Source organism: Paenibacillus sp. J22P90, assembly GCF_059692195.1.
Genome location: NZ_JCAUAY010000003.1, coordinates 634385 through 692055, shown reverse-complemented (window position 1 = coordinate 692055; position 57671 = coordinate 634385). Strand labels below are relative to the sequence as shown.

Sequence of the window (57671 nt, the reverse complement as noted above, 5' to 3'; positions counted from 1 at the left end):
GCGACTCTTGTACCCGGGTTATCATCTATGTAAGGAAGGGTATAGATACCGCCGTCTGGCATGGTTAAGCCTTTTTTGACATCCGGCATCTTCTCGAACGTTTTCTTAATGTTGGGTCCATACTTGTCGATCAGGTCGTTCAACTTGATGAACGTGCCCTGCGAGCCATAGTTAATAATGTCGGACACGGGCAGATTGGATTTGAAGAAGACATCTGGCAAATCTCCACTAGCTAGTAATAGATTCCGCTTCTCATCGAGATTAGCAGTCGGAGCTTCTATCCAGTTTACCTTGATGCCAGTCATTTTCTCATATTCCTGCCACATCAGCATTTTATTGAATTCAACCAGTGCTGGAGGTCTGGCGGTGAAAATTTTGAGCGATACTGGCTCCGATACAATCGGCATCCCTGATGTTTTAAAATTGGATGGTAGCGGGCTTGTCTTGCTTGCTTCTCCGGTGTTCTGATTTGAACTGCACCCTGCTGTTACGCTCGTCAACAATGTTGCCGCTGCTAATGGAATACATACGGATTTTAATATTTTTCCCATGCGATAACCCCTCCTAATTGTACTATGATCATACCGTGTCAAATCTGATCTTGTCTTGCGAATGCGATTACCCCTTAATAGCACCAATCATGACCCCTTTCACAAAATATCTTTGAAGCAGCGGGTAGAGCAGCAGCACAGGGATACTGGAAACGACGATGACCGAGTATTTGATGCTTTCCACCATCATGAGCTGTTTTTCGGATATCTCCACGCCGGAATTGAGCATGTCCTGCATCTGGTTCTGGATGAGGATTTCACGGAGGATAAGCTGAAGCGGGAATAAGCTGCGGTCGTTCAAATAGATCAGTGCATTAAAAAATGCATTCCAGTGCCCGACGCCATAGAACAGTACCATGACGGCAACGATCGGCAATGAAAGAGGCAGGATAACTTTGGTTAACACTTTTGTATTGGAGCACCCATCGATAAAAGCGGCTTCCTGCAGCTCGTACGGGATGGAAGTCTGGAAGTACGTCTTCATGATAATTAGGTTCCACACGGTAACGGCTCCGGGGATGATCATCACGAGCGGGCTGTTGAACAAGCCAAGCTGCTTAATGACGAGATACGTTGGAATTAATCCTCCGCTGAAAAACATCGTTAAGGTGAAGAACAATAATATTTTGTTGCGCCCAAAAAGATCTTTCCTCGACAGTGGGTAGGCACCGAGAGTCGTCATCAGCAGGTTGAAGGCCGTTCCCAGAACCGTATAAATAATAGTGTTCCGGAAGCCGACAATGATATCTTTGTTTTGAAAAACCCTCGTATACGCTTCAAAGTTAAATCCCTTTGGCCAAAGCCAAACTTTTCCTTGAAGCACGTCAAGCGGATTGCTGATTGAAGCACTTAAAATGAAGATGAGTGGATACAGCGTAATGAGCAGTACAAAGGATAAAGCGATATATATGGCAAAATCCAGAAGCGTATCCGTTTTGGTTTGTTTATAGATCAAGGTGGTTTTCCTCCTTCCGTCACCAGAGACTGGTTTCCGACACTTTGCGCGACAGCTTGTTTACGAACAACAGCAGTGTTAGGTTAATCACCGAGTTAAACAATCCTATAGCGGTGGAGAAGCTGTACTCCGAGCCAAGGATACCACTTCGGTATACATAGGTCGGGATGACGTCGGATGCCGGCAGGTTCAGGTTGTTTTGCAGCAGGAATATTTTCTCGAAGCCGATGTTCATAATCGTTCCGCAGTCCAATATAAGAATGATGATGGCAGTAGGCATTAGAGACGGAATCGTGATGTACATGATCCGCTTGAGCTTGCTTGCTCCGTCAATCATTGCCGCCTCGTATAAGCTGTTATCTATACCCGCTAGAGCCGCCAAATAAATGATCGTCCCCCAGCCGGCGTTCTGCCATATTCCCGACCATACGTAGATAGATTTGAACCATGCAGGTTCTAGCATGAAGTAGATCGGATCTCCTCCAAACCATTTGATAACGGAGTTAATAATCCCATTTTGAGGAGACAAAAAAGAGATAACAGTACCGGTCAGCACGACGATCGACAAGAAATGTGGAGCATACGTGACGGTCTGCACCGTTTTCTTAAAAGCGGCGTTCTTAACCTCGTTAATGGCCAGGGCCAGCAGGATCGGAATCGGAAACCCAATGATAAGCTGGTAGAAGCTGATGCCGAGCGTATTTTTAATGAGCCGCCAGAAATAGAACGAGTTAAAGAACCGCATGAAATGGTCGAATCCAAGCCACGAGCTGCCCCAAATTCCTTTTGTTGGCAGATAGAGTTTAAACGCTATTTGCACCCCGTACATTGGCCAGTAGTGGAAAAGAAGGAAGAAAAGCGCCACAGGCAGGAGCATTAGGTACAAATCCCAATTTTTCTTAAAAGCTCTCGAAGCTTCCGACTTGGTTACAGGCCGGGCTGCCGGCTTTACGCCGCTGCTCGGATTTTCGGCTTGCTGTCTGCTGCTTATCATGGCAACCACCCGCCGACTTTATCTTTTCTCGTCTTATAATTAGGAGACACCATAAAAGGCTTACCGGCTTGACTGACCAACTGATCCCCGTCAGTTAACCCTAGCTCCCGGGGCTCCAGCGTCTTGATGAGGCGCCGTCTCCAAGATCGGACCGTATCCGCGTATGCGTCATCGCGGGACAAGTCGTTAAGCTCCATCGGATCCTTGGATAGATCGAAGAACTGCTCGGTACCAAGACGCGGGAACCATATGAATTTGTAGACACCGTCTGTGACATACTGCATCTCTTGCTCCTCGGAATAGCACGTACTGTGCTCGCCGTGAACGTACTCACGCCACTGTGCCCTTTCGCCGCTCATCAGGCCAAGCATGCTGCAACCGTCAACCGTTTCTGGGATGTCCACACCTGCAGCTTCAAGAATAGTCGGCATAATATCTTGGAGTGTGACCGGATTGTGCACCTTCTTTTGAACCGGCGCTTTCATCGATTTAGGGAGCACGACCAGCAGCGGGATATGGGCGGAACCTTCGTAGGCGTATGTTTTCCGCCAGAGGTTATGGTCGCCGAGCATATCACCGTGATCCGAGGTGAAAATGATAAGCGTATTGTCGAACTGCTTCTTACTGCGCAAATGGTACAGGAATCGTCCGATTTGATGATCAATATGGGTAATCGATCCGTAATAGCCTACCCGTGCCCGATTGATTTCCTCGTCGCTTCGCACGCCTCTCCATGCATCCGGGCTGGCCGCATCCCTCGGTACATCGTGCATGACCGCCCAATTGCCTACGATTGCCTTCGGCAGCTTTTTTCTCAAGTACATATCAAAATAGTACGGTGGAGCGTCATAGGGGGAGTGAGGCCTAGCAAACGAAAGCTTCAGGAAGAAAGGCTTGTTCGGGTCACGCTGGTCGATGAACCGAATGCCTTCGTTAACAGTCCAATTAGTCGGATGCAGAAATTCCGGTGCATGATACGGCCGGGCCATCCATGAATTCCAGCCGATGCCGTGATCGGTAAAGGCGTAGTCGCCGGTTTTATTTTTACCGAACCACTCCCTGTAATCTGAAAGGAAATCTATATCGTGAACCCTTCCCGATTCATCCAGCACCGTGTTATGAAAGCCGTTCAAGGAGCGCTGCGGGTAAAAATGCATCTTCCCGACGCCCTGCGTATGATAGCCAGCCTTGGCCAGCTCTCCAGGCAAAGTATGCTCGAATCCGATACCCATCTCGCCCTGTCCACGTCCCATTCCCAGAATGCCGGTATTCCAGGGATCCATCCCCGTCAGTAAGCAAGCTCTTGCCGGAATGCAGGAGGGGGAGGGGGTATACGCATTGTAAAATACCGTTCCTTCTGAAGCGAGGAAGTCTAGATTCGGTGTTTCAATGCTGGTGTTGCCGCTGAATCCCGTACAGTCGTATCGCTGCTGATCCGTCATGATGAGCAAAATATTAGGTTTAATAGGTGATGACCTCCTTTAAGTTCCGGGGTTCCCGCAAAGTACCTGAGTAGATCTCAAGGTCATGGCAACACTTATCGGGGTTATTTTAGCTGCCTCGCACCTTCATACTAGCCGGGAGTGGTAAATTCAACAATCGGCAGCTTTTTCGCACTAGTATATAATTTACAACCGGCGCGGGGGAGGTGGGTTACTAATAATTTCTGACCCTGCTTTTTTTTACATTGGACAAGATAAATGTTCCCACAAGCCGCCATTCTGCTATACTGAATACTGGCAGTTAACAGGATTACACTTCGGAGGGGGAGCTCATTTTGAAGGTATGGAAGAATATGATGGTTGGCGCCAAGCTCCCCGTAAGGTTTACTAAGTACTTCATTTCTTACGTCACATTAACAGTCATGCTGCTATTCATCGTATCTGCGATTGTTTATGTCAGCATTTTTGCGTCGTTACAGAAGCAGATTGAAGCCTCGAACATATCTTCCATGCTGCAAATCCGTGATGTCATGGATGCCAGATTCCAGGAAATGGAGCGTATTTCCGTCCAAATTACATCCAACTCCCACTTGGCACCCTCCTTGCTGCAGACAACGGGATATGAAGCCCTGCAGGTAGTCAACGAACTGCAACGCTACTCGTCATCCGTGCTAATTCGTGATCTGGCCCTGTACTATAAGGACAAGCACAGCGACCGGATGTTTGCGGCGAGCGGCATTTACGATATAGATGACTTCTTCTCAAAAGAGTACCGTTTCGAGTCGTTATCAAAAGCCGATTTCTTGTCCACGATTACTTCCTTAAAAGTACCCCAGATGAAGCCGGTGCAGAACGTAACCCTGCGCTCTTCCCAAAAATCCAAATCGCTGCTGCATCTTTATCCGATACCGTCCAATTCCCAGACCCCGTATGGGTTTGTTATGTTTATCATTGATGAGAAAACCGTCAATAACATTCTCGAGAATGCAATGAAAGGCCGCCAAGGCCTGGTATCGGTGCTGGACGGGAATCATGTGCCGATTATTGCGGCTTCAAGCGGAGTGACGGACCCGGAGCAGGCCGGCATCATAGAGCAGATGCGAGATAATCCGAGCAAGCAGCAGATTAGCACCCTTAAAACAAGCCAAGGGAAGTACTCCATTATCACCGTTCCGTCGCAGGTTAATCGCTTGTCCTATGTGTCTGCTGTGCCCACAACGCTGTTTATGCAGCCGGCCAACAAAAGCTTGTATGTGTTCGCAGTTATGGTGCTGTTTGTTCTATTGTTCGGCGTGGCCGTGGGCTATTTGCTCGCATCCATTAACTACAAACCTATTAAGCGGCTTGTCAATAACCTTCAGCTGCAAATGCCGAGTAAGGGTCTTCCTGAATTTGGCGACGAGCTGGCTTACGTGTCCAAAGCGTTTGATCAGGTAGCAGCGGAGAATACGCACTTGCTTAATAACTTGAAGGATAAAAACTACATGCTGAAGGAGCATCTGCTTCTCAATCTTCTTAAGGGAAAATACAATACTCTGGAGCAGTTAAACCAATACTTAGCTTTCACCGATATTAAGCTGGAGCATTACCGGTTCACGGTGCTTCAATTTCTAATTGACGATTTCAACGAATTTATGTCGGGTACGGCCAAATCGCTGCAGGAGCTGCTGAAATTCGGTGTTGTGGACATCCTTGAAGAAATGTCTACAGAATACGGCGTTGGCTTCGGCATTAATCTGCTGGAGAACAATGGCGTTGCCTTGATCCTCGGCATTGATTATAACCGTGATTTGGAATCAACCGTGAACCAGCTGGCTGCTAAGACGAAGGAGCATTTCAAGGACACGTTCGAAGTGACACTGACGGTTGGAGTTGGGGGCGTGTACAACGAGTTGCTTATGGTGTATAAATCTTTCCTGGAAGCGAGCAGAGCGGCCGAATACCGGTTTGTCAAAGGGACCAACCAAGTCATTTTCTACCACAAAATTAATGCGCTAGTGGAAGACAACAAGTACAATTATCCACTTCATCTGGAGTCTAATCTGATGTTCGCCATTAAGCAGGGCAGAGGCGAAGACATAGAACCGATTATCAGCGAAATTATGTATGCGATTATCGAGCAGCCAATCTCTCCCGAGGCGGTTCAATGTATTTGCTTCGGCATCATCAGCACCATTGTCAAAACGCTGGACGCCATGAACATCTCCACTGGATCAACCGTCGACACGCAGATGGTGGAGCTGTACCGGTACAAGTTCGAGACCATCGAAGGTCTGAAGGAGCGTATGACGCTGTTTTGTAAAAATGTGTGCATCCATATCGAGAACCAGAAGGAAAGCAAAAATTTTGGACTTAGGGAAAAGATCATCAGCTTCGTGCAAGCGAACTGCTATAACAATACTCTAAGCTTGGAGATGATTGCAGGAACCTTCGGGGTGTCCGCTTCCTATTTAACCAGGTATTTTAAAGACCAGACCAGCTATCCGCTCATGAAGTATATTGATAATATTCGTATGGAGAAGGCCAAGCAGCTGCTAAAGTCCACAGATCTGACCTATAAAGGGATTATTGAGCAGTGCGGCTATACGGACGAGACGAATTTTATCCGCAAATTCAAAAGTATCGAAGGGATGACGCCGCAACAGTACCGTCAGTTATCCAAACCAAAGTAAGATACGGAAATCAAACGATATTGTACCCCACCTGCTTTTACAGTCAGGAATGAGAATATACTCAACAATGGAGTCGTGGGTGAGGGGAATTGGCGTCTTATTAAAGCTGATTGCACCAGTAGATGAAGGTAATAACGTACTCTCTATCGCGGTTAGGGTTACTAAGGATAGGGTTATTTCATCTAGCTTGGTGCGGATCATGGACTGGTCTCAAACAACAGATGATCAATGTCTCCACCCCGGCCAGTGAAACCGGTGTATTATTTATCAATGACGATACCGTTTCAACGAATCAATAAAGTGGGTATTCAAAAAACAAGTGCGTACTACGGCATCATTGCTGTTGTACGCACTTGTTGGTCATAATCTTAATTTATTTGGAATGCAAGTTGGTGAGAGCAGTGTGATTGAAAAAAGTATCATTATGTCCGGGTGATTATCGATAAAAATGCTGTGATTAAGAAAGCCATTATTGATTACGCTTAACTTATAGAAGCGAGGGACGATAATAAATTGACTCAAGCAAGCTGAACTTCTTAAGCACGTTTGCTGCCATCAGTTTATACCCTTCCGCGTCAGGATGAAGCTGGTCTGGCAGATACTCGGCAAGAGACTCGTCGAATAGATCAAGTCCGTCAATATAAATCAATTTCGAATCTCCATATGAGCGTAGTTGCTCTATAGCCAAGCGGATTTCCTCCCTCATCTTGGTCAAGCTCAAACCGACGATATTGTCCGTCGTTTCGCGGGATGGGGAAAAGATTGGTGAAATGACGGCAATCGGAATACCGGGATGCTTCTCCCTTACGATGGAGATGAAGCCGATCACCGCAGACCGAAACGTACGTAATCCCAAGCTGCTTTGACCATATACGTTAATACCGAGGCACAATGATATGAAATCGGCCTCCTGGTCCCGGATCATCCTCGCAACCATAGGCTCGAGGTGGCATTGACCGCCATACCCGAGACACGTCAAGTCCCACCCCCTTGTCCGAGCCACGATCGCAGGCCACGTCAGAGCCGGACTTTCCGCAGCCGAGCATTGCGTGATTGAGCTGCCGTAGGTGATCCACTTAAACCGCCGTCGAGACAAGACGCCGCAGGAGGCTTCATCGTCGATAAGAACCGACTTCACCGTTACCGGGTGGCTTTGCGTGAGATAAATCTCCAATTCCTTGTTTCCCGCCGGCATTCCTTCAATTACAACCTCCGACTCTCCGGCCGCGAGGGTAACGGATTTCCACAACTCTCCGTTCAGGACACAATCAAATTTACGGTTGTCATCCTTAGATGTAACCACTCTGACGGTGAGATTTTCCGTATCGGTTTCGAAAGCGAGTCTTACACCCGCAGGATTCTCGGCTTTGCCTCCGATTCCATTTGGAGGAAATAGTTCATAATGATCGAAAGGAAGGCGCCAAGGCTTAATCCCCTCTAGAGTTTCTTCCAAAGAGATCGCTCCAAGGAAATACCCCCTGGAAATTGCAATCGTTTTCATTATAGGCAAGACTCCCTTCTGATTGATCAAAGTTTCCTACATTATACAAAAAAATCTCTTAAAGGACATCCCTGGCTTCCTTTTCATCACCGAAGTAACTTCGTCGGACGGAGTGGCGGAATACTCCAAGCGGTGAAATTCATGGTTGAAGGGCTGCGCGAGTTGTTCTTCTTTGGCGACGGATTGAGTATGAATGACCTACGACCGTCTTTTGTGTCGTCGTCGTCGAACTAGCTAGTTTTTATTTGTCATAGTACAACGACATGAAAGTACCTACAATGAAACCTTGCTAAATCAAGGTTTTTTGTGTTTGTAGGGATTTTCTTGTCGTTTTTTTTGCGACGAGAAAATCCCTATAATACGTGCATACGACAAGAAAATGCCTCGAATATGTGCAATGACTAAATATTTCTGTCTCATGGATCCATTAGGTAAATGAATTAGAGCCACGATGATATTGAAAGTCAGTTACAAAGGTAGTAATTTTTCATTTATAAGAGACTTGGTGTAATGGAAGCTGGGGTAGATAACGAATTTACCGTTTGGCTAAAAACCGGCTTTATTGATTTCATAGAAATCTGCCATCTTAGGATCCTCGTTGCAGCCAGTGAGAATGAAAGGAATGTGGGCCCTATGCGACTGCATGAGGGGTTTTGCAATATAGGAGATAGGCGAGTCTATAGGGTGCGATAGTGATAGCCTATATTCTATCTAAAAGTAAATTTTCTAACCCAGCGCTAACAAAGGGTGCGTGCTTATTGTTTTAGTGCTAACCAGCCAAATTCATTTTTTTCGATAGCCGGGGATAGTTTGCTGTTTAAGTAAAGCGCATGCGTGGATATGTTATTTAAAAATTAGGAGTCCATATATTAAGGCTATAAAGTCTTATAATTAAATTGGAAAAGAAAGGATTTTAATATTTTAGGTCGAAATTTATCTTAAGGTATAGGTAGTTTGATCTATAACTGCCAAGTATTAAATATTCTGAACTTGGCTTAGTTGCAATTAGTTGAATTAGGAGGGAAAAATAGTGAAATTACCATCATATGCGATTAATAAACAAACAGGTAATATTGCTGCGGACATATTGAAGAGTATATTGCAGAGATTTGCAATCGTTAATCCACACGATGAGTCCATTGATTTAGGTATAGATATGCGGGCACAAATAGTTGAAAATACTATACCACAGGAGCATTTTTTTAATATTCAATGTAAGGGGACAGCTGAATTAGATATTGGTTCTTCGGAGGAATACTTTAGTATTCCAATAAAAGTAACCACGATTAATTATTGGAATCAACAAAATGAAACTACTTTTCTGTTTTTAGTTGATAACAGTACGTCTAATTGCTATTGGTGTAATCCTTTATTGCAGCTTGATGAACGTATAGATCTAATTCAACAACAAGATACTGTAACTATTAAAGTACCATTTAAAAATTGTATGAATCAAGAAACTAATAAATTGTCGAATGAATTTATTAACTGTATAACTCTTTATCTAGTAAAAAGAGCAAGCAAATTATCTGATATAACTGAGCAAATAAAGCAAGGTATTACTGGTCAATACACATTAGATATTTCCTCATCCTTTGAGATTCTATCTATTTTACTTCAAGAGACTAATAAAATAAAAGAAAATTATTACGTTATTGCAGACACAATATTAGCTAATATTAAATCTGCATTGGACGAGACATACGAGGTTACCTCTCAGTTGGATCATTTACACTGCGCACGTATATATTGTCCAAAAGGTGTGTTGGAAGATAAAGGATTTTCAAGAAATGATAAGAGCATTCAAGAAATTTATGATGAGGTTTCCGAATTAATTAACTCATTTGAGAATGATAAAGATAACATAGAAATATTAAAACTATTACAATCTTCTGAACAGCAATTAAACGATATGTACAAAGCTCTACTTGCGTTTTTGTACGAAATGGTATGCGAAGATAATCCATACGGAGACCATTCAGAACTTAAAGATCTTGTGAACAGAAAAGTTTATAATCGTATTAATGTAAGCGATCCTGACAATTCTAACTTCTTATGAATGAATTAGTTAGCCGGCTGGCTTCCCCAAGGTTTTGTAGGAGTACTCAAGCATGCCATTGAATGTTTAAATGAGAGTCTTACTACACTCCAAAATCATCGATTCGTCAGGAGCATATAGAAAGTGTTACCTTAACGTGTAGAATCCATAACCGGATCCAGCGCTTTTTTTCGGTTACTCAGTGATAAATTTTATAAGGCATGAGATTATCAGCAGGTCCTGTGTCGCCGCCACCATCGCCGCGCCCGTGTGATAGTGCCGGCCCGGCTGCTGTGAGGAGAGACTGCACTAATTTGCGTGGAGGAGGGCGCGTGGACCCTAATGAAATCATCGCATATTACACCGTTGATGAATATAAGCGATATTTGGATAGCTAAACAGCAGCGCTAGAAGAACTAAGATGGAGCCGCGCTAAGTATTATGAATAATGGTCGAATCGAAAGAAATGCAGCTTAAGCTGGTTTCCACAGCGTTCAAGAATATTTGAGTTGGAGAGCAGTTGTGGAATAAACCGCGTTTTGAATAGGGGGAAGAGTATGTCTGGAAATTTGAGGAGTGGCTTTATAAGTAATCATAATGGAGTTATTGGTGAAGCAAGGACATACGAGTATTTAGTAGAAGATTTCTTGATTCTTGAACGGAATGTTGATGAAGATGGAGCAGACTTTATTATTGAGAGAATCACTTCGAATCCTAGGTTAAATGATCATAGTAAGCCTAAATTAGGAAGAGTCCAGTCTAAGTATCGAAGTGGTGAGAGCAAGAGCATTGATGTTCATTGTTCATATGTATATGAAAGAAATAAAACTGGTTTATCAAAACCAGCAGAGGACTTTTTTCTCGTCGTACATTATGATGAAATAGATAATAGTTCAGATGCAAGACGGATAACTCAGCGTAAGTTGTATTGCATCACAGCAAACGAGATAAATGAACTTCTAACAACTCAAATAGTAAAAAAAAGTGAAGATGGATTAAAAATAAAGCTCACAATTGACAATCTAGTGGACTATGAAATTAAAGATGAAGATGATAAAAGATCGAGTTTGGTCAATAAGATAACTAATCAGCTTGATGAATTGGATGAGAATTCAAAACTTGATTATGAAGATTTTTTGATAAAACTATCCCTAAATTTAGTTGCTGAAAACCCGATTTCTGAGGATTATGAGGCGGATTTTAAAGAGCAATTTGACGAACTAAAGTCTGCCGCCTTTGAATGCGCAAAGAGATCATTATTGCTATCATTCAATCTTCGGTATCTGCTGACAGAAAAAGATCCAACTAATTTTTATCCTTTTTTTGATGACGAAGGTTTACCAGATGCAAACACAAATCAAAAGTTAATGAAAGACGCTAATGCTAATTTCAAAACAATGATCCAGGCATATAACAGATTACAGACTCAATTGAAGGCAAAGGGCCAATCCTCACATCCTGTTAAAGAGGAATGATAAAACCACTAGTAAAGAAAAGCTGCTGGAATTTCTCCGGCATCTTTCAAGGCGACACTAATAACAAAGCACCTCTAACATGGAATTAATGTCCTTGTTAGTGGTGCTTTTTCTTACCAATTCACGAAATATGGGAACGCAGGGGATGTCATAGCAGTGACGAAATTCTGCGCATCCTAAAACACAGTGTTCGATCAAAACGAGAGGGTATTAAAAGGCAGCTAATATGAATATGGGCTATCAAGCATAATTTGACCTGGTGTACTACGACATGAAAGTACCTACAATGAACTCTCTAAATAATGTGAGGGAAACAAGAAAATCTCTCAAATACACTCAATTAGTAACTGAAATAGGAAAAAATGATTATTTTTATTAGTAAATACAGGAAATTTTTGTCGAATTATGGAGGGTATTAAACCCTGTATGTGGAATGCATAAACAAGCAGAAATTTAGGGGGAGCTGATTATTCTGAAACTAACTGAAGAAGAACGAGATAGTATAATGGCCACTTTATCTGAGGAGCAAATCCTATTCTTAAAAGAAGGATTGAAACGGGGGAGAAGAACCGTATTTGCAAATATTATTGCTTCTCAAAAGGGATTGAACGTACCAGAACATGCTTCATATGAAGATATTGAGCATCTGGTGGATTCCTGGATCCTTGTTGGATATGTTGATGGTGGAAATGTCTCGGGTAATTTAAAATGCGAATGCGGGAGATCACTGCGATATCAGTACCACGTTATTAATAAACAAAGTGGAGAAGAGCGTAAATTTGGGATTGATCACTTAGAACTGCATACTGGCATCGATGCGAAGACAGTTGCTGAAATTCGTAGTGGTTTTTCTCGTATCGATTTAGAGATGGATGAAATATTACTTAAGATCGATGAGGGGTTGGACCTTGATCCTAGCATATTAGCTATGTTGCCTAAGCTAATTGAGGTACCAGGGGATATTCAACAACACTTGGATTTACAGCTGCCGTTGTTAAACAGGCAGATTGCTCGATTAAGGAGAATAATTGCTGAGTCCCAAAGCAGCCAACTGAGGGCATCTGAGCCTTTTAAATCCCGTTTGACTGTCCCGCCGGCTAAACAAACAAGGCAAATGAAAGAACAGGATATTGACTTGTTCAATTATGAGAAACAGCAAACATCAAAGAGTTCTTTAGGTGAGCTTTCAGAGCCCATTAAATCAGCAATTTTGTCGTACCTTGGAAGCGGTGTACATAGCGCGAGAATCATTTGTGAGCTCCTCATAAAGCATGGATTAACCCCAAATAAAAGGTTTATTACAGATAAGCCAGATATTTATGTGTCTGTATGTTGGTACATTGAATCGTTCATAATTAGTAACAGATGTAAGGTTATTTCAATTGATCAAACAGATCGTGTATACGAATGGATTTCTTAGTATTTTTTAATGAGTAAAATGTACAGTTACAGCCTTCCATATTTAACTATATGGATCGCTACCCACTGTATTAATAATTCAGACAGTTTTCTATTCTTTATTGGTTTTAATTGACTTTTTAAAACTTCTTTAATGGCGAGTCACCAATAAATAACGTATTAAAGTAGGTATTAATAACTACATTTATACGTGGCTTACTAGTCTTGAAGGAGTGTTTCTATTTAGCGATTGGGAGGTTTATTTTATGATAAGAATTGAGAAAATTAAAGTACAGAACTTTAGAAAGTTCCGCAATGCGGACTTTAATATGAATAAATTACTGACAACAATCGCAGGGGCGAATAATGCAGGAAAAACATCGATCGTTGAGTTAATGTCAAATATTTTTAATTCGGGACGATCATTGACAGTAGAGGATATAAACTATAACGCACGCAAAGAGGATTTAGATGCTCTACAATTAATTGTTAGTGATGCAAACACATCAGTAGATGAAAAGCTTGATAGATTAATTAAAGCCTATAACGATTCTAACAAGATTATTGTATTTATTAGTATCCAATATGATGAGGATGATCAATTAAATTTGTTTTCTAAGTTTTTATCAGATTATGATGTGACGAAAAAAAATTACTACTTTATTGTTGAGTACGGATATAAAAAATCTAAAATTAAAGAGATAGAAGATGTTATCCAAAAAAAGAAAGGTCTCGAGGAATTATTTTCCTCATTAGAAACCTCTATTTATTATTGCAACGAAAATGGTGAAGATAGAATATTAATCAATAATAAGGATGAATTCTATAATTTATTTAATTATCACTGTGTATATGCTTTAAGAAAGTTGTCTGATACTTCGGATGAGAAGCAAAATTATTTAAGTAAGCACTTACTGAAAACTGTAAAAAATGATGAAAGTTGGAGAACTGGGCTAGATGAATTGATAGTCGAGATTAACCATTTACTAATAGATAAAAAATTATCTAGTAAAATTGATGAATTAACAATAGATTACGTTAAGAAAACCTTAGAAGATTTTTCTAAGACTAATGGAGGAAATACAGGTAGGCTTGGTATTGATTTTAAATTAGAGAAACAAGATATTGAAAAAGTTATTTTAGAGTTCACGAAAATATATTTTGAGCAAGAAGGTGGAGGAAGAATAAAAGAACAAAAACAAGGGCTTGGCTATAGTAATTTAATATTTTTATTGCTTGAGACACAAATATTTAGAGAAAAAATTGACAACGCTAAAGTTAATTTATTAGTTTTCGAGGAACCTGAAGCTCACTTGCATCCCCAAATGGAAAATATTTTTATTCAACACCTTAACCGTGTGAATACTTCAGAATATTTTCAACGAAAAGATAAATCGCAACTGCTATCTTTCCCGAAAATGACCGATGATGGAAAAGTTGGTTTCTACAGAGATAGCTATAGTGAAGTTGCTGCAGCTTCTTTGCATGATATTGAAGTTCAGGATAAGTCTGGATTATTTCAATTATTTATTACAACTCATTCAAGTGAAATGGCAAAATCAATCAATTTATCAAGTATCAGAGTAATAAGGCCTATTAATCATATTGAATCTTTTGTTTTTGATTTAGAAGAATTTCTCTTGAAATTAGAGCCTGATGAAACAAAATTCTACATTAAATTTTTTCAATTCAATATGATTGAAATGGTATTTGCAGATAAGCTTATATTATTTGAAGGTGATGTAGAGAGACTTTTTTTAAAGTATCTAGTCGCTAGTGATCAGAAATACAGAATACTCGCTTCTCAATACATTTCATATATACAAGTTGGAGGTGCATATGCTTATAGCTACTTAAAACTTATTAATTTCTTGAAAATAAAAACTCTTATATTAAGTGATATAGATTACGAATACGATGCAAATGATTTAATGAAAGAACCACTCGATTTAATAAAGGAAGTTCTTGAGAGGGAGGTTTCAAACCAAACAATTATTAAAATAACGGGCGTAAGTAAAGTGAAAGATATTTTCAACTTTCAAATTAAGACTAAAGGTTTAATTGAATCTAACTTGGTTTCTATAAAGTTTCAAACTTATAAAGATGGTTACGCGCGAACTTTAGAGGATGCAATACTGAATAGATTATTTGATATAAGTACAGTTTTTAATAAAATATCAAAAATTGAATTTAACTCTCTACTACAAGATCACAATTTACAATTAGCTGGGCCTAAAGGCGCCCAAACAACAATTAGGGACCGGATTGATAAATTGAAACAAAAAACAGATTTCATGTACTCACTGATTGAGAGTGATCATATAAAAGAAGCAGTTCCTAAATATATAGAGGAGGGATTAGTTTGGCTGCAGGGATAAGTTTTAATCAATCATTCACTCTATTAAATGCACCTGCAGGAAGTGGAAAGACAACTGCCATATCCAACAGTATTAAGAACTTAATTCAAACATCAGAAAAAAAAATTTTATGTATTACCTTTACAAATAGAGCCACTGAACAACTGAAGATAAAAGTTGATGATGAACATGCAGAGATTAGTACCATCCACTCTTTTATTTCTAATTTAATGGCTCCCTTCTTAAAAAAGAAAGGAATTGTAGCGTATTATGGTGATGTTTTCGGTCAGAAGATAGACGGGATTTTGAGAAGTGATCAGACTCAAGATTTAGAGCGAATCGAAAAATATAAAATTCGTAAATATATTGATCCAGAAGTATTAATAAATAGAGAAATTGTCATTGAGAATATGAGCGAAATATATTACAGTGAAACGCAATTTTCTTCCTACTTATATGGAGGTTTGTCACATGATGATTTACTATTTTTTTCAAGAGAAGTTTTGCGGGATTTCCCAAAATTAAATACATTGATTTCTCAAAAATACTCTCATGTTTTTATAGATGAATACCAAGATACTAATTCTGAAATTCTCGAATTATTCTACAATGCGACAGTCGGAACAAGTACTAAATTGGTGCTTTTAGGCGATGAAATGCAACAAATATATGCTGATAGGGTAGATGGATTTGAAGCTGTAATTGAAAACTTCTTTTTCAGAGACAATACTCTTAAAAAGAACTGGCGCTCAGATGAGCATATAGTAACAGTTTTAAATAATTTATATTTTGATAAGACTTATACCCAAGACCCAATTAAAATGGGTGGAGAAAAGCCAAAACTACATCTCGTAGCTAACCTAGATGAAGTTGAAATGCAAGAAGATGTCTTGCATTTAGTTTTGTATAATAGTGAGTTATTTGATCGGATTGGGGCAGGTAATTTATATAGAGCCTTCACTCAAAAGTACCAAACATTTGATAAATATAATCCTAAACAAGTTCTTTTAGATATGTCGATGGAAAATAATCCAGATGAATTAATAATTATTTTAATACTTATAACAGAAATTGTTTTTTTCTATAATCAGGGTAAATACGGTGAAGTATTTAAAAAAATAACGAAATTTAATTATAAGAACGAGCAGAAATGGAGAGTCACTAAACATTTAGACAAAGTAAAAATAAATGAATACATACAAGATATTAGCACCAAATTCAATGAAGATATTACTATAATTGAAATGCTCACTTATCTATATGAGAGTAATTTTTTTGATGCAAATTATATAGAAGAGATTTTGAGTACCATTGATGGAAACCTAAATTTCAAAGATAGAATTAACAAAGTGAAGTTAGTCGAATTTAAAAATTGTTATTTTGAAGCTAATAAGCAGACTATATCAACACAACATGCGGTAAAGGGAGAAGGTCATAAGTCCGTCGCACTGAAAATTTCTGATGGAGCTAATCCAAATGTTCAAATGTATTTATTTCTTGAATTGTGGTCAAGAGACTTCTTTGACTATTTAGAATTAAAAAATATAATCGGTAAAGTAAAAGAGATAAAAGAAAAGTATAATAGATTAATTGGATTTAAGCTCTCAAGTTCAAACATAAATAAAGAAACTTATCAGGCCCAAGAAACCAAGATAAAAATATTTATTGATGAGATTATTACAACCTTAGTGATTCACAATAATATATTTAAACTCATATTTCAAAATGATTTTGAAAAATATCTTAAGAGTCCAAATCCTACAAATTTCAAAAGTTGCTTAACTATGTTGAACAAGTTAGAAGGCATCAATCTTGCATACAAACTTTTCTACGTTGGATGTTCACGCGCGATGAATAAATTAGATGTATATGTTACTCAAGATAAAGTGAAGAATTATGAGAATGATTTTCTGACAAAAATGGAGTCTACCGGTTTTATTATTGCCAGATAGTAACACACTGAAATGAATTTATGCTTAAGAAAGAACCCTGATTGCTCAGGGTTCTTTCTTGTTTTCACGACAAGAAAATCCCTAAATAGCGTGCAATTAGCGTTTAAAACTATTAAATTTGAACATAATTAATTTTAATAGGTTTTTTAGGAGGGAAACAATGTATACACCGCTTATAAAAAAACGCACAGGCAGATACGGAAATAATCATTGGTTAGTCTTCAGTCCTAAGTTAAAAAGAGATGTCAATCTTTTCAGTGACCTTGAGTTTGCTAATTGGGTTCTAATTGAAACTGATCCTACCGTTGTAACATTCTGTGAGCAACCATGGAAAGCAGAGATTGAGGGGGAAAAAGCTACTTCTATTTTTGACATGTGGTATAAGCGAGCCGATGGGTCGGAAATCTTCATGGAAATTAAGTACGAGAAAGATCTGGAAGAAGAAGACGTAATAGAACAAGTAAGAATTCAAAAAACTTGGTGTGAAATAAACGAAAAAGAGCACTTAGTTCGAACAGAGAAAGAAATTAGACATAACAGGTTTTACTTAGAGAATCTAAAAGAAATGATTCCCTATGTATTAAACAGTAACAATCCTGTGGAGGTAGATCGATATAAGATCAATTCTCAACTAGTAGATGGCAAGAAAACGATAGGAGATTTAAGCAAAGTGTTGGACATTGGCTTACCGCGGCTATACGAAGCCATTTATTGCATGATTTATACTGGCGAAGTAACAGCAGATCTTGGAACTCACTACTTTGGCCTTGAGACGGAGGTATGGATAGATGAGAAGAAAGAGCTTACTTGAAAACTTGGGGATTGATGCAAGTACTGTCAATTTAGTAGAATGGCCAATTGTGGATATAGAATTATTAGATCAAATTGATAGAGATAAGTACGAACGAAGGAAGCTAGCAGTCGAAATGTATTTAGAAGATTCAGCCACTGTTACCGAAATATCCAATGTAACAAAGATTGAGAAAATGGAAATTACACGCTTTGTAAAGAGATGCCTTAAGGTTGACCAATACGGTCAAGTCTTAGGATTTAGAGGTCTTAATCCTAAGTTACACTTGAAAAGTTACGAACGTGGGGTACTTCCAAAAGATGATACATCGAACTATTCAGGCGCTTTTGAACTTTTGCTCGAAAAATACCCCGATTTACGTGAGTTAATTGATACGAAGACTCTTGGAACGGATAAGAAGGGAATGAAAATAACATATTCAGTTAAGTATCTTCATAAAAAATTGCTTGATAAGTGTAAGGAGCTCGGGATTGCAATAAATCAATATCCTAGAAATACGTTAGATGAAGGTAAAAGATCATTGGAGAGATATGTAAAAAATTTAAAGGAACGACATTTTGGAAACCAGCATGTTAACGGGGAAACTGCTGCAATGATAGCTAAGTCCGTGGGAACTGGGGAACAGAATTATGCAAATAACTTTAGACCTTATGGTCGTGTCATGTTTGATGGTCATAAAATAGATTTGATTTTAACCATTCGATACACAGATCCTGATGGGAACTGGATAACGAAAACATTAAAGAGGATATGGCTGCTTGTTATTCTAGATGTTTCAACTAAAGCAGTGCTTGGTCACTTATTATGTGTTAAATCAGAGTATTCTCAGATGGATGTTTTACAATGTATACAAAACGCTATTAATCCACATAATTCGATGAAATTTACTGTTAAGGGTTTATGTTATCCCGAAGGGGGCTCGTTCCCTTCTTCAAGTTTTCCAGAAGCTCAGTGGGCAGTTTGGAGAGAGTTTTGGATGGATAATGCAAAAGCAAATTTAGCATTGAGCGTAAAAGATAAGCTTACTAAAACGATTGGTTGTTTTATTAATGCAGGGCCTGTAAAATCTCCTCTTCGTAGGAGCTTTATTGAGAGGTTTTTCGGAATATTGGAAGAAAACGGTTATCATTTAATGCCATCAACAACTGGAAGTAATCCTAAAGATCCTAAGCGAAAGAATGCAGAAGAAATGGCTTTAAAAACGGAGATCAGTATAGAGCATCTTGAGGAATTAACAGAAGTTATGTTAGCCCAATATAATAATGAACCACATAGCGGTAATTCAGGCCTATCTCCACTAAAGGCTTTGCGAAGCAAAATTTCAAGAGGCTTCCTTCCTAGAATTTTACCTGAAAACCGCCGCCAAGAATTAGGCTTACTAATTGTAAGTAGAACTTGCACTATTCAGGGGAATTTAAAAGAAGGAAGACGGGCATATATTAATTTTGAAGGCGCTCAATATAGAAATGCAACATTGTCTCAAAGCACAGGATTAATAGGAAAGAAGATAACCATTTATATTAACATTATGGATATTCGCTCTGTAAGAGCTTTCCTCCCGAATGGAAATGAACTTGGCGCATTAAGAGTTTCAGGTAAATGGGTTATGACCCCACATTCTTTAGAAACAAGAAGAACGATCAACAAGTTATTGAGAAGCGATAAACGTAAGTTTTTTTTAGAAAGGGATGATTATGTACAAGCTTTACATGAGCACCTTGCTAGTAGTGGTAAGAAAGGGGATTTAAACAGATTAGCTCATGAACAAAGATATCAGAATATGCTAAGCCAAACAGTTCAAAAGACACAACTAATCGAGAATGAGGAATCAAAGCAGGAACAAGATATGGAACAAGATTTAGAACAAAATATGGAACAAAATAGTTCGACTGAAATAATAACTACAGGTAATGTGTCATTAAGCAATCAAGAATTACCTGATGATGACTGGCTTTCATTATTTAAACCGATATCCTTTAAAGGGGTGAAATAATATTGGAATCGTCTGATCTCAATCTTAAACTGGCTATTAAAGAAAGGCCGGTAATACCAGCTGGAACCCATCACTTGGAACTTGATAATTACTTGTTTCCTACAAATGAAATTATGAGATTATCGAAGGCTGTGGGAGAATGGATAGAAGATAGGTCACCAGGTGGAATTATACATGGGGATCAAAGGATAGGGAAGACCCATGCAGTTTCATTTTTATGCGAAATGCTTCCTATAAAGTTTGGCGATGATTTACCTGTATTCTTTGTTCCGGGAAAGCATAAAAAGAATGCAAATGAAGAAGCTTTTTATGAAATGTTATTAGTAGCAGTAAAGCATTCATTACCATATAATGGGAAGAAAAATCAAAAATTTGAACGGCTTGCTAGATTCTTACTTGAAAAGGGTGAGAATTCAAAACGTAAAATGGTTATTATGTTCATTGATGAAGCACAGTTTCTTGTTGACTCACACTACAATTGGCTAATTGATTTGTATAATTGGCTGCAACAATATCAAGTAAGACTTACAGTTATATTGGTGGGTCAGCCAGAACTTAAATTCCAGAAAAATCTTTATGTGATTGAGAAAAAGCGGCAGGTTGTTGGAAGATTTATGGTCAATGACTTCGAATTTAGAGGAGTAAAGAGTATAAGTGATATCGAAACTTGTCTCAAAGGATACGATACAATTGAGTATCCGGAAGACAGTGGATGGTCATATACAAGATATTATTTCCCTGAAGAGTATGCTAATGGTAAAAGACTAGCCCGTTGTGCTTCGGAGTTATACGAAGCTTTTATCACAGTTTGCAAAGAAAATAATATCGGTGGTAAGTTGGAAATACCGATGCAGTATTTAACTATCACGGTTAAGTATGCATTATTAAAGTATGGAGCAGATGGAAAGGAAAAGGACAAAAAAACGTGGCCAGATAAGGAGATATGGATTAATTGCGTAAGGAGGTCACGGTTCGCAGACTCGGAGGTATCGCTTTTTGGTTCAAATTAAAGTTGTTAGGACCAGTTGTCACTAAACTGTGGAAGGGAATTTAATTAAGTTGCAGAATAATGGGGATGGGGGCTGAGTATTCTGCCCTTTACTCTAGGTATAAACCAAGGTTATGTAAAAAGCGCAGAATTCCTGGCTCATTCAGGAAACCTGCGCTTTTATTATTTATTAACCGTATCAAGATAACGCTTATACTCGGAGGGAAGCATGCCTACGATCTTTTTGAACACAGCTGTGAAATGCTTAGAGCTCTGATAACCCACCATATAAGAAATTTCGTACAGTTTATGTTTATCATCGGCCAGTAGTGTTTTGGCAAGCTCTATTCGTTTTTGTATTACATAATCAATAAAATTGATTCCGGTCGTTTGCTTAAATAACTCGCTCAAATAGTTAGGATGCATATGCACATGTTCTGCCGCACCTTGTAAGGTGAGATTGTGGTTTAAATGCGTATGAATGTATTGTTTTACCCTGACAATGTGATAAGGATCAGATTGAGTGTTCATTCGTATAATCTGATTCAATACTTCCTGGGTAATCACATCAAGCTTATCTACCCAAATGTCTCTAGAAAGTGTGGCACGCTCTATTTGCAAAAGTTCAAGTATGGACGGATCCAGGACCAATTGACGAGAAAGCCCAGATTTAGCAGCGAAGTTACCTAGGCTTACAAGACGGTTAATAAATTGTTCCCTCCATAGTTCAGGTTGATTGGGGGGGAAGCTGTTTGAAATGAGCTCGAAGATTCGCGGATGCTCTCCTTGTTGCAGAGCTACCATCCATTCTACTTCGTTGGAATCAGAGGATGTAGTTTGAAATTTGATCTCTAGGATGGCCTGCTGCCAGAATAATCGCAATTGATGAAACTCCTGAAAGATTGGGGCGCTACCTGTAATAATGTTTAAACGAGTATATTCCCGCGTAAAGCTTATCAGTTGCTCCCTGAACTGATTCATTCGTTCTTGTAACGCAATAACGTCCTGTGACCAAAGAAGCACCAGAATCGTACCATCTTCAGTTCGAGTAATCTTGCCATGCTCCCCGGCAAGCTCTTGCGACGTTTTCAACAAAAAGTACAAATACGATGTTCGATCTCCGGTGGTAAAATCAGACTTGTGGTGTACAGCGGTTATCGCAAAATGCATGTCTTTCGTAGGAAACCCAAGTTTTCGAAGTTGCTCCTCACAAAATTCAGGCGTATAGCTGCTTCCTTGCAGTAAATGATGAACCCAAAATTCGCTTAATTGCTGGTTCTGCTCGCTTTCCTCCAATTTTTCTTGAAACACAGCCAGAACCTGATCTTCTATTTGTTTCAACTTCTCAATAAGAAGTGGTTCCTCAACTGGCTTGGTCAAGTAATCAAAAGCTCCCATCACCAACATTTGACGCACGTAAGCGTAATCCGAAAAACCGCTCAGCGCCAACACGATCGGAGGATCCTCCTCTTGTTTTAACACTGAAAATAGTTCAATACCATTCATAATAGGCATAGAAATATCGGTAAGTACAAGATCAGGCTTAGAGCTTCGGATTATCTCTAATGCTTCCTTCCCATTTGGCGCATCTCCCGCGATTAACCAATGTGGCGCAATTCTGCGTATTAATGTTTTTAGGCCTTTTCGTATCAGAGGCTCGTCATCTACAATGACCATTCGAAATGTATTCATCGCCTATGCACCTCCATCCTGCTCGTTTCGTGGTGATTTGTCTAGGGGAAGCTTGCACATCACAGATGTTCCTTCGCCCTCCACACTGTGTATCGATAGTCCGTACTCTTTTCCATAGGATAAAAGGATGCGACGCTGGACATTTAATAATCCAATACCCGAGTCATCTGAATAATTTAATGCCAATTGTATTTTGCCTCTAAGTTCATCTAATTGTGTGAAAGGGATTCCAACCCCGTCATCTGACACATGAATACACATAGTAGAATCAGCTTCATTCTTAATAATTCGTATTTGAAGCAAGCCCGAACGCGATAACGGCCGCAAACCGTGCAAGATGCTGTTTTCAACTATAGGTTGAATGATGAGAGCGTGAACCTCTATTTCTTTTATTGACTCCTCACATTCAATTTGTATCTGAGGAGTATAGGATAGGCGAACCGATTGCAAATATAAGTAGTTTCGTACGTAATCCAATTCTTGTTCCAAAGTTACCCAACTTCGTTGTTGCATATTTACTTTAAGTAATTTGCCGAGTGAAGCAATCATTTTAACCGTATCTGGATTGCCTTCTGCTTCTGCCGTCATCCGGATCGTCTCCAATGTGTTGAAAAGAAAATGCGGATTGATCTGACTCTGTAATGCTGAGAATTGAGCATCGCGTTGACGGAGTTCAGCTATATAAGTGCGATCGATCAATGCCTTGATACGGGCCAGCATATGATTAAAACTATTACCGAGATCATAAATTTCATCTCGTGCTTTTGTTTGAAAGCGCAGGTTAAATTGCCCAGACTCCGCTTTTTTCATAAGTCGTTGTAATTGTTCTAGCGGTTGTGTGATTTTTCGTGAAAGCCATCCGGAAAAGAGAATGGCGATCAGCATCGAGCTGATCATAATTAATGCCGAAATAAATACAATTTCTTTCTGGTTCGAGACCGATTTTATTGGAATGCCAAGTTTGAACTTCCATGGCACTGCATCCAGCTGTGTTTCTGCTAGCAGCCACTGATTAGAGGCACGATTTGGAGAAGTTTGAGTAATTTCACCCTCAATAGTAGAGTAAATAACTTTATTCTCTTCGTTAACAATGGTAATGAAAGAATTGTCTCCGATCTTCACATTGCGAAGCATGTTTTCTATTTTAGACAGTTTGACATCAAGGACAAGCAAACCGTATGGCTGATCAGATTCCACAATATTTAACTGTCTGAGTATAGAGAAGATCGGAAACGAGTCGGCTCCGTTTGACGAGTTGACAAGAAAAGTATCCGAGACGACTTGCAAACCATTAGCTTTCCGTGCTTCGCTGAATGCGATTGTCGATGAAGGGGAATAGATATACCGCCGATCTCTTTGGTATAAGCTGATAATATCGTTATAACGATCAAAAAGGTGTACGGCGGCTACATCTTCCGGGTTCGGGTACAAGTACGTATTTCGGATATAATTCTCCAAACGCAGCGTTTCATAAGGATTTAGATCGTTAAGATGTCTGCCCGAGATAAGCTTTTCTATTTGATCACGGTCATAAAGTGGTCGCATGGTGACGGAAACCAAATTGCTCAAATAGGTATCTAAATTAACACCAAGCTGAATGGCTAGCTCATCCATCGTTCGTGACATATTACGCTTCGTATCTGACAGATGTACTCGATAATGGCTGTAGGTAATAATGGTAATTAAAATGATAATCATCAGTGTATAGGAAATGTTGAGTTTTTGTTTGAATGTCAATACCATCAATTTCCCTCCGTCACGTTCTACTACTAATATAAGGCAACCCTTGCTATCCTAAAAGCGGGAATTATTAGATAACCTGAAGAATCCATCCCATTCCGAGAAAAATGCCGCTTCAAGGAGATAAAACTTCGTGCAACAATAATCTTGTAAATACTTATACATTACCGCTTAGGGGGAATCAAGTTGAAAAAGAGATTAGCAATTGGATTGACTTTAACAGCTATGTTAGCCTTGACTGCTTGTGGAGCGAAATCAGATGACACAACTGCTACACCAGCGGCATCAGCAGCCGCTAATAAAGCGAAGGAAGTGGCGCTAAAAGTTTCATTAACTGCGCAGGATATGGCTGGTATGGAAACATTGGCTAAGAAATATGAGAGCCAAAATCCTGGCGTCAAAATTTCGGTAGATCGGGCACCAGATGATCAGTTTAAACAATCCCTTGGTGCACATCTTGCTGCAAAGGATGCACCTGATTTATTCCTTCAATGGCCAGGTATCAGTTCCGTTGGAATCAGCATTAATGCAGGTTATTTAGCTGATTTAAGCGATGTAAAGCCACTCACAAACATTGATAAAGGTTTGCTTCAAAGCTTCAGCAAAGATGGAAAAGTATATGGGATACCATGGAGTAAGAATTACCTCGGCATGTTCTATAACAAAGATCTCTTTGAAAAAAATAATATTAAGGTACCGACAAACTGGGATGAGTTTTTAGCAGTAAATGAGAAGCTGAAGACAGCGGGAGTGACACCAATCGCGCTTGCAGGTAAGGAGACTTGGGTGGTGCAACTTCCTTGGTACGCATTGGCTCCTTCACAGGTGTATGCGAAGGAATCGGATTGGGATCAAAAGCGGTTTAACAGTCAAGCTAAATTTGCAACGTCAGAAACATGGAAATCAGTATCAGATCAATATAAGCAACTTTTGGATAAAGGATATTTTGGTAAAGATGCTCTCGGTATCTCATACGAGGCTGCGAAGGCATCCTTCTCAGCTGGGAAAGCAGGTATGATTATTGACGGCAACTGGTCAATCGGTGGATATGAAGAGATTGCGAAAAAGTCAAATTTGAAAATTGGTATGTTTGCACTACCAGGCAATAAAGCTGGAGAAAAAACTTGGTTAGCTGCAGCGCCTTCTACCGGACTTGCCTTATGGTCAGGAAGTAAGAATCAGGAAGAAGCTAAGAAGTTTTTAGCGTTTGTATACGCAGATGAGAACAATGCTGAACTTATCGGAGCAGGCCAATTCTCTACCCTAAAAACCATTAAAGCAGCCAAATCAGAAATTACAGCAGATATTGCAGATAATGTACAGAACGCTCCTGCGTATCAGTTCCTTGATGTAGGTTGGCCTAAGGGACCTCAAGAGGATGCACTTCAACGCGAGACACAAGCAGTCCTTGGAGGCGCAAGTTCGTTCCTGAAAGTACTTGAAATTGCAGACCAAGCTTGGGATAAAGGTGCAGCAAGTTTAAAAAAATAATGGAGCATAATTAGGGGGATTCGCGTCTCCCTTCTTTTTTAGAAATACACTGAATACGTGAGGTTGGAAAGAAGGTAGTACAAGTGATCTCTAAAACAAACTTACATCGGGTTCCATATATTTTTGCTTTGCCAGCTTTATTGTTATATGTCTTTTTTTTCGTATATCCGAGCATTCAAAGCTTCTACTACGCTATGACAGACTGGAACGGAATTAATCCTTCATTTCATTTCGTGGGATTTGAAAATTTCACCAAACTTATAGATGACACCAGGTTCCGAGCGGCTTTTCAGAATACGCTCCTTTATGCTGTAGGATTAACATTTGGACAGAGTATCTTGGGGCTACTACTTGCTCTTCTGGTGCAGAGTGGGCTAAAAGGACAAAGCCTGTTTCGTTCAATTTTTTTCAGTCCACAGATTATGAGTTTGCTGGCAATTGGCTATATCTGGGCTTATATCTATGATCCTGGTACAGGCAGTTTAAATACAATTTTGAATCAATTAGGGTTATCAGCATTTACGGTTAATTGGCTAGGAGATATGCAGGCAGCGATTTGGTCTGTGATTGTAGTGAGTATTTGGCAGGGGGCAGGGTGGTGTATGATTATCTATCTGGCTAATATGCAATCTATACCTAAAGAGCTCTATGAAGCAGCTTCAATAGATGGAGCTGGAGTCATAAGGCAATTTCGTAACGTGACTTTTCCTCTTTTGGGTCCGGCTATCACTATTACGATCGTTACAGGGATGATTGTTGGTCTCAAGGCATTTGATCTAATAATGGCAATGACTAAAGGTGGACCTGGATTTGTTACAGAAAGTATCAGCACGGTAATGTATGACACTGCCTTTAACCGGAATTTGTTCGGTGAAGCACAAGCCATGGGCGTCGTTATGTTCATCATTATTTTTGCAATAACAATTATCCAATTTACCTTCTTAAAGAAGAGGGAGGTAGAAGTGTAGTGAACTTGCCTTTACGCGGTATAAAAAGTGCTCAATTCATTTTAGTTGCATTCTTTTCTATTATTTACTTATACCCTATTTATATGCTAGTTGTGTTCTCTCTAAAGAGCAATGAAAACATGTTTCTGAGCGCATTTGGTCTTAGTGGAGGATTTCAAGTAAGTAACTATGTTGAAGCTTGGAAGAAATCACATTTCGAGTTAGCTCTCTTGAATAGCAGCATAATTAGTATTGTCGCTGTAACTTTAATGATTTTATTGGGGGCTATGGCCTCCTATCCGCTTGCTCGGCGTCGCGATCGTATGTCCTATCTACTTAAATTGTTTTTTATCGCGGGGATGATTGTTCCCATGCAGCTTAATTTGGTTCCCTTGTTCAAAATGATGAGCAGCTTGCATTTGAATCATTCTCAAATCGGGGTCATACTTTTGTATATCTCCTTTGGATTGCCGCTAACGATTTTCTTACTTACCGGTTTTATGCAATCATTACCGATTGAGTTGGAAGAATCCGCTCAGATTGATGGCGCAACTCGAGGCGGAATCTTTTTTAAAGTACTTATACCATTGCTAAAACCGATTACAACGAGCGTTTTCATTTTGCAGTTCCTTACAATTTGGAATGATTTCTTCCTTCCAGTCGTGTTCCTAAATACAGACCGACTAAGAACGGTTCAAGTAGCGATATATTCATTTGCTGGTCGGTACAACAATGACTGGGCACATATGTTTCCGATGATTGTCATAAGCATTGCACCTGTTATGCTGCTTTATATTTTCTTACAACGATATATTATTGCCGGTATCATGTCGGGTGCTGTAAAAGGTTAATTAATCGTATGAGAATCAATTTAGTTGAACTGAGGTTGTCTCAGAGGCTCTAAAAGGCTTTCGAGACAACTTTTTTCATTTGTATTTTTAATAACGTAGGAATAAACATTAGCAAAAGATTGGAGCACAAATATGATTCCTTCATGGCAAAAGATAAAGGTAGAACAGGAACCGAGAACTCAGTATTATATAGAACCTTCTCGAATCGTATGGGAAACAGCAAATCCGAATTCTGAAATTGTTGGTTCTGAGCTTCTTCTGTTAGGACGAGACGGACAATCTGTACACGATTCGTCATTGAAGCAGGCGTGCACCTTAAAAAATGAGGGAGCCATTCCAAGTATTTTGATTGATTTCGGGGTGGAGCTTCATGGAGGGGTGCAGATCTGTATTGGTGTTGGTAATAACACAGCCGCTAGATCTGCCAAAATGCGAGTTCGGTTTGGCGAATCCGTCATGGAAGCAATGAGTGAGCTTGGAGGAGCCACGAATGCTACGAACGATCATGCCGTTAGGGATAGTGTTTTAGATCTCAGTTACATGGGGGCAGAAAAAGTCGGGAATACCGGCTTTCGGTTTGTTCGGATAGACTTCTTGGATGAAGGACATTTCGTTCAACTATTTAGTGTCCGAGCCGTAGCAGTTGTGCACGAGGTAGACTATAAGGGGAGTTTTCGCTGCAATGACGATCTCCTGAATCGCATTTGGGACACAGGAGCATATACTGTCCATCTAAATATGCAGGATTATTTGTGGGATGGCATTAAGAGAGATCGGCTTGTCTGGACGGGCGATATGCACCCTGAAGTCTCTACACTTCAATCTGTATTCGGATATCACGCTGTTGTACCGAAGAGTCTGGATTTCATTAGGGATGATTATCCGCTGCCAGAGTGGATGACAACATTTCCGACTTATTCCATTTGGTGGATTTTGGTGCATCATGACTGGTATATGCATAACGGTGATCTAGATTATTTATTAGAGCAGAAGCCTTACATGACAGGTTTGCTACGCCAGCTAACCAAGTGTGTCCGGGAAGACGGTACCGTAGATATTCCGAATCCATTCCTGGATTGGCCTTCTTCGACGAACCCTGAAGGAGTCGACGCTGGGGCTCATGCTTTGTTCATTTGGTGTATGGAAGCAGGTGCAAAGCTGTGTGGATTGATGGATGACCATGAAACGGCAGAGATATGTAAATGGACCAGTGCGAAGCTACGAAAGGTCTTTAAAGATCATAATGGAAGTAAACAGGCTGCCTCTTTATTGGCTTTAGTTGGACAACTTGATCCCAAGCAAGTTAACGACGAAGTAATTGCTCCAAATTCACCCAAGGGCTATTCGACTTTTTATGGTTACTACATTTTGAAGGCACGCGGGGAAGCTGGAGATATTAAGGGCAGTCTTGATAGTATTCGGACCTATTGGGGAGGTATGTTGTCTTTGGGGGCGACTACCTTCTGGGAGGATTTCGATATTGATTGGTTAAATAACGCGGCACGCATCGACGAAATGACACCTGAAGGGAAGGTGGATGTACATGGCTCATATGGCGGGTATTGTTACCAAGGCTATCGTCACAGTCTGTGTCATGGTTGGGCCTCTGGACCGACGGCATGGTTATCTGAGTACGTGCTGGGAATACGTATAGTAGAACCGGGCTGTCGTGTAATCCGAGTAGCTCCACAGCTAGGTGACTTGGAGTGGGCAGAAGGAACATTTCCAACCCCGCATGGCATTGTTCGAGTGAAGCATACAAGACAGGCAGATGGCACTGTACAATCGGATATTGAAGCGCCAGTGGGGACGAGGGTCCTGATGGTGTAATTTAATAATATCAAAAAAGAATGAAGTGGCTGAAGCTTCATTCTTTTTTGTCTAAACATAAAAATCACACATCGCATTTCCAAACTGAACTTATTTTTTTCTCAATTCATCGATTTTAAATGAACATTATGGTGTTAGTAGGATTTAAAGCTCATTATGAATTTGATTAATCGGAATTCGAATCTGAATTGATGTTCCCCATCCCGGCTTGCTCAATAATCGGATTCCGAATGTTTCCTCATAGGTTAACTTCAAGCGTTTGTTAGTGTTGTATAAACCGATGTGCTCTGTACGAACATCAGAAGAGAGTTTCTCTGGATCATCACTCATGTAATCATCATGCTGCAACATGTAGGTAAGTTCCTTTAATCTTGCTTTCGTCATGCCAATTCCATTATCAATAACATGTATAAGAATAACTGACTTCAGATGTCTTGTTCTGATTTTAATTGTACTTTTACCTCTCTTTTCTTTAATTCCGTGATAAATACTGTTTTCGACCAATGGCTGGAGGAAAAGTTTAGGTACGAAGTATCGCCGTGTACTGTCCTCTACATCCCAAATCACGTCAAATTTGTCCTTATACCGGATCTGTTGAATTTCGAAGTAGATTTGAATATATTGAAGCTCTTTATCTAGAATGACCTTCTGTTGCGGGCTGCTAAGTGCATATTTCAAAATATCACCTAAATGTTCGATCATGGCGCTCGCATCGTTGGGTTTGCCAGTGATTGCGATTGTTTTCCAATATATATTTTCTAGTGTATTAGAAATAAAATGAGGGTTGATTTGGGATTGAAGTGCAAGCATCTCCATAAAGCGCAAACGGTAGCTGCGTTCGGATAACTGAATCTTCAAATAGCTTTGTTCGATAAAAGTTTTAATGGTGCTTTGTAGAATAAACCCATATTCATCGATAACTTTGGATTGGATTTCGGGAATAGGTTTTCCCTGCTCCGCAGACCTGAATATGGATATAATATTTCTCAAACTGTTGAAATTTCGCTTGGTAAGCACATAAGTGATAGCTATACCTATAAAAAATGAAACTGCAAGAAGAGCAAATGTAATACGACTTAACTGCTCTGGTAATTGATAAAGTATGCTTTGCGGGACTAAAGAAATATAGTGAAGTCCTTTGCTATCCGACTGGAGATGGGAAACTGTATATGTTTTGTTATCCATTGAAATCTTCGATATTTCAGATGAGTTCATAATATGTGCCAAATCCAATTGACCGGAAAAAGATTGTGGCATATTGATTTGAAAAAGTAATTGTTGATTTTTATCGGATATAAGTAAGATTTGATCTTGAGACACTTGACTGCGAAGCATATTCTCCACATAGTCAGGCAAAATATTAAGAACGATGACACCGCTTTCGGTACGTGCACCAGAGGCATAAAGTTTGCGATAAATAGATACAACTCGTTTTTTTTCAACTCCGTACTGGTCGATCATTCTTTCCTCCAGCCACGAAGTAGCGTCATTTGCCCGATTCTCGTTATAGGATGCATACCAGCCTTGGTCGTAAAATTGGTTTAAATCTGTAATTCCTTTTGTGGTTGTTAATAAACGTTGCGCCGGGTTATCGTAGTAGACATAAATTGAATGGATAAAAGGGCGGGCATGCGCTGGTGCAGCGGCAAAGCTGCTTATTAAATCAATTGCGGCAGATTGTTCATAGGAAAAACTGTTTGTATTCAATACTTCCTTGAGCCAGTAAGCAATACTGGTTGTCGTTTGGAAACTAATGGACAAGGTATCCATTTCGTTCATGATGAGTTCTACATTGTTTTTCGTCTGAAGAAGCAGATTCAAATTTTTCTGGTTAATATCTTCTTTGACGAAATGTTGGGTGATCAAAATGGCAAACGAACCTAAAATCAGAATGGGTACAAGTAATGGAAATAAGAAGAAAAACAGATTCTTGATCATGTATTTGCGCTTCAACAAACTTCTCATCTAAATCTCCTCGATGCCATTGCGGTATTCACGCGGGCTTTTTCCGTAATAAGATTTAAACGACTTCGAAAAATTTTTTGGATTGCTGTAGCCAACCAGTTCACTGATCTGGTAGGTCTTATAGGTGGGATCAGCTAAATACTGAGCAGCCTTCTGCATTTTGATCATATTCATATAGTCGGAAAAGTGTTGTCCAGTTTTTTTCTTAAAATATGTGCTTACATAGTAAGGGTTCATGTGAGTGATGCGGGCGATGTCCTTCAGCGTAACGTTTTGGAAATGTTCTTGAACATAAACCTTTATTTTTGCAATCAGCACATCGCTGCTCTCTTCTGCTCCAGACTGTATAGTTGTGACAGTCGGTTTCGCTTCACGATCCAGTTCTTCTTTAATTTTCCCGAACACCTCAGAAAGTTCTTTGTATTTGGTAGGCTTCAAAATATAGTCCTTGGCACCGTAAATCAAGGCTTCTTTCACAAACTCGAATTCTTTGTGACCCGATAAGAAGACAATCTTTGTTGGATCTTGCCTTTGATGAAGTTCGCGAGCCAATTCAAGTCCGGATTTAATCGGCATCTTAATATCACAGAGCATTACGTCAACTGGTGTGTGCGCTATAAATATAAGCGCATCTGCACCGTTTTCCGCTTCTCCAGCAACAGTGAACCCAAGTTCATCCCATGGAAAATACTGACTAATCCCATGCCGAATCTCGTATTCATCATCAACAATTAGCAATTTATACATGTGCGATCCTCACCTTATGAATAGAATGTTTCTGTGGGTTCATTATACCAAATCTAAGATACCAAATTAATGAAGGTTCTTAAAATAGGGATCCCTTTCTTAAAATAGCATCCCATTTTTCAACAATTTCCAACAAAATCCATGAAATGAAGAGCCCTAAATCTATAATGCGATACATAGCGAAAGAAATCGGGATAGGATAAGTTTAGAGTGTAAGAAAAACATATGTAAAGGGGATTGCAAGATGGTAAAAAATAAAAGTCTGATCGGCGCTATGTGTTCGGTTGCTGTCATGTCTTCGTTAGTTTTAAGTGCATGCGGAAAAACGGAAGAGAAACCAGCAAGTACTGCAAGTGCAGCAAGTACGGCAAGTGCTGCAAGCGCAAAACCTACGGGTCCAGTTACACTTCGTTTTTCCTGGTGGGGAAGTGACGGCCGGCATAAAGCAACATTGGCAGCACTAGACAAATATATGCAGCTCAATCCTAATGTCAAAGTCGAAGCGGAATACGGCGGGTTTGACGGCTATGAGCAGAAATTGAAAACCCAATTAGCCGGTGGGACGGCGCCAGATCTTATCCAAGTTGATAAACCATGGCTTTACGATTTGACTCAACAAGGCGATGTCTTCGTAGACTTGAACACCATGAAAGATACCGTGGACATTTCACAATTTGATCCAAAGTTTCTGACTGATAACGCGACTGTTCAGAACAAGCTTGTTGGATTGCCAACAGGTGTTATTGGAACGGTTCTTATCTACAATAAAGATTTCTTACAAAAGTATGGGATTCCAGAAGACACCAAGTGGAACTGGGACAATTTGTTGGAGTACGGTAAAAAAGTGCATGACCAGAGCAGCGGCAAAGATTATTTATTGAATCTTGATCCGAGCCTGAGTTCGGATTTTATCCGATATTTTATCACACAAAAAACTGGCGGCCAGTTTGTGAAGGACGATTATACGCTTGGTTTTGACAAGTCCGTTGCCCTAGATGGGATTAATTACATTAAGAAATACTTAGATGCTGGTGTGATCCAGCCGTTCGAGGAGTCCAATGCTTTCCTATCCAAGATCGAACAAAATCCGAAATGGGTTAAAGGTGAAGTGGGTATGACGATGAATTTCACTTCCAATATCCCAGTCATGAAGAAAGATGTTCCTTTCCAAACAGATGTAACGGCCTTTATCAACGCTACGGATTCCAAACAAACAGCCGTAGAAGTTCGTCCAGCGCAACTGTTCTCTGTCAGCAAAACTTCTAAAAATTCAAAGGAAGCCGCGAAATTATTGAACTGGCTCCTAAATGATAAAGAAGCTGCAGCGATTCTAACAGATGTTCGTGGTACCCCGGTTTCTAAATCATTCATACAAGTGTTGATCGACAGCGGCAAACTAGATAAAGCGATTGCGAAAGGAACAGACATCGCGTTAAAGACAGCTGGAGTTCCAGTAAACGGAATTAGCGGCAACGCCGAACTGAGCAAAATCCGCCTAGATAACATTCAAAAAGTAGCCTATAAGAAATTAACGCCAGATCAAGCGGCAGATGAACTGGTAACAGCTTTGAATGCCAAATTGAAAGAGATTAAAGGCTCCAAATAAAGGATGAGAACTGGAGAATCAAAGAACAGGGCGGCGTTGACGCCGTCCTGCTTATTACAACACTAAATCCAACAAAAGCAAGGTGAGTGGCTCGTGAAACCAATCGCTGTAGAACGCAATGTTTCTATTACGGCAAAAAAACAACTAAAACGCCGTTTTGGGAACTATGTAGGACTGTTATATATAAGTCCTTGGATAATCGGGTTTCTGGCGTTCGAATTATACCCTTTTATTGCTTCGTTCCTATATTCCTTTACCGATCTAAATATGTTAAAGAGCCCTGGTTTTATTGGCTTGAAAAATTATACGAAGCTATTCCAGCATGACGATTTATTTTGGCAGTCGCTGAAAGTTACTTTCATTTATGTTCTACTTGCTGTCCCAACTAAAATTGCGTTTTCTTTACTTGTAGCAATTCTTCTAAATATGAAACTTAAAGGAATGAATTTTTACCGTACGATGTACTATCTGCCGTCTATTATGGGGGGAAGCGTTGCAGTTTCCATTCTCTGGAGATATTTGTTTTCAAAAGAAGGTGTTCTAAACCTATTGCTTGGGCGCCTGCATCTTGATAGCATTGATTGGCTTGGCAATCCGAACATCGCTTTATATACGATTAGCTCGCTGACAGTTTGGCAATTTGGTTCCTCCATGGTTCTTTTCTTAGCCGGACTTAAGCAAGTTCCAGGCGAGCTGTACGAAGCAGCCAAAGTGGATGGTGCATCTCGTGTTCGCATGTTTTTCCGGATTACGCTACCATTGCTTACACCGATTGTATTATTCAATCTTGTCATGCAGATGGTTAATGCCTTTCAGGATTTTACCCCAGCCATGGTGATTACAAATGGTGGGCCGCTAAATTCCACCTATCTTTACGGGATGATGATTTACCAAAATGCCTTCCAATTTTTCAAAATGGGTTATGCTTCCGCTCAATCCTGGGTGTTGTTCTTCATTATTATGGTCTTTACTTATATTACATTTAAGAGTTCATCACGTTGGGTTTATTACGAGGACGGTGGAAAAGGCTAATGAGTAACATTTCAAAAATGATGGCATACGTGCTGCTGACACTATTCGGTCTTGTCATGATCTACCCGCTGATGTGGTTATTCTCTGCAGCTTTCAGGAGCAACGCGGAAATCTTTTCCTCGGTTAGCTTAATTCCGCAACACGTGTCCTGGGACGCTTTTGTCAACGGTTGGAAAGGAACAGGTCAATATACGTTCACTACATTTTTTGCAAATTCACTGCTGCTTACAATCCCGACTGTCCTGGGTACCGTACTGTCAAGCGTCATCGTCGCATACGGCTTCGTTCGGTTTAACTTCCCGCTAAAAAAAGTGCTATTTTCCATCATGATTTCAACGTTGATGCTGCCAGGCGCGGTGATTATCATACCTCGTTACATGCTGTTCAAACAGCTCGGTTGGCTGGATAGTTATCTTCCTTTTATTATTCCAGCAATGATTGGCATATATCCGTTTTTTAACTTTATGATGATCCAATTCATGCGGGGATTGCCCAAAGAACTAGATGAATCGGCTAAAATGGACGGTTGTAACTCCTTCATGATTTTGGTCCGTATCTTGTTGCCGCTATGTAAACCAGCACTTTTCTCGGTAAGTATTATCCAATTTATGTGGACCTGGAACGAATTTTTCAATGTATTAATTTATGTAAACAGTGTGAGCAAGTTTACTTTGCAACTTGGACTAAGGCTTCGTATTGATTCTGGCGCTACAATTCCTTGGAATGAAATTATGGCTATGTCCTTAGTAACCATGCTGCCATGCGTCATTATTTTCTTCTTAGCACAAAAACATTTCGTTGAAGGTATTTCGACGACAGGATTAAAAGGGTAGTTAGAAACAAAAGGAGAAAAAAATGAACTCAAACTTGAACAAAGTATATTCAGTGGTACAGTTTGGAGCGAAAGCTGACAGTCTCACGATTAATACAGCTGCCATTCAAGAAGCCATTGATTTGGCGGCCGCAAATGGCGGTGGGATGGTTACCTTTGACAAGGGAGTGTACTTGACAGGCGCGCTTTTTGTTAAATCAGGTGTCGAGCTGCATATCCCAGAAGGTGTTGAAATTCGGGGGATTCAGGACGAGTCTGCTTATCCTGAAATGTTATCGCGCGTTGCGGGCGTAAATATAAATTGGCCCTGTGCACTGATTAATGTGTGCGATCAAAGACATGTCAAGATTAGCGGTAAAGGCGTCATTAACGGTCAAGGTGAATACTGGTGGAACAAATTCTGGGGAGAAGATCAGCAAAGCGAAATGGTGAAGGATTATACCGAAAAGGGGCTCCGCTGGGCAGTAGATTACGATTGCAAGAGACCTAGGATAATCCTTGTCCTTGACTCCGAAGATGTTCAGATAGAAAGTCTAACGTTGAAACGTTCGCCATTTTGGAATGTGCATATCTGTTATTCCAAGAACATCATCGTAGATGGCCTTTTCATTTATGATAATGAAGGACCTAGCTCAGATGGCATCGATATTGACTCCTCAAGTGATATTTTAGTGCAGAACTGCGATATTGACTGTAATGACGATAATATTTGTGTTAAATCAGGGCGGGACGCTGATGGATTACTGGTCAATCGGCCAACAGAGAGGGTGATCATTCGAGACTGTATTACCCGTTCAGGGCACGGGATGGTTACGTTTGGCAGCGAAACGTCTGGAGGAGCAAGGGATATTGAGGTCTACAATATTAAAGCATACGGAACGGATACAGGACTAAGGTTCAAATCAGCGCGAACAAGAGGCGGTATCTATGAGCGAATCTCTGTACATGATATCGAAATGGTTGATGTGCCTCATCCGTTTAGTTTTTTGCTAAACTGGTTTCCTAGTTACAGCTACACCAAAATTCCTGATCATTGGGATGGGGAGATACCGGATCATTGGTGGATTTTGACCAAATCCGTTGACCCTGAGTTAGGGATTCCTGAATTTCGTGATGTTTCCATCTGTAATGTCACAGTGAAAAATGCAGCTAATATTCAGGCTACAGCGTTGGAAGTAGAAGCTTATCTGGAAAAACCAATTCGAGATATTCATTGGAAAAATGTAGATATAGAAGCTCAGTCACTTGGGTATATCTACAACGCTAAAGATTGGACTATGGAAAATGTGGTGATTCATTCATCGGATACGTCACCTTTGCGTATTGAACAATGCACAAACGTTCAACTTCCTAGCGTTGAAAGAGTACTGGTATAAGATTTGATATTGGGAGAGATCGTATTGATTCTCCCTTTCTAGAACAAAAAATGTAAGCGCAAACAAAATTCGGTGGTAGGAAGAAGGGAGGTGATATTCCACAGAGGAGGTAAGGTTAGAGGTTAATAATATGAATTGTTGAAAGGAAGGGGACACTATGTCAAAGAAGTTTAGTTTACGAAACACAGTAGGGAAAATAATGGCGATCATTTTTGTCGCAAATTTATTAGTAATAGGCAATCCTTCTATGACCCATGCGGCCATAAGTAATCCTTCAGTCAAAGTCCAGATGTACAATTCAAACCGAACAGATAGTACCAGCACGTTATCTCCTGGGTTCAAGTTAGTTAATACGGGTACGACTTCCGTTAGTCTTCAGGATATGAAGATCCGGTATTACTTTACGAGCAATGGAGCAGAGCCAGTAAGCTGGCATGCCGATTACTCTGACATCGGAAGTAACAAAATTCTCGGGAATTTTGTGAAAATACCTAATGCGGTATCCAATGCAGATTATTATTTTGAAGCAAGTTTTACAGAGGAAGCTGGAAGTTTAGCAGCGGGAGCAAGTGTTGAATTACGCTTCAGCCTAGTTAAAAATATGGGAACCTTTACGCAGTCGGATGACTATTCTTTTAATTCGACAGCATCAGCGTATGCGGATTGGAATAAATCCACGGCCTATTACGGTGGTGCCTTGGTATGGGGAAGCGAGATATCTTCTTATACAGCCCCATCCACCAATTTAGCGTTGAATAAGACCGTAACGGTATCTTCAACAATTGCCTCAACAGATACAGGTTACACCGCAGGATGGGGGACGGCCAATGTTGTTAATGGGGAAAGACGCAGTGCTGATGGTTCAGATATCGGATGGAGCAGTGGTGCTGGCGATAGCCAATGGATAAACATCGACCTTGGTTCTGCACAAACTATTAACCGGGTTGATCTGTACGCTGTTAACTGGTTATCTAGTTCTCGTGGAAAAAACGGCATTGTAGGTCAAGGGTACCCGGTTGACTTTACCATTCAAGTTTCTTCGGATAATGCCAACTGGACCACAGTCATCACTCAGACTGGCGCGCTTAGACCGACGATCCCTGGGAATTCCTACTTGTTTACTTCAACCAGCGTCAGGTACGTGAAGGTCCAGTCTACCAAACTTAGACAGATGTTTAATGACAACAGGATGGCTTTTGCTGAAATTGAGGTTTACAATGATTCATCCTATGTTGCGCCTGTAACAATGCCGACACCTCCTGCAACGGGGAGGGTGGATATTGTTCCGACACCATTTACAGGGGCCATGCAGAACCCATTAATGGGAATGACACAAAAGGATTTCCAGGTAAATCTGTCTAACGAATGGCCGATTGATTATATGCCGTGGTCATCAATGATGATGACCTATATCCCATGGGACTGGTTGGAAGACGGAAATTCCGATTCAATAGATAAGATTGTTGAATATACCAATAACAGATGGAAAGCTATGGATACCAACGGTGTCTTTCATCCATACGAAGATTACAATATGAAAGTCATTCCTCGTGTGTATTTAAGATTTCCTGCAACCCCAACGATGTATGGTTTGGAGGGAGATCACTGGCCAGCAGATATGACTGCAGGTAATTTAACAAATGATCAGTTTGATAGTAGGCTCAAAAGATTGATTCAACGTTTAGGTGCTTTGTGGGACAATGATCCGAGGGTAGCTTTCATCCAAATGGGCATATATGGTACATGGGGAGAGCAGCATGGAACAAGTGTACCCACAAATGTTAATGCGTATTTCCACCAATATTTCCCGAATAAAAGGGTGGAGGTTCGTTATACAACAGGAAATGAACCATTTTCTTTTGGACAATACAATGACTCTATTGCAGATATGAATGTCATCTCCCAGTGGAAAAAACAAGAGGTAGGCGGAGAAACTGCCTACGATTATAACGGATACACGTTATTAGGTAACAATCCACATGAGACTTATGCATACAGCAATTACAATAACAATGCTGCAAACATGCTCAAGAAAATTCATGCAACTTATACGACATGGTTAGGTGAATACACGTATCGAAGCAAAGATGCAGGTTATAATGGCATCGATTACTATTATGCCAATAAAGTACAAATGGATCAGGCGGCAGAAAATATACAGAAAAACTTTGGTTACAAATATGTTGTAACTGATTTCAATTATCAGAAACAGGTTGCTCCTGGCCAGAGCTTCGTAGCACAGTTTAAGGTTAAAAATATGGGGTCAGCGCCCATGTACTATAACTGGCCAGTACAGTTAAGCTTGAAAGATCCTCAAACTAATCAAATCGTTTGGAGCGATACATTCAAGAATGTTGATATTAGAGATTGGTTGCCTGGAGAAGGTTTTACGGCCTGGAACGGTGCATCCAGTGGGAATTGGAGTTCCTCGGTATTGGAATATTCGACCCCTCCGCAGGAATATACGATTGCTAATACATTCACGCTTCCATCAAACATTGCTTCAAACAAGAACTATATGATCCAGCTCGCGGTTCTTGATCCGGCTGGAAATACACCAAGTTTGCGCTTTGCCATTCAAAATTATAAAAATGGTGGATACCATCCAATGGGTTACGTAGGAGTGGGTCAGGATCCTGGAACAACAACCATTGATTCTTCATACTTCGATAGTCCCGCAAGAGATATTTCTCTGCGCTATTACAGTGGCAACACGACATCAGCAACCCAGACGGCTCAACTGAGTGATTTAGGTGTTGGTCAATATCTTTCTCCTTCGAGTAAAAGGCCAGTACTCAACGTTGGGGGCGGCAACTATAATTTGAATCAATTACCTATTGTAGGAATTGATCAAAACCAAGGTACCCATAACATGATGACCCTTCCTCAAACTTGGGCAATAGCAACTGGAGGAAGTAAGGCAAGTCTCTCAGGAAGTACATTGACACCAATTGCTGCAGGTATCGGCAGCGTAACTGTTACAATGGCTAAAGTGACAAGTAGTCCAATCAAATTTTATGTCAATGCAACAGCAAATAGCGGTGTCGTCTCTGGGAAAATAAAGGACACTTCTGGAAATGGGGTTCAAGGAGTCACAGTAAGTCTTATAGTTGGTGGAACGACCTACTCTGCGATTACGGATTCAACGGGAAGCTATGATATTACGGAGGTTCCAGCAGGGACTGGATATTTAGTGACAGCAAGCAAAACTGGCTACCAGGATGTAGCGGCGTTGGGGGTAGCTGTAACGACAGGTGCTGTTACCGGTGTTAACCTTTCCATAAGTTCTGTAGTAGCTGGTAAAGGAACCATCGTAGGTACTGTGAAAGATGAAACAGGAAAAGCGATTCAAGGAGCTACTGTAAGCACAATAATTAGCGGAACTACTTACTCAGCAGTAACGGACATTTATGGAAACTATAGCGTCTTTAATGTACCGGTAGGAATCGGATACTCTGTCACTGCAAGCAAACCTACTTATACGAGCGGAACTGCTTCCGGAATCGCAGTGACCCAAGGTAAAATTTCAGTCGCTAATCCTTCGCTGACTGGAGTGCCTGCAATTATTACAAGTTTGACGGTTAACGACACAACAAACGCCGCCAATTGGTCGATCCAACGCAATATCCAAATAGGAGATGCACTTTTTGGTGACCGGACTCATACCATTGCAACGTTACCTTCGACGTATGCTGGCGCTGATTGGATTAGAACTGCTAACTCTTCCAAAAGTTACACCAGTGCTACGTTGGCTACATTTACAGTAACCAAGGACAGCACAGTTTACGTAGCGATTGACGATAGGATTACCACCAAGCCTTCGTGGCTCTCTACTTGGACAGATACGACTGATAATATGACAGATAACGAAAGTGGTGTCACTCAGACTTTTAGTATTTATAAGAAAGACTATACGGCTAATAGTCAGGTTACTCTGGGTCCAAATGGATCAACATCGTACAATATGTATCCTGTAATGGTAATAGGGAAACCTGCATTGACCAATCTGACGATCAATGACACAACGAACGCAGCCAATTGGTCGATTCAAGGCAACATGCAAGTCGGTAATACGCTATTTGGAGACAGGACATATACCCTTGCTTCCTTGCCTTTGACCTATGCTGGTACCGACTGGATCAGAACCGCTAATTCTTCTAGGAGTTACACAGGTACAACGTTGGCTACATTTACGGTAACCAAGGACAGTACGGTTTACGTAGCGATTGACGATCGGATTACCACCAAGCCTTCGTGGCTATCTACTTGGACAGATACAACGGATAATTTGACAGATAATGAAAGTGGTGTCACTCAAACATTTAGCATCTATATGAAAAACTATACCGCCAATTCCCAAGTTAGTTTGGGTCCAAATGGATCAACATCGCATGCTATGTATACAGTAATGATTAAGTAATATAAGAGCATAAATTGCTAGATGAAACTATAGAGGGCTGCCGATTTAATAGATCGGTAGCCTTCTCAGCTTAAAATATTTTTTAAATAGAGATTGGAGTACGGATATGATACCATCATGGCAAAATTTAAGAGTGAAGCAGGAACCGAGAGCCTTATATTACGTGAACCCCAATCGAATCGTATGGCAATCAGAAAGTAAAAATTCGGTGATAGAGTTTCCAGAACTACTCCTGGCCGAACACGGAGGGCAGTCCGTACACGATTCATCGATGAGGCAAGCATGTATTCTGAGAAATGAGGGTGTCGCCCCTGGAATCTTGCTTGATTTCGGGACTGAACTGCATGGAGGAGTTCAAATCTGTATTGCAGTTGGTAATAATGAAGCTACAAGATCGGCCAAGCTACGTATTCGGTTCGGGGAATCTGCCATGGAAGCCATGAGTGAGCTTGGCGGTTCGACGAATGCGACGAACAATCATGCAGTAAGGGATAGTGTGTTCGAGATCAGCTACATGGGAGCGGAACAAATAGGGAATACTGGATTCCGTTTTGTTCGGATCGACTTTATGGATGAAGGACATTTTATTCAACTACTCAGCGTCCGTGCTGTAGCGATCATGCACGAGGTAGAATATAAGGGCAGTTTTCGTTGCAATGATGAGCTACTGAATCGTATTTGGGACACAGGAGCATATACTGTTCATTTGAATATGCAGGATTATTTGTGGGACGGCATTAAGAGAGATAGGTTGGTCTGGACAGGGGACATGCATCCAGAAGTTGCTACACTACAAGCTGTATTCGGGAACCACGCTGTTGTACCGAAGAGTCTAGATTTCATTCGGGATGATTATCCGCTGCCAAAGTGGATGACAACATTTCCAACCTATTCGATTTGGTGGATTTTGGTGCATAATGACTGGTATATGCATAATGGCGACTTAAATTACCTATTAGAGCAAAAGCCATATATGACGGGCCTGCTCCGTCAACTTATAAATTGCGTTCAGAGTGACGGTACCATAGACATCCCAAATCCGTTTCTCGATTGGCCTTCCTCTACAAACCCCGAAGGGGTCAAAGCAGGGGTTCATGCGTTGTTTATCTGGTGTATGGATGTAGGTGCCAAGCTTTGTAAACTGATGGACGATCAAGAAACGGCAGATCTGTGTTTGCGGATGTGCGCGAAGCTGCGGAATGTTGTTATGGATCATAATGGAAGCAAGCAGGCTGCCTCCCTGTTGGCCTTAGTTGGACAGCTTGATCTCAAACAGGTTAACGATGAAGTCATTGCTCCAGATTCTCCAAAAGGCTACTCCACCTTCTATGGCTATTACATTCTGAAGGCACGCGGGGAAGCAGGGGACGTAACGGGCAGCCTGGACAGTATCCGTACCTATTGGGGAGGTATGCTGAATCTTGGGGCGAGTACCTTCTGGGAGGATTTCGATATCGATTGGTTGAACAATGCGGCTCGGATTGACGAGTTGACCCCGGAAGGCAAGGTGGATGTGCACGGCTCATATGGTAGGTATTGCTATCAAGGATACCGGCATAGTTTGTGTCATGGATGGGCTTCTGGGCCGACGGCATGGCTGTCTGAGTACGTACTCGGCATCCAATTGGTGGAACCAGGTTGTCGAGTAATCCGTGTAGAACCACAGCTTGGTGACCTAGATTGGGTAGAAGGCACCTTTCCAACGCCTCTTGGCATCGTCCGGATCAAACACACAAGAAAAGATGACGGAACCGTACAATCGGATATTGAAGCGCCAGAGGGGATAAAAGTTTTGATTGGTGATTCTAAAATTCAATTGCAAAAATGAAGTGGTAAAGCGCAGTTATCCTCGATTTGATTCGGGACCTGCGCTTTTTTGTTACTTGTTAATTGAATTTACAAGTGAAGGCTTTTAATTTGAAATATCTTTCCAGTCTCGAATTTCTCGACTTTATTCAAGAAAAAAGATCGGTTTATTCCATATCGGCAATAATAACAAGGATATATGATGTTAATGCCGCGGCATTTATTTTCATTGTTGTAAGAGCAGTGGCATAATGGAAGTAAAACTGGTGATGTGCTGGAACTTGGAAGAAGTTTTGGGGAGTGAATAAATGAAAAAAATAGAATTTAGTAACTATATTAAGCCTTTATATTGGACTAGATGGATTTTTCAGAGGTATAACGATCTCAAACTCAAACAGAAATTTATGTTAATTCTATTTATGTTTTTGAGTGCGGTTTGCAGTGTTAGTCTAATTGCTCTTAATTATTCATTCAAATCATACGATGAACAGCTTTATAAGCAACTTTCTCAAGTTCTAAATGTATCGTTGCTTGATATCGAGAACAACATTAACAATGTTGAGAAACAATCATTAAATTTGGCTTTAGATAACAGTAATCAGGAACAATTGCAGAAAATTCAAAAGACGGTTGGAGACTACGAAAAATACAAAGAGCTTAGTAATTTTATGAATAAAATTCAGTTATATAGTATGTCTGAGAAGAAAATCTCATCGATTACGTTTGCTGATACGAAAGGGTACAACTTAACTGTTGGACGAGATTTACTTGTAATTGATGATTCACAAAAAGAAAAAATAATCCGTCAGGCGATAAAAGAAAATGGCGGTTTAGTTTGGATAGAACCAGATGAAACGCATCCGTATTTTATAGCAGCAAGAGAGATCTTATCCACGACAAATTCCATACTTGAGCCACTTGGCACCTTATTGTTTCAAATTAACCCAAAAGATTTATTTTATGATCATTTAAAATTATTACCTTATGCCAATACGGAGTTTTTCGTCCGAACCAATCAAAAAATATTGTTTTCGCACCTTACAGACTCTATTCTTGATTTTCAAGGTATCCAGTTTCCCAATAATCAGGGGTATACTATACGAACGATTGAAGGGAAAACATATTTTATGGCCTATGTCACTTCAGAGCGTTTAGGCTGGATGTATGTGAGTGTACTCCCCTATGATCAAATTTTTAGACACAATATTTTTTTAAGAAACATTGTCCTCGCTACATTCATTATCTTATTTGTATCGGCTATATTTATTGCTTTTCGGTTATCCAGAAACATTACAAAGCCGATCGAAAATCTAACGAAACAAATGAGTATTGCTGAAAAAGGTGACTTCGAAATACCAGAATTAGAGTGGAGAGGCGTGGAACGTTCAGACGAGGTCGGGTACCTTCAGAAACGGTTTTATATCATGATTGGGCGAATAAACGATCTGATCAAGGAAAATTATGATAAACAACTGATAATAAAAGAGACCGAATATATGGCTTTGCAGGCGCAAATTAACCCGCATTTTTTGTATAACACGTTGAGTTCGATTAATTGGCTTGCAAGGGCTAATCAACAAGAACCGATTTCTATGATGGTTGAGTCGCTGAGCAACTTGCTTCGTGCTTCGATTGGCAATATGGAAGCTGTCATTTCAATAGGTGAAGAGATCCTTTTACTTGAGAATTACATTACCATCCAAAAGTTTCGTTATACGAATCGGTTGCAATTTCTTGTTGATATTGATGAAACCTACAAAGAATACCGAATTCCAAAAATGTCACTACAACCGATCGTAGAGAATGCAATTCGCCATGGTTTAGAAAATATGTTAGATGTGTGTAAGATCTCGGTTACCGCGCAAGTCGCTTCGGGAATGATCATTTTGACGGTAAAGGATAATGGGCCAGGAGTCGAAGAGGAACTTTTAGAAAAATTACGTAAGCATGAGGTGCAAACAACGGGTAGCGGAATCGGACTCAAAAATATCAATGAGCGTCTAAAGCTTCTTTTTGGTGAACCCTATGGTTTGGAGTATGACAGTATGCTAGGACATGGAATGAAAGTAATGATGACAATTCCAATGAGGTGTGAATGATTATGTATAAAGTATTGTTAGTTGACGATGAAGAAATTGCTAGAGATAGCATTTCTAACTTAATTAATTGGGATGCCCATCAATTTCATTTCCTAGGTGCAGCGAAGGATGGGTTTGAGGCGTTAGATCAAATTAAGTTGCACCAGCCTGAAATTGTTATTACGGATATTAAGATGCCTGTTATGAACGGTTTGCAACTGATTAGCAACGTAAAAGCGCTTTATCCCAATACAGTATTTGTCGTTTTATCTGGATACGGTGAGTATGATTATACAAGCCAAGCAATGGCATCCGGAGTTAAGCATTATCTCTTAAAACCGAGCAATGAAAACAAAATTATTGAAGTTTTGGGTAATGTCAGAAATGAATTGGAAAGCAAAGCAAGTGAGGATCGTTTTATTCAAGGCTTGGAGAGCAAGCTTGAAAAAATGTTGCCTTTTGTGAAGGAACAAATCCTAAGGGATATTGCTATTACAGGTGTATTTAATGAAAATGATTGCGAATATTTTATGGATCCTTTAAAAATATCGACTCAGAAGTATAAGGTTGTTCTCATTATGTTTGATAAATCTTCGGATTATATTGAAAAGTTTGCGTTAAAAAATATTGCTGAGGAAATACTTACGGAAAAAAGATTTTTTCTAAGTACCATCATTGAGAATCGCGTGCTTTTAATTGTTAATTCAATAGAACTTCAAGATCTTTCCGAGTTCTTGGTTCAAATCAGACAAGTATATAAAAGCTACTACAAGATTAATCTCTGTATGGCTGTGAGTAGAGAGGGGACAGTAACCAGTGTTCGTTCGTTGTATAAAGAGGCACAGGAGTGCTTAAAATTCCGCTTCTATATTGAAGAAGACGGCATTATAACGATGGACGATATTGATGCTAACCGAAGAGAGCAAGTCTTGGATATTACATTAATTTTTGAAGGGATCGTTTCTTCGGTAAGAACCGGTAGCCTTGCAGAGTTGAATACCCTTCTGGAAGATATGTTTGTTCAATTTGAAGTAGAAAAGCTGAAAATCAATGAAATTAAGGCGTATTGCTTAGAATTGTTTTTGAAAATCATAAGACACAGTCACGAGGAACTTTTAAGTAAGCAGATTCAAAATGTGTCAAAGTTTCAGGAATTTGAATCGATTAGTCATATTTTTGGATTTTTGAAAAAAGTAGCTAACGAAATTGCCAAAGAAAATTACGATAAAACGATTAAACAACAAAATCATTTGATCCAAGCGGTAAAAGAAATTGTACAAAAAAACATTAGCAATCAAGAATTGTCCTTAAAATGGATTGCGAATGAGCTTCTTTATATGAATGAGGATTATATGGGGAAAGTATTTGCTAAAGAAACGGGTGTAAGATTCTCACAATACGTTTTAAATAAGAGAATGGAGCTTGCCCAGCATTTGATTGAAACTAATAATGAACTCAAAATTACCGAGATATCTAGATTGACAGGTTTCTCTGAAGATGCCCAGTATTTTAGTAAAGTGTTTAAGAAACATACAGGTATGACTCCATCTGAATATAAAAAGGCGACTGAAACCGAAAGGTAAGTCGTCTATTTTTTTCAAGTATGATCTCGGTTATTTCCATTCTTAACAAATCATGAAGGTGTTACTATTTTAGTAAGAAGTTAAACTTCTCTAATGCTAGGGCCCTCAATTAGCGAAGTACTTCGAAAAGATGAAAGGGGATCCGTCGAGATGAAAAAAAACTTATCTGTCGTTCTATCAATTTCTCTGATGATGTCATTCGCATTAACAGCATGTTCAACTAAAAGTGATAGCCCAAGCGCCAGTCCAGCCGCTAGCCCAACTGCAAGTGCTGCTGCTACGACTCAAGCCAAACCAGCCAAACCAGCTAATTTAAGCATTTTTTGGTGGGGGAATCAGCCTAGACATGATGGGACAAATAAGGTATTAGAGCTGTATTCGAAAAACAATCCTACTATCACATTTGCACCTGAATACACTGGGTTTGATGGTTACTACAGCAAACTTACGATGCTGGCTGCTTCGAATAGTATGCCTGATATTTTTCAGTGGTATGTGGGTAACGACCAATACTTCCAAAAGAACCTTGTAGAGCCTTTGGATGACTATGTAAGCAAGGGACTCATTGATATTAGCAAAATCAGCCCAAGTCTCGTTGAGAGTGGAAAGATGAATGGTAAGCTGTATGGAATCCCTCTTAGCGTGAACTCAAAAGCATTTTATATAGATCCTGAAATCTATAAGAAAGCTGGATTAGCGATACCGACAGAAGGATATGCAACGTGGGAAGACTTAGAGAAAGATTTGGTGAAATTGAAAGCGGTAACGGGGGCATATGGTGGGGATGATGTCATGGATTCAGTCAACCTTTTCCCTTATTATGCAAGACAATATGGTCAAGTGCTTTACAGTTCAACTGGAACCGGTGTGGATGAAAAAACATACGTAAGTTTCTATAACATGAAGAAAAGATTAATAAAGCAAGGTCTGATTCCGCCAGTCGATGTTATCAAGCAACAGAAAGGTATTGAAGATTCCCAAACGGTAAAAGGTAAAGCGGCTATTAGTTCTTTGTATAATAATCAGCTTACTCAAATAGAGAAAGCAGCAGGAAGAGATTTATTGCTCATTCCACTGCCGGGGCCAAATCGGGAAAAAGGATATGATGTAAGACCTGGTTTGCATTTTGCCATCTCCGTGAATTCTAAAAATAAAGAAGAATCAGCGAAGTTTATCAATTATTTTATTAACGACGTTGAAGCGAACAAAATTCTGAATGGAGAAAGAGGAGTTCCTGTATCCTCGAATATCCGTGCTGCATTGAGCCAAGCAGCAACGCCTGTTCAGCAAGAGATTTATCAATTCCAAGATAAAGTCTCGCTGAAGAGTAGTCCAATGGATCCGCCAGGACCTAACAATTTCTCTCAAATTGAAGCTTTGTTTAAAAGCTTAGATGAGCAGATTCTATTCGATAAAATTACGCCTGAAGCTGCTTATAAACAGTTTAAAGAAGAATCTACGCAATTGGCGGCTAAAAAATAATAAATAATTTGCGGCCAGCCAGATATGTGATGAACATGCAGCTGGCCGCAACTAACATGGAGAAATCAATATGATGAAATCTCGAGTGAGTAATACTGAAAATATAGCTGGTTATGGATTTATCCTGCCATGGATTATCGGCTTCGTAGGATTAACATTAATACCTTTAGGTTGTTTAATCTATTTTGCTTTCACCAAATATGATCTGCTGTCGCCGCCGCAATTTATTGGGATGGAGAATTTCGCCAACATTATTCATGATTCAAAGTTTTATCAAGCTTTTAAAGTGACTTTTAACTATGTATTAGTTGCCGTACCTGTAAAGCTTGTTGTAGCGCTCATGGTCGCACTACTGTTAAATCGAGGGATGAAACTGATCGGGGTTTACCGAACACTGCTATACATTCCTTCCATTATTGGCGGAAGCGTTGCAGTAGCCGTGATGTGGGGGAAAATCTTCTCCAGAGATGGAGCCGTAAACTCTTTTATTTATAATTTGTTGGGTATTAAAATGGATATTTCCTGGATTGCTGATCCGAAAACTGCTCTATATTCCCTTATACTTTTGTCTACATGGCAGTTTGGTGCTGCAATGGTTATCTTCCTTGCGGGTTTGAAGAATATCTCTTCATCCTACTATGAGGCAGCTGTTGTTGACGGTGCGGGTGCATTTCAGAAGTTCTTCTATATTACCCTTCCTATCCTGACTCCAGTCATTCTTTTTAATCTTGTTATGCAAGTAATTGGCGGATTTATGACCTTTACGCAAGGTTTGGTCATTACCAACGGCGGTCCTTTAGATAAAACGTTGTTTTATCAGCTTTATGTTTATAATAGGGGCTTTCAATTCTTCGAAATGGGCTACGCTGCGGCATTATCTTGTATTATGTTAGTTCTCGTTGCGCTTCTCACTGCATTAATTTTTCGCTCATCCTCTTCTTGGGTACATTATGAGTGATGAAGGAAGGAATTTGAATATGGTAATAAAACGAAAAAATGTTAGTCGTATATTGTTTCACGCCTTCTTGATCCCGATCGCACTCATCACCTTGTATCCTATTTTTTGGATGATTTCTAGTTCGCTAAAGGAGAGTTCACAGGTTTTCGTTAACGCGCATAGTTTGGTCCCTGTTGGTTGGCATTTTGATAATTACACAAGAGGTTGGAAGGGATTCGCTGGGAATACTTTTGCTGTATTTTTTAAGAATTCATTCTATGTTGCCATATTATCTGTTATAGGTGTTTTGATATCCTCTTCACTTATTGCTTACGGATTTGCGAGAATTAATTTCCGATTCAAAAAGTTTTGGTTCAGCACAGTGATTCTATCTATGTTGTTACCAGGTGAGATTATCCGAATCCCACAATATATTATCTTCTATAAATTAGATTGGATTAACACATTTTTGCCGTTGGTCATACCTGCTTTTTTTGGCTCTGCTTTCTTTGTATTTTTAATGATGCAGTTTATTCGTACATTGCCTTATGAATTGGATGAAGCGGCAAAGATGGACGGATGTAACCGGTTTATGATTTATTATCGCGTTATTTTGCCTTTAATCAAACCTGTGTTGATTACAGCAGCTATTTTCCAATTTTATTGGGCCTGGGATGATTTTATGGGTGCGTTGATTTATTTGGGTAAACCAAAGCTATACACGGTAAGTGTAGCCATTCGACTATTTTCTGATCCAAGTTCTCAAACAGATTGGGGAGCTATGTTTGCGATGGCAACCTTATCTCTAACGGTTCCAGTAACTGTCTTTTTCATCTTCCAGCGTTATATCGTAGACGGAATAAGTACAACTGGATTGAAAGGTTAATGTGATCATGATTGAACTCAAATTAGCAGAACAATGGACAGAAATACCATCTGATAAACGTATATTTGGCAACTTTATTGAGTCCGGCTTCGGCAGGCAGGTTAGTGGCCTATGGGCTGAAATGCTGTACAACCGTGCTTTCCGTAAAGTTCCGGAATATAACAAGGCTACATGGGCATGGCTCGGTTTGGATAGGGAGCACTATAACGATCAAGCACCATTTTGGCACAACGGTTACGAGGAAAACGATTGGGTGTTGCTTGGTAATCCAGAAGTACGACATTCATGCGGCAATTATACGTATAAAGGGACTACATCCTTTATGGTGCAGAATACAGTCGAGGGCCAGATCTGTGGCGTGGCGCAGAAGGGGATACATCTCCAGAAGGGAAAATCCTATCAACTGCGCTTACTAGCTGGGCATCGTGGTGACATAGGCAGCGCAGGATTAAATGGTTTCGGTGAAACAATTCATAGCGATCTGGTAAAGCAATTGCATGTTCAGCTGGGGAGCCATGAAACGGTTTTTGCGCTTACGACAATGACCCAATCCTTTGAATGGGAATTCGAGGCCATGGAAACGGAAGTAGTAGAACTTCGGTTAACCTTTGCTTTTGAGGGGACACTCTTACTCTCTTGCGCGTCACTTATGCCTACAGATAATATAGGCGGCTGGCGCTTGGATGTGGTGGGAAAATTGCGCGAAGTGAAACCTAGCGTCGTCCGTTTCCCAGGTGGTTGTTTTGTGAGCTTTTACAATTGGGAAAGTTCGATCGGTGATCGCGATGCTCGTGAACCTCAGCCAAGTTTTTACTGGGGAGGACTGGAAGAAAACGACGTTGGATTGGATGAATTTATGCATTTATCCAAACTCGTTGGTTTTGAGCCGCAGATTTGCTTCAATATGATGACCTCAACACCTTTTAAAGCGCGGCAAATGATCGAATATTTGAATGCCAATGTAGATACAGGCATGGGACGCTTGCGAATGCTTAACGGAAATGCTGCTCCTTATGAGGTCAAACTATTTGAGATGGACAATGAACCTAATCGGAAATGGACGGCAGAGCAATATGCACAGCAGTGTGTAGCTTACTCACGTGAGATGCGTCAGGCTGATCCAACAATTGAATTCATGCTCGCTGGATATACCTATCCGCTTGAATTGCTGCCTCATATGCTCGAGATTGCAGGAAGAGACATTAATTATGTGATCTACAGGAAGGGAAGCCCCAATTTCGTTACGAAGGTTCTGCAGGTGCTTCGAGCATACAATGAGAGAAATGGCACGCAGTTGAAACTGGTCAATACAGAATGGCTTCCATCCTGTAAAAGTATTGAACCCTTCGAAGATCCATTAGTTCCCATAGATTTCAGTTGGAATGGCAAGGTAACGAACGATTATAGGAACATCTTTTCGACGCAGCAGCTGAGTTGGAATTATGCATTAAATGGAGCGCACCGTCTGTTGGATTATATTAGTTATGGCGGTGAATTCGCGCTGGCGAATTTTAATAACCTGTGCAACACATGGGGACAGAATGTCATTGAAGCAACCAAGGATAGTAGTTATTTGTCCTGCATGGGAGAGATCTTCGCGATGTTTATGAAGGTGTTCCAACCCTGTGTATCTACCAAGGTCACAATCGGTGATGAGCGTCTTTTCGCACTCGCGACGAAAACAATTGAAGGTGTAGAACAACTTTATATTGTTAATCATTCTAGTCTGGCAATCGAAGCTGCATTGCCAAATGGTGACTGGGAATGCCAGGAAGGTCTACATGGAAGTGGGCGACTAGTTCGGCAGATGGAACACGAGAATTGCGTGCAGGCATGTACACCATGCATACATGAGAATATTGCGGTCTTTCCGCCATTAAGCTTTGTCTGTCTAAAACTTATGAAATAAATACTGTGTAATTACGAAGCTGTCGGAACGATCGGCAGCTTTATTGCTTTATAACAAAATATACTAAACGACTCCAAGTGGGAAAGGATGCTTCAAGATGGGACGACTAGAAACGAAAATACTGAATGGCTGGGAGTTTACTTTAAAGGAGCCGAACGATCAGAACTTTGAACCGGTAACGATACCGCACGATTGGGCAATAACAGCCCCTATTTCTCGTGACATGAAACAGGCGGAAGCTCAGGGATTTCGAGATAGATGGGGAATTGGTTGGTATAGACGTAATCTCAACATAATCGAGAAGACAGCTGATCACGTGTACAAGTTGAGGTTTGACGGCGTTTATGAGAACAGCACGGTATGGGTAAACGGAAAAGAAGCCGGTAGTCAAAAGTACGGATATTCCCAGTTCACTTTAGACATTACGGACCTCATTCACGAAGGGGACAATCAGATCCTGGTCAAGGTGGATAACACGGCTTTTCCAGCGGATAGATGGTATTCCGGGGCAGGCATTTATAGAAATGTGACGCTGCTTAAATTGTACAGAAATCATTTGAATCCAGATAATATTCAAGTGACTTCTGCATTAGAGGGAGACACAGCTATTGTGACCGTTCGGACAGGAACTACCTCTTTGGTAAAGGCAACAATAGCCGATGTTAGCTTTTCGATTTCCGGAGAGTCGGATAATGGCGTCATCCGTTTCGAACTACCTGAGGCTAGGCTATGGAGTCCAGAGAATCCTCATTTATACCAGGTTGATTTGACACTATTTGAAGGGAATGAAGCGATCGATCAATATAGCTTAAGAATCGGTATTCGCGACATTCAGATGACTCCAGGCAAGGGCATGTTCTTGAATGGCCGGATGACAAAGATCAAGGGATTTTGCATACACCAAGATGCAGGTTGCTTAGGTACGGCTGTCCCAGCGGAAATCTGGAAGGACAGATTGATCAAATTTAAATCAATGGGATGCAATGCGGTTCGCTGCTCTCACCATATTTTTGCCCCTGAATTTCTTGATTTGTGTGATGAACTGGGACTTTTTGTGTACGAGGAGCCCTTTGATAAGTGGACGGGAGGCGCGTACGGCAGATATTTTGAGACGGAATGGCAGAAGGATTTGGAATGCATGGTAAAAAGAGACCGGAACCATCCCTCCATCTTTATGTGGGGAGTCGGGAATGAGGTTGAATTTCAAGGCCAGGCATCAATGCTGAAAATATTAAAAATGCTCAAGGAGCACATTTTAACTCTTGATGATACTAGGCCTATTTCTTATGCCATGAATCCGCACTTTAAATATGAAAGCAATGTAGATATTTCTAAGGTGGAGGATATTCAACAGTTTGTAGACCAAGTGGATGAACGTGAAATTGATAATAATGAGGAACGTGTGGAGCGCATTCGCAGAATTGCTGAGTTGGTCGATGTCATCTGCTGTAATTATCAGGAGCAATGGTATCCGGACATTCACAAAGCTGTACCAGATAAACTAATTCTCGGTACCGAAACTTATCAGTTTTTCCGTGGACATCCGGATTCTATGCAGAATTTTAGTGATGATGTGCCTTGGATGGATGTGGAGAAGCACGATTACGTCATTGGCGGCATGCTATGGACGGGTATCGATTACTTGGGTGAGTCCATGGGCTATCCGGCAAAGGGATGGGCGGGTTCCTTGTTCTTGACGAATACAGAGCGTAAGCCACTCTCTTATCTTTATCAAAGCTATTGGTCTGAGGAGCCAATGATCTATATGGCCGTAATGGATTACTCATTACAGGATGAAGGGGTAAAGGAGCATTGGGATGCACCAAGGTATGCGAGCCATTGGAATTTCCCGCAGTTTAATAAGACCGTGATTCCATATATGATTGCAACAAATTGTGAAGAGGTAAAAATTGAAGTCAATGATAGAAAGTACAATTTACCTACGCCTTCTTCTTTCCCCAACCGAATGATAACCGGCTATCTTCCGTATTTCCCTGGGACTGTCACAGTAAGAGGGTATATTAATGGCCAAGAAGTAGCTCAATATAAGTTACAAACTGCGGGGCATGCCGTTCAGCTTTGCTTCGACCAAGAAGAGATTCGTTTGGGGGCAGCGGCTGGCTACCAGAAATTATTTACCGTTCGGGCTAAGGACGCAGAAGGCGTATTTGTTTTCCGTGAGAGTGCTAAAGTTACATTTCAGGTTGAAGGATCAGCTGAAATCATCGCGGTGGACAATGGCGACCTCTGTTCGAGCGAACCCTATAATCGTAATTGGATGCATATGTATCGTGGTTGTGTTAGTACAGTGGTTCGGTTGACGGGAGAGAAGGGAAGAGTCGTTCTGTCTGCCTACGCTGAGGGGATGTTGCCGGCCCAACTGGTTATTCATGTTGTCTAAGTATTGGATAAGATTTCAGTAAATGACGATTGAAATACTGTCAATCAGGAGGAGTTACTCATGAGTAATTCAACGATTTGGCCACGGACTCAACTAAATCCTTTGCCCCAGAAAACAAGTCATTTAGACTTTTGCCAGGTTAGTCTGAACGGAAGCGATTGGAAGATGGAGTTGTACCCTCCAGCAAATTTTCATGATTCTTCCACAGATTTCTCTAGTTGGCAAGATTCCAATGTTCCTATGCAAATCGAGGCAGGTGAAGATGAATATGCCTATACTCGTATTATAGATATTCCTGTGGAATGGAAACAAAATAGAATATTTTTGCGTTTTGACGGTGCGAATTGCTATGCAAGGGTGTTCGTGGATGGTGTCTTTATCCGTGATCATTATGGCGGCTTTGTCAGTTGGGATTGTGATATTACGAATTATGTTACTCCTGGGAACCAACATCGGCTGGTAGTGGGTATTACCGACAAGCCATTAGAAGTCAACCCGTTCCACCGCGGGGGTCTCATACGGGATGTGAGTCTCTATACAGTCCCCGAGATTTATTTAGCTCGTCTTCATGTGGATACGATCTTTGACACTAATTATATCGATGCTACCCTAACAATCTTTACTGTTATTGCGGGTGGAAGTGGTTCTGTATTGCTTGAGTTAACTTCACCTAGGGGAGAGTTAATATCTCTTGGTTCACTCAGTGGTGAAGCAGGATCTGATGTGGTGGGGCACTATCCTATTTCTGCTCCCATGAAATGGGATAGTGAGCACCCTTATCTATATACCTTAACCGCTTCGGTAATTGTAGAGGGAATTTTGCAGGAAGTGGTTACCAAGAAAATCGGCTTTAGGCAAATTGAGCGTCGAAGTAACGAGATTTTTATTAATGGTGATCTTCTCAAACTACGAGGAATCAATCGTCATGATATTCATCCTATTACAGGCCGAGCCCTTACTCGGGAACTGGTGGAAGAGGACATCCTGTTATTTAAAAAGGCAAATATAAACTTTATTCGCACTAGTCATTATCCACCTCGTCCTGATTTTCTAGACTTATGTGATCAATACGGCATGTATGTCGAGGATGAAATCGCTGTGTCTTTCCTAGGATACGGCGTTTGGCATACCGAAAGCGATCCTGCATATACAGCGTGCTATCTTGGACAATTTTCCGAAATGATCGAAAGGGACCGTTCTCATCCTAGCGTGATTATTTGGTCACTGGCTAATGAAAGCTATTGGGGTGAGAATATTGCTAAGATGAATGCATATGCCCATGAGGAAGATCCTAGTCGTCTTACAATCTTCAGCTATCCTCTCACCCAGATGGAAGATGATAACTCAGTGGATATTTGGAGTGTACACTACGACAAATGGGGGCAAGACTTGACGGATTTGACGGAGGCTCATCGTCGCAGTTACCGTGAGCCTCATCCTTTTCCTGTGCTGCATGACGAATCGACTCATATACCTTGCTATAACCTCTATGAGCAACAACGAGATCAAGGAGTTCGAGACTTCTGGGGGGAAACAATAAACCAATTCTGGGATCGACTTTGGGAAACCCCAGGTGCATTAGGCTGCGCAATTTGGGCAGGCATTGACGAAGTAATGGTCAAAGATCACTGCTTGCTTGGACGCTCATGGGGAATTATTGACGGTTGGCGCCGGATAAAACCAGAGTATTGGCACACTCGTAAGGGGTTCTCACCGGTTCGCTTGCTGGATGAACCAAGGGGAGAAGAAAATCGATTACTACTTTCCATCCGAAATCGATTTAATCATACCAATTTAAATGAGCTGCGCATTCACTGGAAACTGGCAGACCTCAATGGCGAACTCCAAGGTCCTGATGTTCCACCTCGGGGTGAAGGAGTCTTGGAAATTCCAATTCAATTTATGTCGGAGGAAACACTGGAACTAACTTTTACCGATCCATTTGGATTCCAAGTTGAAGAAGCCTCTTATTCCTTGGGTAGGCCAGAGCTTTGTTTGCCTCGTCTCAACGGTATAGAGCCTTGCATGGAAGAAAAGGAGGATTCGTTACGAATCTATGGCAAAAATTTCTCCTTATCATTCTCCACACAGACCGGGCTGATTACGGAAGGATATGATCAAAACACAAAGGTACTCACAGGTGGGCCGACTTTGAACTTAATTGGGCTAGACTTAGGCCCATGGCAATTGGAACATATGGATGCATGTTTAGTAGCTGGTTGTGCAAAAGTTACGCTCGATGGCTGTTACGGAGATGTGAAAGTTCGCTTTGTAATTTGTGTAGATGCGGAAGGTCTTATGGAAACAACCTATACGGTAACAGAGATGCCTTATCCCAATCCTCGGGAAGTGGCATTAAGCAGTTCAATTACTAGTCATTCTGGCGGCTATGACGAGGTAGGCATTTCCTTTACTGTGCCCGAATCATTGGGTTTATTATCATGGAAGCGGGTAGGCTTGTGGAATGTCTATCCAGAAGGACATATTGGTCGTTTGGAGGGGCAGACTTCCAAATTTAACTCTAAAGGCGTGAACGTAGCTGACTCGCCTCCTGAGTGGGGTTGGGAATTGGATGAGAAAGATTGGATACTCTTTGGCAAAAATGACATTGGACGTCGAGGTACGCGGGACTTTACAAGTACCAAACCTTCTATTCTTCGTGCCTCTATGGAAAAGAATGAAGCGGCTTTCACCGTCCTATCCGACGGTAGGGATGCGGTACGCATGGAGATTAATTTTAATCAAAGAAATGTCATTTCAGATAGAGATCCCTCTTTGAGTTATGGAGGTAATTGGCTCAGGCAGACCACAAAGCATCGTAGTTTAGACGGTACAGAAACATGGTCAAGTAAGGCAGGAGACTTCTGTCAATATACCTTTACTGGTACAGGAATTGCTTGGTTCTCTAGCTTGGATGGCATATGTGGAATGGC

The 57671-nt window shown here is 40.6% G+C and carries 36 protein-coding genes (2 of these 36 running past the window's edge); 27 read left to right on the top strand and 9 right to left on the bottom strand.

Translation table 11 applies throughout. The features are described 5' to 3' along the window. From AC58UX_RS13245 to AC58UX_RS13230, 4 genes are all read right to left on the bottom strand, one after another. A protein-coding gene (locus AC58UX_RS13245) for an extracellular solute-binding protein (protein ID WP_497253265.1) crosses the window boundary here: on the bottom strand, nucleotides 1-551 show its start. Its footprint begins 1066 nt before the window's first position; only the first 551 of its 1617 coding nucleotides appear in the window; its start codon is at nucleotides 549-551; its stop codon lies off the left edge, out of view. A 67-nt stretch (nucleotides 552-618) separates the two neighbouring features. Then, a complete protein-coding gene (locus AC58UX_RS13240; protein ID WP_497253664.1) occupies nucleotides 619-1503 on the bottom strand; it encodes a carbohydrate ABC transporter permease in 885 nt (294 codons plus the stop codon). Between the two features lie 22 nt (nucleotides 1504-1525). Beyond that, nucleotides 1526-2500, bottom strand: a complete 975-nt coding sequence (locus AC58UX_RS13235) for an ABC transporter permease (protein WP_497253263.1) — start codon at nucleotides 2498-2500, stop codon at nucleotides 1526-1528. After that, on the bottom strand, nucleotides 2497-3954 hold the full coding sequence (locus tag AC58UX_RS13230) for an arylsulfatase (protein WP_497253662.1): 1458 nt from the start codon (nucleotides 3952-3954) through the stop codon (nucleotides 2497-2499). Before AC58UX_RS13230 ends, AC58UX_RS13235 begins: the two co-directional genes overlap by 4 nt. A gap of 323 nt (nucleotides 3955-4277) precedes the next feature. Here AC58UX_RS13230 and AC58UX_RS13225 point away from each other — a divergent pair, with 323 nt between their 5' ends. Further along, the gene (locus AC58UX_RS13225; RefSeq protein ID WP_497253261.1) at nucleotides 4278-6614 is read left to right on the top strand and encodes a helix-turn-helix domain-containing protein; all 2337 of its coding nucleotides are present in this window, start codon (nucleotides 4278-4280) and stop codon (nucleotides 6612-6614) included. Between the two features lie 487 nt (nucleotides 6615-7101). On the opposite strand, the gene AC58UX_RS13220 is transcribed toward AC58UX_RS13225, so the two are convergent. Continuing rightward, a complete protein-coding gene (locus AC58UX_RS13220) occupies nucleotides 7102-8115 on the bottom strand; it encodes an SGNH/GDSL hydrolase family protein (protein WP_497253259.1) in 1014 nt (337 codons plus the stop codon). Between the two features lie 1030 nt (nucleotides 8116-9145). Here AC58UX_RS13220 and AC58UX_RS13215 point away from each other — a divergent pair. The 8 genes from AC58UX_RS13215 to AC58UX_RS13180 all read left to right on the top strand — a co-directional run bounded on the left by AC58UX_RS13215 (nucleotide 9146) and on the right by AC58UX_RS13180 (nucleotide 21149). Beyond that, nucleotides 9146-10174: a DUF4365 domain-containing protein gene (locus AC58UX_RS13215; protein ID WP_497253257.1), complete on the top strand. Its 1029-nt coding sequence runs from the start codon at nucleotides 9146-9148 to the stop codon at nucleotides 10172-10174. A gap of 536 nt (nucleotides 10175-10710) precedes the next feature. Next, nucleotides 10711-11628, top strand: coding sequence for a hypothetical protein (locus AC58UX_RS13210; protein WP_497253255.1), 918 nt, complete (start codon nucleotides 10711-10713; stop codon nucleotides 11626-11628). Between the two features lie 505 nt (nucleotides 11629-12133). Continuing rightward, complete coding sequence (locus tag AC58UX_RS13205) at nucleotides 12134-13048, top strand: DUF3895 domain-containing protein (protein ID WP_497253253.1); 915 nt, start codon at nucleotides 12134-12136, stop codon at nucleotides 13046-13048. A 244-nt stretch (nucleotides 13049-13292) separates the two neighbouring features. Next, nucleotides 13293-15404 carry an ATP-dependent nuclease gene (locus AC58UX_RS13200; protein WP_497253251.1) on the top strand — a complete coding sequence of 704 codons (2112 nt, stop codon included), beginning with the start codon at nucleotides 13293-13295 and terminating at the stop codon, nucleotides 15402-15404. Next, nucleotides 15389-17335 (top strand): UvrD-helicase domain-containing protein, encoded by a 1947-nt coding sequence (locus AC58UX_RS13195; protein WP_497253249.1) that lies wholly within the window; start codon nucleotides 15389-15391, stop codon nucleotides 17333-17335. The genes AC58UX_RS13200 and AC58UX_RS13195 overlap by 16 nt, the downstream gene beginning before the upstream one ends. A 160-nt stretch (nucleotides 17336-17495) precedes the next feature. Beyond that, nucleotides 17496-18146 carry a TnsA endonuclease N-terminal domain-containing protein gene (locus tag AC58UX_RS13190; protein ID WP_497253247.1) on the top strand — a complete coding sequence of 217 codons (651 nt, stop codon included), beginning with the start codon at nucleotides 17496-17498 and terminating at the stop codon, nucleotides 18144-18146. Further along, a complete protein-coding gene (locus AC58UX_RS13185; protein WP_497253245.1) occupies nucleotides 18124-20139 on the top strand; it encodes a TnsB C-terminal domain-containing protein in 2016 nt (671 codons plus the stop codon). The genes AC58UX_RS13190 and AC58UX_RS13185 overlap by 23 nt, the downstream gene beginning before the upstream one ends. Before the next feature lie 2 nt (nucleotides 20140-20141). Further along, a complete protein-coding gene (locus AC58UX_RS13180; protein WP_497253243.1) occupies nucleotides 20142-21149 on the top strand; it encodes an ATP-binding protein in 1008 nt (335 codons plus the stop codon). Between the two features lie 161 nt (nucleotides 21150-21310). Here the strand turns inward: AC58UX_RS13180 and AC58UX_RS13175 are convergent, their stop codons facing one another. Together AC58UX_RS13175 and AC58UX_RS13170 are read right to left on the bottom strand one after the other, a co-directional pair. Further along, complete coding sequence (locus AC58UX_RS13175) at nucleotides 21311-22819, bottom strand: response regulator transcription factor (protein ID WP_497253241.1); 1509 nt, start codon at nucleotides 22817-22819, stop codon at nucleotides 21311-21313. 3 nt (nucleotides 22820-22822) lie between these two features. Then, on the bottom strand, nucleotides 22823-24562 hold the full coding sequence (locus tag AC58UX_RS13170) for a sensor histidine kinase (protein WP_497253239.1): 1740 nt from the start codon (nucleotides 24560-24562) through the stop codon (nucleotides 22823-22825). 183 nt (nucleotides 24563-24745) lie between these two features. On the opposite strand from AC58UX_RS13170, the gene AC58UX_RS13165 reads away from it, so the two are divergent. The 4 genes from AC58UX_RS13165 to AC58UX_RS13150 all read left to right on the top strand — a co-directional run bounded on the left by AC58UX_RS13165 (nucleotide 24746) and on the right by AC58UX_RS13150 (nucleotide 29678). Continuing rightward, nucleotides 24746-26050 (top strand): ABC transporter substrate-binding protein, encoded by a 1305-nt coding sequence (locus AC58UX_RS13165; RefSeq protein ID WP_497253237.1) that lies wholly within the window; start codon nucleotides 24746-24748, stop codon nucleotides 26048-26050. 83 nt (nucleotides 26051-26133) lie between these two features. Further along, a complete protein-coding gene (locus tag AC58UX_RS13160) occupies nucleotides 26134-27018 on the top strand; it encodes a carbohydrate ABC transporter permease (RefSeq protein ID WP_497253235.1) in 885 nt (294 codons plus the stop codon). Nucleotides 27019-27137: 119 nt separating this feature from the next. After that, nucleotides 27138-27848 (top strand): carbohydrate ABC transporter permease, encoded by a 711-nt coding sequence (locus tag AC58UX_RS13155; protein WP_497253233.1) that lies wholly within the window; start codon nucleotides 27138-27140, stop codon nucleotides 27846-27848. 132 nt (nucleotides 27849-27980) lie between these two features. Continuing rightward, nucleotides 27981-29678 carry an alpha-L-rhamnosidase-related protein gene (locus tag AC58UX_RS13150; protein WP_497253231.1) on the top strand — a complete coding sequence of 566 codons (1698 nt, stop codon included), beginning with the start codon at nucleotides 27981-27983 and terminating at the stop codon, nucleotides 29676-29678. Between the two features lie 144 nt (nucleotides 29679-29822). Here AC58UX_RS13150 and AC58UX_RS13145 read toward each other — a convergent pair whose 3' ends face one another. Further along, nucleotides 29823-31643 carry a sensor histidine kinase gene (locus tag AC58UX_RS13145; RefSeq protein ID WP_497253229.1) on the bottom strand — a complete coding sequence of 607 codons (1821 nt, stop codon included), beginning with the start codon at nucleotides 31641-31643 and terminating at the stop codon, nucleotides 29823-29825. Then, nucleotides 31644-32390 (bottom strand): response regulator transcription factor, encoded by a 747-nt coding sequence (locus AC58UX_RS13140; protein WP_497253227.1) that lies wholly within the window; start codon nucleotides 32388-32390, stop codon nucleotides 31644-31646. Between the two features lie 244 nt (nucleotides 32391-32634). Between AC58UX_RS13140 and AC58UX_RS13135 the strand changes: the two genes are divergently transcribed. The 14 genes from AC58UX_RS13135 to AC58UX_RS13070 all read left to right on the top strand — a co-directional run. After that, nucleotides 32635-33996, top strand: a complete 1362-nt coding sequence (locus AC58UX_RS13135) for an ABC transporter substrate-binding protein (protein ID WP_497253225.1) — start codon at nucleotides 32635-32637, stop codon at nucleotides 33994-33996. A 93-nt stretch (nucleotides 33997-34089) separates the two neighbouring features. Beyond that, nucleotides 34090-35028 (top strand): carbohydrate ABC transporter permease, encoded by a 939-nt coding sequence (locus AC58UX_RS13130; RefSeq protein WP_497253223.1) that lies wholly within the window; start codon nucleotides 34090-34092, stop codon nucleotides 35026-35028. Then, nucleotides 35028-35861, top strand: coding sequence for a carbohydrate ABC transporter permease (locus tag AC58UX_RS13125; protein ID WP_497253221.1), 834 nt, complete (start codon nucleotides 35028-35030; stop codon nucleotides 35859-35861). The genes AC58UX_RS13130 and AC58UX_RS13125 overlap by 1 nt, the downstream gene beginning before the upstream one ends. Before the next feature lie 22 nt (nucleotides 35862-35883). Beyond that, nucleotides 35884-37236 (top strand): glycoside hydrolase family 28 protein, encoded by a 1353-nt coding sequence (locus tag AC58UX_RS13120; protein ID WP_497253219.1) that lies wholly within the window; start codon nucleotides 35884-35886, stop codon nucleotides 37234-37236. 289 nt (nucleotides 37237-37525) lie between these two features. Continuing rightward, nucleotides 37526-41656: a cellulose binding domain-containing protein gene (locus AC58UX_RS13115; protein ID WP_497253217.1), complete on the top strand. Its 4131-nt coding sequence runs from the start codon at nucleotides 37526-37528 to the stop codon at nucleotides 41654-41656. Nucleotides 41657-41762: 106 nt separating this feature from the next. Beyond that, on the top strand, nucleotides 41763-43484 hold the full coding sequence (locus tag AC58UX_RS13110) for an alpha-L-rhamnosidase-related protein (RefSeq protein WP_497253215.1): 1722 nt from the start codon (nucleotides 41763-41765) through the stop codon (nucleotides 43482-43484). 286 nt (nucleotides 43485-43770) lie between these two features. Beyond that, nucleotides 43771-45561 (top strand): cache domain-containing sensor histidine kinase, encoded by a 1791-nt coding sequence (locus tag AC58UX_RS13105; protein WP_497253213.1) that lies wholly within the window; start codon nucleotides 43771-43773, stop codon nucleotides 45559-45561. 2 nt (nucleotides 45562-45563) lie between these two features. After that, the gene (locus tag AC58UX_RS13100; RefSeq protein ID WP_497253211.1) at nucleotides 45564-47123 is read left to right on the top strand and encodes a response regulator transcription factor; all 1560 of its coding nucleotides are present in this window, start codon (nucleotides 45564-45566) and stop codon (nucleotides 47121-47123) included. A gap of 150 nt (nucleotides 47124-47273) precedes the next feature. Next, nucleotides 47274-48605 (top strand): ABC transporter substrate-binding protein, encoded by a 1332-nt coding sequence (locus AC58UX_RS13095; RefSeq protein ID WP_497253209.1) that lies wholly within the window; start codon nucleotides 47274-47276, stop codon nucleotides 48603-48605. A gap of 70 nt (nucleotides 48606-48675) precedes the next feature. Beyond that, nucleotides 48676-49563 (top strand): carbohydrate ABC transporter permease, encoded by an 888-nt coding sequence (locus AC58UX_RS13090; RefSeq protein WP_497253207.1) that lies wholly within the window; start codon nucleotides 48676-48678, stop codon nucleotides 49561-49563. A gap of 19 nt (nucleotides 49564-49582) precedes the next feature. Further along, nucleotides 49583-50428 carry a carbohydrate ABC transporter permease gene (locus AC58UX_RS13085; protein ID WP_497253205.1) on the top strand — a complete coding sequence of 282 codons (846 nt, stop codon included), beginning with the start codon at nucleotides 49583-49585 and terminating at the stop codon, nucleotides 50426-50428. Between the two features lie 7 nt (nucleotides 50429-50435). Continuing rightward, nucleotides 50436-52337 (top strand): alpha-L-arabinofuranosidase family protein, encoded by a 1902-nt coding sequence (locus tag AC58UX_RS13080; protein ID WP_497253203.1) that lies wholly within the window; start codon nucleotides 50436-50438, stop codon nucleotides 52335-52337. A gap of 97 nt (nucleotides 52338-52434) precedes the next feature. Further along, entirely contained in the window at nucleotides 52435-54738 is a 2304-nt protein-coding gene (locus AC58UX_RS13075) for a glycoside hydrolase family 2 TIM barrel-domain containing protein (RefSeq protein WP_497253201.1), read from the top strand. A 60-nt stretch (nucleotides 54739-54798) separates the two neighbouring features. Next, on the top strand, nucleotides 54799-57671 hold the 5' portion of the coding sequence (locus tag AC58UX_RS13070; RefSeq protein ID WP_497253199.1) for a glycoside hydrolase family 2 protein. Its footprint extends 391 nt past the window's final position; 2873 of the gene's 3264 nt are visible here — the first part of the coding sequence; the start codon lies at nucleotides 54799-54801; its stop codon lies off the right edge, out of view.

Excerpts from the sequence above, each read along its gene's own strand:
- AC58UX_RS13235 (WP_497253263.1), bottom strand. The coding sequence starts at position 2,500 with ATGATAAGCAGCAGACAGCAAGCCGAAAATCCGAGCAGCGGCGTAAAG.
- AC58UX_RS13220 (WP_497253259.1), bottom strand. The coding sequence starts at position 8,115 with ATGAAAACGATTGCAATTTCCAGGGGGTATTTCCTTGGAGCGATCTCT.
- AC58UX_RS13210 (WP_497253255.1), top strand. The coding sequence starts at position 10,711 with ATGTCTGGAAATTTGAGGAGTGGCTTTATAAGTAATCATAATGGAGTT.
- AC58UX_RS13205 (WP_497253253.1), top strand. The coding sequence starts at position 12,134 with ATGGCCACTTTATCTGAGGAGCAAATCCTATTCTTAAAAGAAGGATTG.
- AC58UX_RS13200 (WP_497253251.1), top strand. The coding sequence starts at position 13,293 with ATGATAAGAATTGAGAAAATTAAAGTACAGAACTTTAGAAAGTTCCGC.
- AC58UX_RS13190 (WP_497253247.1), top strand. The coding sequence starts at position 17,496 with ATGTATACACCGCTTATAAAAAAACGCACAGGCAGATACGGAAATAAT.
- AC58UX_RS13185 (WP_497253245.1), top strand. The coding sequence starts at position 18,124 with ATGAGAAGAAAGAGCTTACTTGAAAACTTGGGGATTGATGCAAGTACT.
- AC58UX_RS13175 (WP_497253241.1), bottom strand. The coding sequence starts at position 22,819 with ATGAATACATTTCGAATGGTCATTGTAGATGACGAGCCTCTGATACGA.
- AC58UX_RS13170 (WP_497253239.1), bottom strand. The coding sequence starts at position 24,562 with ATGGTATTGACATTCAAACAAAAACTCAACATTTCCTATACACTGATG.
- AC58UX_RS13155 (WP_497253233.1), top strand. The coding sequence starts at position 27,138 with ATGTTTCTGAGCGCATTTGGTCTTAGTGGAGGATTTCAAGTAAGTAAC.
- AC58UX_RS13150 (WP_497253231.1), top strand. The coding sequence starts at position 27,981 with ATGATTCCTTCATGGCAAAAGATAAAGGTAGAACAGGAACCGAGAACT.
- AC58UX_RS13145 (WP_497253229.1), bottom strand. The coding sequence starts at position 31,643 with ATGAGAAGTTTGTTGAAGCGCAAATACATGATCAAGAATCTGTTTTTC.
- AC58UX_RS13140 (WP_497253227.1), bottom strand. The coding sequence starts at position 32,390 with ATGTATAAATTGCTAATTGTTGATGATGAATACGAGATTCGGCATGGG.
- AC58UX_RS13135 (WP_497253225.1), top strand. The coding sequence starts at position 32,635 with ATGGTAAAAAATAAAAGTCTGATCGGCGCTATGTGTTCGGTTGCTGTC.
- AC58UX_RS13125 (WP_497253221.1), top strand. The coding sequence starts at position 35,028 with ATGAGTAACATTTCAAAAATGATGGCATACGTGCTGCTGACACTATTC.
- AC58UX_RS13120 (WP_497253219.1), top strand. The coding sequence starts at position 35,884 with ATGAACTCAAACTTGAACAAAGTATATTCAGTGGTACAGTTTGGAGCG.
- AC58UX_RS13115 (WP_497253217.1), top strand. The coding sequence starts at position 37,526 with ATGTACAATTCAAACCGAACAGATAGTACCAGCACGTTATCTCCTGGG.
- AC58UX_RS13110 (WP_497253215.1), top strand. The coding sequence starts at position 41,763 with ATGATACCATCATGGCAAAATTTAAGAGTGAAGCAGGAACCGAGAGCC.
- AC58UX_RS13105 (WP_497253213.1), top strand. The coding sequence starts at position 43,771 with ATGAAAAAAATAGAATTTAGTAACTATATTAAGCCTTTATATTGGACT.
- AC58UX_RS13100 (WP_497253211.1), top strand. The coding sequence starts at position 45,564 with ATGTATAAAGTATTGTTAGTTGACGATGAAGAAATTGCTAGAGATAGC.
- AC58UX_RS13095 (WP_497253209.1), top strand. The coding sequence starts at position 47,274 with ATGAAAAAAAACTTATCTGTCGTTCTATCAATTTCTCTGATGATGTCA.
- AC58UX_RS13090 (WP_497253207.1), top strand. The coding sequence starts at position 48,676 with ATGATGAAATCTCGAGTGAGTAATACTGAAAATATAGCTGGTTATGGA.
- AC58UX_RS13085 (WP_497253205.1), top strand. The coding sequence starts at position 49,583 with ATGGTAATAAAACGAAAAAATGTTAGTCGTATATTGTTTCACGCCTTC.
- AC58UX_RS13080 (WP_497253203.1), top strand. The coding sequence starts at position 50,436 with ATGATTGAACTCAAATTAGCAGAACAATGGACAGAAATACCATCTGAT.
- AC58UX_RS13075 (WP_497253201.1), top strand. The coding sequence starts at position 52,435 with ATGGGACGACTAGAAACGAAAATACTGAATGGCTGGGAGTTTACTTTA.